This window comes from Nonomuraea sp. NPDC003201 (assembly GCF_053590415.1).
Map to the genome: position 1 here is coordinate 1 of NZ_JBSFTC010000010.1, position 54522 is coordinate 54522.

Here is a 54522-nt window from a genome sequence, read left to right on the forward strand (position 1 = left end):
GTGCGGACGCGGGGGACCTGCTCGGCGCCTACCGCACCGCGCTCGCCGTACCGACACCAGGTCGGCCCACGCGCCGGGCACCAGCAGCCCCGCGTCGGGGAAGCCGAGGGAGGCGTGGCCGGCGACGGTCGCGGCGGCGAGCAGGTCGGCGGCGCTCCAGTTGCCGCGCCTGCCGCTGCGCAGCCGCTCGTCGAGCTCGACCCCGCGCGCCTCCTCGAACAGGTCGATCACGGCGTGGCTGTCGGAGCCGAGCGTGATCTGCGCGCCCCGGTCGGCGGCCGCCCTGGCCGGGCCGATGCCGTCGGCGAGGTCGCGTTCGGTGGTGGGGCACATGCAGATGTGCGTGCCGGACTGGGCGATCAGCTCGATGTCCACGTCGGTCAGGTGGGTGGCGTGCACGGCGGTCGAACGCGGCCCCAGGGCGCCCCGCTCGTGCAGCACCTGGACCGGCGTGGCCGCGTACATCTCCACGCAGGCGGCGTTCTCGGCCGGCTGCTCGGACACGTGCATGTGCAGGGGGCCCGCGTGCCGGTGGGAGAACTCGGCCACGACCGGCATCTGCTCCGGCGGCACCGCGCGCACGGAGTGGATGGCCGCGCCGATCTCCACGTCGGGCTGCCCCTCGTAGGCCGCCGCCAGGTCGTCGGCCCTGACCGCCCAGCGCTCGGCGTCGCCGTCGGTGAAGCGCAACTGCGCGCCGGTGAGCGGGGCGCCGATGCCGCCGGTCAGGTAGCAGGTGTCGAGCAGCGCGATGCGCAGGCCCGCCTCGCGGGCCGCTCGGACCAGCGCGTGGCCCATCTCGTTGGCGTCGCCGTACGGGCGGCCGTCCGGCCCGTGGTGCAGGTAGTGGAACTCGCCCACGCAGGTCACCCCGGCCAGCGCCATCTCGGCGTAGACGGCCCTGGCCAGCTGGAGGTAGGAGTCGGGCTCCAGCGCCCCCGCCACCTCGTACATCCGCTCGCGCCAGGTCCAGAAGTCGCCCTTGCCCTCCTGGGCGGTGCCGCGCAACGCGCGGTGGAAGGCGTGGGAGTGGGCGTTGGCCAGGCCGGGAACGGTGATCCCCGGCAGGCGTTCGGCCGTGCCCGGCGGGCCCTGGCCGACGCTCGCGATCCGTTCGCCCTCGACCCCGATGAGCACGCTCTCCGCGACTCCGCCGGGGAGCCAGGCCTGTTCGCACCAGTAGGTCAGCGGCACAGGTCCTCCAGCACGTCCGCGAGTGCGACGACTCCCGCCTCGCAGTCTGCCCGCTCGGCGTGCTCGTCGGGGGAATGGGACACGCCGGTGGGGTTCCTGACGAACAACATCGCGCTCGGGACGCCCGCCGAGGCCAGGATCCCCGCGTCATGACCTGCCCCCGTGGGCAGGACGGGCGCGGGCGTGTCGCCTCCCGCGACCCCGGCCAGGCGTTCCCTGAGCGGCACGTCGAAGTCGACGACCGGCGTCCACGACTCCTCCCGCACCGTGGCCCCCGCCTCCTCGGTCAGCTCGGCGACGAGGGCGCGCACGGCGGCCTCGTCCGCCCCGCGGGCGTCGAGCCAGGCCGAGACCAGGCCGGGGATGGCATTCGCGTTGCCCGGCGAGACGCGTACCTTGCCGACCGTGGCCACCACGTCGCGGCGTGCCGCGGCCGCGCGGGCGGCCAGCACCATGCGGGCGAACGGCAGCATCGGGTCGTCCCGGTCGGCCAGCCGGGTGGTGCCCGCGTGGTCGGCCCGGCCGTGGAAGTCGAAGCGCCAGCGTCCGTGCGGCCAGATCGCCGCGGCCACGCCCACCGGCCGCCCCTCGTGGACGAGCGCCTGCCCCTGCTCGACGTGGAGCTCCACGAACGTGCCGACCGTGGCGAGCGTCTCGTCGTCCCGCCCCAGCTCGTACGGCGCCCGCCCGGCCTTCGTCATGGCGTCGGCCAGCGTGTCGCCGGAGTCGTCGGTGAGCGCGAGGGCCCGCTCGGGCGCCAGCACGCCCGTGAGCAGCCTCGACCCCATGCACGGCACCCCGAACCTGGCGCCCTCCTCGTCGGTGAAGCAGGCCACGCCGACCGGCTTGGCCGGTGTGGTCCCGCGCTCCCTCAGGAGGTCCAGGGCGGCGAAGGCCGACACGACCCCGAGCGGACCGTCGTACGCGCCGCCCTGCCGTACGGAGTCGAGGTGGCTCCCGGTCACCACGCCGGGCCGGCCGGAAGGGTCGCCCCACCATGCCCAGAGGTTGCCGTTGCGGTCTTCGCGCAGGTCGAGCCCCCGTCGCCCGGCCTCGCCCGCGAACCACTCGCGTAGCTCCATGTCAGCGGCCGACCAGGCGTCCCTGACGTAGCCCCCGGTCGCCGGATCCCGTCCTATGTGCGCGAGTGGTTCAAGCATGACCCCACTGTAGTGAATGGATCCATTCAGTTGACAGGCCCTCCCCTGGGACGGAGGGTCAGCTCGGTGAGGTGGGCGTCGGGGCCCGCGGTGACGGCGGCCAGCACGGCCCGCGCCACGCTCTGCGGCGTCAGGTACTTCTCGGGCTCGAACTCGCCGCCCTCGTAGCTACGCAGCTCGCGCTGCATGTCAGTGGCCGTCCGGCCCGGGTAGACGGTCGTCACCCTCAGCCGCGGCTCCTCCAGCCGCAGCGCGTCGGCGAACGCCTTCAGCGCGAACTTGCTGGCCGCGTAGGCGCCCCACTCGGGGTTGGCCCGCTGCCCCGAACCCGAGTTGACGCAGACCACGTGCCCCTCGGCCCGGCGCAGGGCGGGCAGCAGCAGCCGGGTCAGCTCGGCGACCGCGACGACGTTCACCTCCAGCGTCTCGCGCCACGCGGCGGCGGGCAGGTCGGCGATCCGGCCCATCCGGTTGATCCCGGCGGAGTGCACGAGCACGTCGAGCCGTTCGATCCCGGCGACGTCCGCCTCCGTGACCCCTGTCAGCTCCGCCGGCCAGACCCGCGCATCGGGCAGCCCGGCCGCCACGGCGGACAGCGACTCCTCGTCGCGGCCGTTGAGTATCACGTGGTGCGTGGGGCCCAGCGCCTCGGCCACGGCCGCGCCGATCCCGCGCGAAGCGCCTGTGACCAGCGCAGTCGGTCGTTCGTTCATGGAGATCAGCCTATTGGTGTTGACATCTATACAAATTTGAATACAAACTTTTAGCCCATGTCGTCGACACGGATCCTGATTCTCGGTTCTCTGCTGGAAGGCCCCATGAACGGCTACGGCGTCCGCAGACGGCTGGAGTCGATGGGCACCGAGCACTGGGCGAATGTGGCCTTCGGCTCGATCTACCACGGGCTGAACAAGATGGCCGAAGAGGGCCTGCTGGCGGTCGTCGAGGCCGGAAAGGGCGGCAAGGTGGTCTATGAGATCACCGAGGCGGGCCGGGCCGAGTTTCATCGCCTGCTGCTGCAGTCCTGGTATGAGATCAAGCCGATCATCGACCCGTTCCAGGTGGCGCTGACGTTCATGAACCGGCTGGAAAAGCAGGAGATTCTCGACGCGCTTCGTAGCAGAATGCTACGGCTCAGGATGTATGTCGACAGCTACGAGCACATGTTCGGCGCCAAGCAGCGCTACGGCGCGCCCAAGCACATTGACGAGAACCTCCGCTTGACCAGAGCCATGGTCCAGGCCCAGCTCGACTGGGTCGAGCAGGCGATCGGCCAAGTCGAGGCGGACGAGTTGCCCTGAAGGAGCTGAACCCCCCAATGATCATTCAGGCGCAGGGCCTGCGAAAGACGTTCACCACCAGGAGCAGGAAGGGCACGCAGACCGTCGAGGCCGTCCGCGGGGTGGACCTCGAGGTCGCGCAAGGCGAGATCTTCGGCGTGCTCGGCCCCAACGGGGCCGGCAAGACCACCACGATCAGGATGCTCTCCACGCTGATCGCCCCCGACGCGGGCACGGCCACCATCGCGGGCCACGACCTGCTCAAGGAGCCCGGCGCCGTCCGGCGCAAGCTCGGGTACGTGAGCCAGGCCGGCGGCGTGGAGGACACCACGAGCGCCAGGGCCCAGATCATGATGGCCGCCAAGATCCACGCCATGGCCGACCCGAAGCAGGCCACCGCGGAGGTGCTGGAGCGCTTCGACCTGACCGAGATGGCCGACCGCCCCGGCCGGACCCTGTCGGGCGGGCAGAAGCGGCGCGTGGCCATCGCGATCGGGCTGGTGCACAACCCGCCGCTGCTCTTCCTCGACGAGCCCACCACCGGCCTCGACCCGCAGAACCGCGCCAACCTCTGGGACCGCATCAGGCAGCTGCGCGAGGCCGGCACGAGCGTGCTGCTCAGCACCCACTACCTCGACGAGGCCGACGCGCTGTGCGACCGCCTCATGATCGTCGACCACGGCCAGGTCGTGGCCGAGGGCACCCCCGGGGAGCTCAAGCGGGAGGTCTCCGGCGACGTGATCACGCTCAGGGTGGACGACCCGGAGCGGGCCGCGGACACGCTCAAGCCGTACGCCCGCGAGACCCGCGTCGACGAGGACCTGCTGCGCGTCTACGTCGACGACGGCGAGCACACCCTGCCCGCGCTGCTGCGGGCCCTTGAGGAGCAGGGGCTGGGGCTGAGCTCGATCGCGCTCGACCGCTCCACGCTCGACGACGTCTTCCTGGCCAAGACCGGCCGTTCCCTCCGCGACACCGGAGCCGCCTCATGATCCGCCACACCGTCCTGTTCACCGGCTACGAGCTGAAGAAGTCGTTCAGCAACCCGATCTGGCCGCTGTTCGGCATCATGCAGCCGGTGCTGTACCTGCTCATGTTCGCGCCGCTGCTCAAGTCGCTGACGCCGGGCGGCTCGACGGTGGACGCGCTGCGGATGTTCACGCCGGCGTCGATGATGATGATCGCGGTCTTCGGGGCGCTGTTCTCCGGGTTCGGGCTGATCGCCGACCTGCGCAACGGCTCGCTCGAGCGGTACGCCGTCAGCCCCGCCTGGCGGCCGGCCATCGTGCTCGGGCGGGTGGCCAAGGACATGGTCGTGCTGGTCTGCCAGGCGATCCTCGTGCTCGTCGTGGCCATCGCGATGGGCGTGCGCATCGGGGCTGTCGAACTGCTGCTGGTGCTGCTGCTCATGGCCGCCACCGGGCTGTTCGCCTCGGGGCTGTCCCAGGGGCTGGCGCTGACCGTACGCGACGAGAACGGCATGTCGCAGACGCTCAACCTCTTCATGCTGCCGATCATGCTGCTGGCCGGGCTGTTCATCCCGATCTCGTTCGCGCCCGGCTGGATGCAGACGCTCGCCCCGATCAACCCGCTCTACCACGCGGTCGAGGCGGGGCGGGCGCTGTTCGCGGGGCGGTTGTCGGACTCGTCGATCCCGATCGCGTTCGCGGTGTTCATCGTGCTGGCGCTGCTCACCACGATCTGGTCGATGCGCTCGCTACGCAGGATCGCCGGGTAGGAACGTACCGGTCTCGTCGGTCATCCGTTCGTACTCCTCGAGCCTGGCCTGGGTGCGCAGCGGCGCCGCGTCGGCCATGGCCTCGACCAGGGCCATGGCCAGGGCGAGCGGCGCCGCGTGCGAGTCGAACACGAGCCGGTCGCCGACGGGGGCGTCCAGCACGACCTCCGCCGGAAAATCCGCCTTATCCGTTATGGCCGCCACTCGCAGCCCCATCTTCTCCGCGTACTCCAGCGCCTGCACGGCCTCCGCCGGATACCTCGGCAGGACCACGGCCACCACCCACTCCGCGCCCGCCCTGCGGGCCGCGTGCAGCCCGTCGACCAGCTCCGACCCGCCGTGCGTGAGCAGCCGCACGTCGGGGTGGATGCGGCGGGCGTAGTAGGCGAAGGTGGTGGCCAGCCCGCAGGAGACCCGCAGCCCCACGACGGGCAGCGGCTCGGTGGCGGCCAGCTGCTCGCCGAGCTCCTTGAGCGGGAAGGCCGCCAGCCGCTCCCTGACGGTCGCGAGGTTGCGGATCTCGCAGTCGATGGCCCCGCGCAGCAGGCTCTCCTGCGGCTCCACCACCGTCGCGCCGCCCAGCACGAGCGGGCGCAGCGCCTGCCGCAGCTCGGGATATCCGGCGAACCCCAGCACCATCGCGAACCGGGTCACGGACGGCTGACTCACCCCGGCCCGCTCGGCCAGCTCCACGCTGGACAGGAAGATCGCCTCATCGAGATGCTCGGTGAGGTAGTGCGCGATCCTCCGCTGCACGGGCGACAGCCTCCGGCCATCCAGCAGCACGCTCAGCCCACCGTGATATCCGTCCGCCACGCCACCTCCAACGCTTCCCACCCCGCATTCTCATCCCACCGCCCTCACGACCCCCACCAGATGGGTGGCGGAAGCGCGATGGGTCAGGATTCGCGCATCGGGATGCGGACGCCGCGGGCGGCGGCCACGTCGGCGGCCTCCTCGTAACCCGCGTCCACGTGCCGCATGACCCCCGTCCCCGGGTCGTTGGTCAGCACGCGGTTGAGCTTCTCCCCCGCCAGCGCGGTCCCGTCGGCCACCGTCACCTGGCCGGCGTGGATGGACCGCCCGATCCCGACCCCGCCCCCGTGGTGGATGGACACCCAGGCGGCCCCCGAGGCCGTGTTGAGCATGGCGTTCAGCAGGGGCCAGTCCGCGATCGCGTCCGACCCGTCCGCCATGGCCTCCGTCTCGCGATACGGCGAGGCCACGGAGCCGCTGTCGAGGTGGTCGCGCCCGATCACGATGGGCGCCCGCAGCTCGCCCGAGGCCACCATGTCGTTGAAGCGCTCCCCCGCGACGTTCCGCTCGCCGTACCCGAGCCAGCAGATCCGCGCGGGCAGCCCCTGGAAGTGGACCTTCTCCCCGGCCTTCCTGATCCACCGGGCGAGTCCCTCGTTCTCGGGGAAGAGCTCCAGGATGGCCCGGTCGGTCGCGGCGATGTCGGCGGGGTCCCCGCTCAGGGCGGCCCACCGGAACGGGCCCTTGCCCTCGCAGAACAGCGGCCTGATGTAGGCGGGCACGAACCCCGGGAAGTCGAAGGCCCGCCCGTAGCCGGCCAGCTGCGCCTCGCCCCGGATGGAGTTGCCGTAGTCGAACACCTCCGCCCCGGCGTCCTTGAACCCGACCATCGCCTCCACGTGCCGCGCCATCGAGGTCCGGGCCCGCTCGGTGAAGCCGGCCGGGTCCTTGTCCCGCTCCGAGGCCATGTCCTCGAAGGCGACGCCCAGCGGCAGGTACATCAGGGGGTCGTGCGCCGAGGTCTGGTCGGTGACGATGTCGATCTCGGCCCCGCGGGCGAGCAGGTCGGGCACGGCCTCCGCGGCGTTCGCGACGACCCCGATGGACAGGGGACGGCGCTCGTCGCGCGCCGCGTACGCCAGCCGGAGCGCCTCGTCCAGCGACGACGCCTCCACGTCGAGGTAGCGGTGCTCGATCCGCCGGGTGACCGAGCGCGGGTCGCAGTCGAGGCAGATCGCCACCCCGCCGTTCATGGTGACGGCCAGGGGCTGGGCGCCGCCCATCCCGCCGAGCCCGGCCGTCAGCGTGATCGTCCCGGCCAGCGACCCGCCGAAGCGCTTCGCCGCCACGGCCGCGAACGTCTCGTACGTCCCCTGCAGGATGCCCTGCGTGCCGATGTAGATCCACGACCCGGCGGTCATCTGCCCGTACATGGTGAGCCCGGCCGCCTCCAGCCGCCGGAACTCCTCCCAGTTGGCCCAGTCGGGCACGAGGTTGGAGTTGGCGATGAGCACCCGGGGCGCCCACTCGTGGGTGCGGAACACGCCCACCGGGCGCCCCGACTGGACCAGGAGGGTCTCGTCGCCCTCGAGCGTCGTCAGCGTCCTGACCATCGCGTCGAACGACGCCCAGTCACGCGCCGCCTTGCCCGAGCCGCCGTAGACGACCAGCTGCTCGGGATGCTCGGCGACCTCCGGGTCCAGGTTGTTCTGGAGCATGCGGAGCGCCGCCTCCTGCGGCCACCCCTTGGCGGTGATCGTCGTGCCTCGTGGCGCGCGCACGCTGCGGCTCATGGTGACCCTCCTGAATGAAAACATTCACATTTGTCACCCGCAGGGTACAACGGCTACAGCAGTATGAACCTAGCTGACGAGGAACTGGGTGGCCGCCAGCTCCCGGTAGAGCTCGTCCTCCCCGACCAGCGAGTCGTGCGTCCCGACCGCCCGTACGCCGCCCCCTTCCATGACCACGATCCGGTCCGCGTTCGTCACGGTGGACAGCCGGTGGGCGATCACCAGCACGGTCGTCTCCGTGGCCACCTCGGCGATGACCTCGCGCAGCCGCAGCTCGTTGACCGCGTCGAGCTGGGAGGTGGCCTCGTCGAGCAGCAGCAGCCGGGGCTTGCGCAGCAGCGCCCTGGCGATGGCGACGCGCTGGCGCTCGCCGCCCGACAGCAGCACGCCGCGGTGCCCGACCGGCGTCTCCAGCCCTTCGGGCAGCCTGTCCACCAGGTCGTCGAGCCTGGTGCGGGCGAGGGCCCGGCGCAGCTCGTCCTCGGTGGCGTCCTGGGCGGCGAAGAGCAGGTTCTCCCGGAGGGTGCCGGCCAGCACGGGGGCGTCCTGCTCGACGTACCCGAGGGCGGCCCGCAGCTCGCCCAGCGGCCAGTCGCGGATGTCGCGACCACCGATGGTGATGAGCCCCTTCTGGTGGTCGTAGAAGCGCTCGATCAGCGCGAACACCGTCGACTTGCCCGCGCCCGACGGCCCCACCAGCGCGGTCAGCCCGCCGGGCGGCACCTCGAAGGTGACCCCGTCGTGCACGGTCGGCCGGTCGTCGCCGTACTTGAAGACCACGTCCCGGAACGTCACCCCGACCGGCTCGGAGGTCCCCGCGACGGCGGCGCCGACCGGCTCCGCGGGCAGGTCCTCGATCTCCTTGATCCGCTTCATCGCGGCCAGCCCCTGCTGGAGCTGGACGCCGCCCTGGACGAGCTGCCCGATCGGCGGCACCAGGTAGAACAGGTACAGCAGGAACGCGATCAGCGACGACACCTCAAGCGTCCCCGACGCGACCCGGGCCCCGCCGACGGCCAGCACGGCGAGGAACGCGATCTGCACCGCCATCCACGTCGCCACTCCCGCGAGCGACGTCCACCCGGCGACCTGCAGCCCCCGGTCGCGGGCGCGCACCGCCGCGTCGCCCACCACCGCGATCTCCCGATCCTCCGCGCCGCTGGCCTTGACGGTCCGGTACGCCTGCAGTGCCCGGTCCAGCACGGCCCCCATCTCGCCCACGGCCTCCTGGGCATGGGTCTGCGCCCGCTGGATCCTCGGCATGATCAGCGCGACGAGCCCGCCGATCACCACCACCACGAGCAGCGTGACCAGCAGCAGCACGCCGTCCATGGTCGCCATCATGATGATCGCCCCGACCAGCATGAACGTGGCGCTGACGGACTCGACGATCCCGTTGGTCAGCACGGCCCGCAGCAAGGTCGTGTCGCCCGTCACCCGCGACAGCAGGTCGCCGGGCTTGAGCCGGTCCACGTCGGCGACCTTGAGGCGCAGCATCCGGTCCACGAGCTTGCGCCGGGCGCCGAGCACGATGCCCTCGCCCGTGCGCTCCATCAGATAGCTTCCGGCGGCCGACACGACCGCGCCGATCAGCACCGCCGCGGTCAGCCCCAGCAACGGCCCGGCCATCGAGCCGGTCTCGCCGAACGCGTCCACGACGTATTTGGCCAGCAACGGCATGGCGAGACCCGCCGCCGAGCCGATCAAGCCCAGTAATCCGCCCAGGATCAGGATCTTCCGGTGCGGGCGGACGTGGGAGAGCAACTCCTTGACCACCACATCTCCTTCCACGACATGTCTCGACTTGCTCTAACGAACGGGACCGCGCGATCCGCACCGCTTCGACAGGGTCAACCTAGATTGACGACTTAAGTATGTCAACTTTCGTTGACCCTCATTCTTGAGGAGGAGGCGACATCCGGAAGCGTCCGGCGGACGAATAGGGCGTCGAGGAACCCGGCCGGAACCTCGCAGTAAACGATCAGCCCTTCCGAAAGGACCGAAAATGGAGCTCCGGATCAACCGGCGCGCTCTAGTCGGACTTGGCCTCGCCGCAGCTGTCGCCGCGTCGTCGTTGGCCGTGCTCCGCACCGACTCCGGCATCGCTTCCTCGCACCGCGAGGCTCCCATGATCGCGGGCGACCCCCAGCACGACAACACCGACGTGTACGCGTTCGTGAGCCCTGACAAGGCCGACACGGTGACCCTGCTGGCCAACTGGATCCCGTTCGAGGAGCCTCACGGCGGCCCGAACTTCTACCCGTTCGCCACCAGGTCCCGCTACAACATAAAGATCGACAACGACGGTGACGCCAGGCCCGACATCACGTACGAGTGGACGTTCCGCAACGAGGACAAGCGCGGCAACACCACGTTCCTGTACAACAACGGCCCCGTGACCTCGCTCGACGACCCGAACCTGCTCTTCCGCCAGCGCTACACGCTCAGGAAGATCACTCCCAGCGGCACCCGGACGCTGGTCCACGACGGCATCGTCGCGCCGAGCAACGTCGGCCCGGCCTCGATGCCCGACTACGGCACCCTGCGCGCCCAGTCCATCAAGAGCCTGCCCGGCGGCGGCAAGTCGTTCGCCGGCCAGGCCGACGAGGCGTTCTTCCTGGACCTGCGCGTGTTCGACCTGCTCTACGGCGGCAACCTGTCCGAGGTCGGCCAGGACACCACCCGGGGCTACAACGTGAACAGCGTGGCCCTCCAGGTGCCCTCCTCCGAGCTGGCGCTCAAGGGCGACGTCAGGCGCAACCCGGTGATCGGCGTCTGCTCGACCACCGACAAGTTCAACGGCAGCAGGTACGTGCAGGTCTCGCGCCTGTGCAACCCGCTGGTGAACGAGGTCGTCTCGCCCGCCGGGCTCAAGGACGCCTTCAACGCCCTGCCCCCGGAGAAGGACGCCGACGTGGCGCCGCTGGTCAAGCGGGTCCTCGACCCCGAGGTGGCCAGGCTGCTGGAGGCCATCTACGGCATCAAGGCCCCCGCGACCCCGCGCAACGACCTGGCCGAGATCTTCCTGACCGGCATCGCCAAGCAGAACGGCCCGATCAAGGCCGACCTGAACTCGCAGGTGCTCAACAAGGACGCGGGCAAGCTGCGCCCCTCCGAGATGCTGCGGCTGAACATGGCGATCCCGCCCGCGAAGGACCCGAACCGCCTCGGCGTGCTGGCCGGCGACCTGCAGGGGTTCCCGAACGGCCGCCGTCTCATCGACGACGTCGTGGACATCGAGCTGCAGGCCGTGGCCGGCGCCGCGGTGACCGGCAAGCTCGTGCCCGGGCTGACGGACAAGGTGGACAGGAACGACAAGCCGATCCTCCAGTCGTTCCCGTACATCCCGCTGCCCGGCAACGTCGCGGTGAACCAGCGCTGACTCCCCGACCGGCCTGCTCCCTCTCCAAGCGGGCCGGTCAGCCCCCGGCGGCAGACCACCCTTCTCCCACCGTCTGCCGCCGATCTGAGGCCGGCCGGCCGTGCTCCCCGTCACGGCCGGCCGGCCAACTCCCCAGCACCCTGGAGCCTTGGACATGCGTGCCTTCGTGATATTCGCCGGGCTTGCCCTCATCGGGGCCATGACCTTCACGATCCTGTCGTTCTCGGCGGCGCCCGCGCCGGGGCCGGTGGCGGACAAGCCGTTCACCGAGACGCTGCAGGCTCGGCTCAAGCGCCTGCCGGGCGACTACCGCGGCTGGGCCCAGCTCGCCACCCAGTACGTCGACCAGGCCAGGATCACCGGCGACCCGTCGTACTACACGAAGGCGGAGGGCGCGATCACCACGGCCGCCAAGCTGCGGGCCGAGGACGACGCGGTGCTCACCGGCCAGGCGGCGCTGGCCGCCGGGCGGCACGACTTCGCCGAGGCGGTGCGGCTGGCCGAGCGCGCGATCGGCGTCAACCCGTACGGCGCGCCGGCCTACGGCGTGCTGGCCGACGCGCGGACCCAGCTCGGGGACCTGCGCGGGGCGCGGCGGGCCGTGGACGAGATGCTGGGCCTGCGCCCCGGGGTGGCGGCCTTCGCCCGCGCCTCGTACGCGGCCGAGCTGCGCGGCGACAGGGCCGGAGCCCGCAAGTACCTCGAAATGGCGCAGAACGACGCCTGGCAGCCGGCCGACCTCGCCTACGCCCGCTACTACCTGGGCGAGCTGGCCCTCCACTCCGGCGACCTGTCCACGGCGGCCGGCTGGTACGCCAAGGCCCTGCAGGCCTACCCCGGCTACACCCCGGCGCTCGCGGGCCAGGCCAGGACCGCCGCGCTGAGCGGCCGCCTGACCGAGGCGCTCGGCCTCTACCAGAGCGTCGTCGAACGCCTCCCGCTTCCCCAATACCTGATCGAGCAGGGCGAGACCCAGATCAAGGCGGGCCGGCCCGCCGACTGGACCCTGCTGAAGGCGCAGCGCAAGCTGTTCCAGGCCGCGGGCGTGCGTGACGACCTGACCTGGGCCGAGTTCGAGGCCGACCACGGGGACCCGGCGCTGGCGGTCGAGCACGCCAGGGCCGAGTACGCGCGCAACCCGAACCTCGTCGCCGCCGACGCCCTCGCGTGGGCCCTGTTCAAGGCGGGCAAGCCGGCCGAGGCGCTGCCGTACGCCGAGAAGGCCACGGCGACCGGCTGGCAGAACCCGCTGCTGAAGTACCACCGCGCCAAGATCGAGCAGGCGCTGGGCCGGTCCGTCAAGGTGGACGCCGGCTTCGACCCGACACTGTCCGCACTGGCGAGGTTCTCATGAGAGTCATCCGGCTCGGCCTGCTGTCCGTCGCGATGGGTCTGGTGCTGTCGCTGGGCCTGAGCGTCGTCCTGGTCGCCGCGGCCAAGGCCGCGCCCGTGGCCATGCACCCGCTGGGCAGCTTCACCGTCAACCACTACAACGGGCTGCGGATCTCGCCCTCCGACGTGCGCAACCTCGCCGTCGTGGACGCGGCCGAACTGCCCACGCTGCAGGCCAAGCCGCAGGTGGACGCCTCGTACGGGGCCCGCCGCTGCGGCGCGCTGGCCGCCGCCCAGCGGCTCACGGTGGCGGGCCGGACGGTGCCGTGGCTGGTGGCCGGCTCCGCCTTCGCCTACGCCCCCGGCCAAGGAGGCCTCCAGACCAGCCGGCTGACCTGCCGGCTCGTGGCCGAAGTCCGTGCCTCGGGGGCCGTGGAGTTCGCCGACGGGTTCGAGCAGGACAGGATCGGCTGGCGGGAGATCACGGCGGTGGGCGACGGGGTGCGCCTGGTCCGCTCGTCGGTGCCGGCGGTGAGCGTGAGCAAGGAGCTGCACGCGTACCCCGAGGACCTGCTGGCGAATCCGCTCGACCAGCGCACCGCGACGATGACCGTCGCGCCCGGCGCGGGCCTGCCCGGCCAGGGCGGCTCCGGCGCTCCCGGCGGCGGCGTGTCCGGCGGGATCGGCATCGGCGGGCCGATCGGGGACGCGCTGGCCGCCCTGGACCGGACGTTCGCCGGGCTGATCGGCTCCGACTCGCTGACGTTCCCGCTCGGGCTGCTGGCGGTCGGGCTGGCCGTGGTGCTGGGCGCCGGGCACGCGCTGATCCCCGGGCACGGCAAGACCATCATGGCCGCGTACCTGGCCGGACGGCGTGGGCGACCGCGCGACGCGCTCGTGGTGGGCGCGACGGTGACGGCCACGCACACGGTCGGGGTGCTGGTGGTGGGGCTGCTGCTGAGCGCGTTCACGGCGCTGGCGGGCGAGTCCGTGCTGGCGTGGCTGGGGGTGGCCAGCGGCGTGCTGATCGCCGTCATCGGCTTCCGCCTCCTCCTGAACGCCCGCCGCGGCACCTCCCCGCACGGCCGCGGCCACGGTCATGGACACGGCCACGGTCATGGACACGGTCACGGTCATGGACACGGTCACGGTCACGGTCACGGTCATGGGCACGGGCACGGGCACGGGCACGGCCACGGTCACGACGGCGAGGAGGCGACGAAACGGGCAGGGCTGGTGGGGCTCGGCATCGCGGGCGGGCTCGTCCCCAGCCCGTCGGCCCTCGTCGTGCTCCTCGGCGCCATCGCGCTCGGCCGCACCTGGTTCGGCGTGGCGCTGGTGACCGCGTACGGCATCGGCATGGCCGCCACCCTCACCGCCACCGGGCTCCTGCTGGTCAAGCTGGTGGACCGCCTGGAACAGCGCGCCTCGGCGGGCCGCCGCCTGGCCGCCAGGCTCTCGGGCCTGGCCCCGGTGGGCACGGCCGCGATGGTGGTGCTGCTCGGCGCGGGCCTGGCCCTCCGCTCGGTGGCCACCCTCTAGCGTCCGTACATCTACGCCTATATAGTCATGTCCATGACTACTCATGGACATGACTATTCATGGCTCTGAGGCATGCCATGCTGGCGGCCCTGCTCGGCGGCGAGTACAGCGGCTACCAGCTCACCAAGATCTTCGACGTCGGCGTCTCCAACTTCTGGTACGCCGCCCCGCAGCAGCTCTACGCGGAGCTGACCAAGCTGGAGGCCCACGGGCTGATCGCGGGCCGGGAGGTCGTCCAGACGGGCCGGCCCAACAAGCGGGTGTTCACGGTCACCGAGGCCGGGGCCGCCGAGCTGGCGGCCTTCGCCGCGACCCCGCCCAAGCCCCTGCTCATCCGCGACGACCTCGCCGTCAAGGTGCACGCCGTGGACCACGTCGACCCGGGGCCCGTGATCGAGCAGCTCCGGGAGCGGGCCGAGGAGGCCGCGGTCAGGCTCGCCTTCTTCGAGCAGACCCTCCTGCGCGTACGCGGTGACCTGGACGAGGAGACGTTCCTGCGCCGGGGCGAGCGCGTCGGCCCCTACCTGTCCTGCCTGGCCGGCTGCCGCCTGGAACGCGAGATGCGCGACTGGTGCCTGGAGACCGCCCGGACCCTGACCGGACGCGCGGCCCACACGGAGAGGACGACGCCATGACCTACGTGCGTTACGTCGCCATCGGCGACAGCCAGACCGAGGGCCTCGGGGACGGCGACGACGTCACCGGCCACCGCGGCTGGGCCGACCGCCTCGCCGAGCACCTGGCCGCCGCCGACCCGGACCTGCTCTACGCCAACCTCGCGGTCCGCGGCCGCCAGGCGGCCGAGATCCAGGCCGAGCAGCTGCCCGCCGCCCTGGCGCTGCGCCCCGACCTGGTCACGGTCATGGCGGGCATGAACGACATCATCCGCCCCGGCTTCGACGCCGCCGTGGTGGCGGGCATCGTGGAGGACATGATCGTCCGGCTGACCGCCGAGGGCGTGCACGTGGTCACCATGACCTTCCCCGACATCGCCAGGATCGCGCCGATGGCCCGACCGCTCCGGCCCAGGCTGATCGAGTTCAACGCCCGTGTCCGCGTCGCCGCCGCCCGCCCGGGGGTCACGCTGGTGGACACGTTCCCGCTCGACTTCACGGACGCCCGGATGTGGAGCGCCGACCGGCTGCACGCGAGCCCGGCCGGGCACACCCGCTTCGCCGCCGCCGTCGCCCACGCCCTGGACCTGCCCGGCAGCGACGACACGTGGATGGCGGCCCTGACACCGCTGCCCGCCCCGGGCGCCTGGCGCGCGGCGTCGACGGAGCTGCGCTGGCTGGCCACCTTCGCCGGCCCGTGGATCGGCCGCCGCCTCCGCGGCCGGTCCTCCGGCGACGGCCGCACCGCCAAACGCCCGCTGCTCACCCCGGTGATCGCCGGAGGTCAGGCGATGTCCGGCGCATCCGGGTCGTCGTAGCCGAGGTCCCCGCCATCCGGCTCAGGTGTGCCGGCGGCCGCGCCGCGTGGAAGGGAGATCGTGACGCCCTGAGAGGAACTCCTGGAAGGCGATCTTGGCCCTGATCGCCGGCCGCCGCCACCGTTCCTCCCGGTGGATGGCCTTGGCCATCTTGCGCGGCGAGCGCTGGGCGAAGAACCAGCGGGCCCACGGGGAGCCGGGGCGGGCCAGCCGTATCGCGCCCACCACCAGCATCGGCGGCACGAACAGGCCGGCCATCCCCGTCCAGATCTTGCCCTTGAGCAGGGTGACGACGGCGAGCGCCAGGTTGGCCACGATGAGCGCGCCGGGGTTGACCAGGGTGCCGTAGTCCCAGGTCAGGGGGCGCAGGCCGATGAGGAGCAGGCCGGTGACGGCGATCGCGATGAAGACCGCGTCCACCGAGGTGCGCCCCTCCTCCTCCCAGTACACGTCGTGCAGGTGCAGGATCAGCGCGAACTCGTCCAGCACGAGCGCCGACCCGATGCCGAAGACGGAGGCCGCGACGGCGTAGCCGACCTGCGAGGCGGAGGACACGATGAGCCCGCTGACCCCGCCGACCAGCATCAGCACGACGCCGAACACGATGTGGTGGATGTGCATCTCGCCCACGTTCAGGTTGCGGAACCAGCCGACCTTCGCCCTGATCAGGCGGACGTTGATGCGCGTGGCGATGAACGCCACGATGAGCGTGACGAAATAACAGAACAGCGGCAGCCGTCCTGTGGCGACGATGTTGTGCTCGAACCAGTTCTCCATGACTCTAGAAAGAGATGGTACGAGGGCCCCTGCACCTTCTAGACCGTCAAGCGAGGAAGGCCCGCAAAAGGGCTGCTGTGCCCTCCAGGTGCTCGGTGACCGCCCGGCGGGCCCCGTCCGGGTCCCCGGCCAGGATGGCGTCCACGATGGCCTGGTGCTGGCTCGCGGCATGATCGAGGTTGACCTGGAGCATGGGGATCGCGTTCAGCAGGTCGCTCACCCGCGAGCGGGCGTCCGCGCACGCCGTGGCGAGCAGGGTGGAGCCGGTCAGCTCGGCGATGGACAGGTGGAAGGCCGTGTCGAGGCGGCGGTAGTCCTCGATCGGGGCCTCGTTCAGCTCCGACAGCCGGCGGAGCAGCACCTCCCGCCTGTCGTCCGTGAGGCGGGAGGCGGCCAGCACCTGGGCCGCCCCGCACTCCACCGCCAGGCGGAACGTGAGCGCGTCCGACAGGTCGTCGCTGCCCATCTCGGCCACGACCTGCCGCAGCTCGCCCGCGTCCGGTTTGGGGGGAACGTACGTGACGAAGGCTCCCCCGTAGCGACCCCTCCGCACGTCGAGGTAGCCCGCGTCCGACAGCGCGCGGATCGCCTCGCGCAGGGTGACCCGGCTGATGCCCAGCCGCACGGCCAGCTCGCGCTCCGGCGGGAGCTTGTCGCCGGGCGGGACCACACCGAGCTTGATGGCCTGGAGCAGCCGTTCCACCGTCTCCTCGAAGGCGTTGCCGGCCCGCACCGGGCGCAACACCGTCATCAAACGCGCCGACTCGTCCAACGTGTCCTCAGGTCTTGACAACGGATCCCGCGTACACATCAATGGTCTAAGACTAGCCCAATCAACGGGAAAGCGCCTCTGACCAGATCGGAGCGGGGATAGCGTGAGCGAGCGATCGAGCACCGGGTTCCTTTCCGTCAGCGAGCTGCGCGACGAGGTGGCGCTCGGGCGCATCGACACCGTGCTCCTCGCGATCGCCGACATGCAGGGCAGGCTGCAGGGCAAGAGGCTGTCCGCCCGCTATTTCCTCGAAGAGGTGCTGCACCACGGCTCCGAGGGGTGCAACTACCTGCTCGCCGTCGACGTGGACATGAACACCGTCGGCGGCTACGCGATGTCGTCCTGGGAGCGGGGCTACGGCGACTTCGTGATGAAGCCGGACCTCGCGACGCTGCGCAGGGTGCCCTGGCACGAGGGGACCGCCATGCTCATGGCCGACCTCGCCTGGGAGGGCGGTGGCGACGTGACCGCCTCGCCCCGGCAGATCCTGCGCAGGCAGCTCGCCCGCCTCGCCGAGCGGGGGCTGGCCGCGTACGTGGGCACCGAGCTGGAGTTCATCGTCTACGAGGACAGCTACGAGGACGCCTGGAAGCGCGGCTACCGGGACATGTCACCGTCCAACCTCTACAACGTGGACTATTCGCTGCTCGGCACCGCCCGCATCGAGCCGCTGCTGCGGCGGATCCGCCAGAACATGGAAGGCGCCGGCCTGTACGTCGAGTCCGCCAAGGGCGAGTGCAACCTGGGCCAGCACGAGATCGCCTTCCGCTACGACGAGGCGCTCAGGACCTGCGACCACCACGTCATCTACAAGAACGGCGCGAAGGAGATCGCCGCCCAGGAGGGCAAGTCGATCACCTTCATGGCCAAGCCCAACCAGCGCGAGGGCAACTCCTGCCACATCCACATCTCGCTGCGCGGCGGCGACGGGGATCCGGTGATGGCGGGCGACGGGCCGTACGGGCTCTCCCCGCTCGGCGCCCGCTTCATCGCCGGGCAGCTCGCCTGCCTGCGCGAGCTCACCCTCCTGTACGCCCCCAACATCAACTCCTACAAGCGCTACGTCCCCGGCAGCTTCGCGCCCACGGCCGTCAAGTGGGGCGTGGACAACCGCACCTGCTCGCTCCGGCTCGTCGGCCACGGCCCGTCGCTGCGCGTGGAGAACCGGGTGCCGGGCGGCGACGTCAACCCGTACCTCGCGGTGGCCGCGCTGATCGCGGCCGGGCTGCACGGCATCGACAACGAGCTGCCGCTGGAGAGCGCGTTCGAGGGCAACGCCTACGACTCCGGCGCCGAGAGCGTGCCCCACACGCTGCGGGACGCGCTGGCGCTGTTCGAGGGGTCGAAACTGGCCCGCGAGACGTTCGGCGAGGACGTGGTCGAGCACTACGCGAACAACGCGCGCGTGGAGCTGGCCGCGTTCGACGCGGCGGTGACGGATTGGGAGCTGTTCCGTGGTTTCGAGCGGATGTGAAAGAAGCACATGAAGATCGTTAATCCGGCGACGGAAGACATCCTGGCCGACGTCGAACTGGCCGACGCCGCCGAGGTGGACCGGGCGGTGGAGCGTGCCAGGGCCGCGTACGCGACCTGGCGCGAGGTGTCGCCCGGGGACCGGGCGCGGCTGCTGCGCAGGTTCGCCGATCTGGTGGACGAGCACGGCGAGGAGCTGGCGCGGCTGGAGCTGGCCAACTCCGGGCACCCGATCGGGAACGCCCGGTGGGAGGCCGGCAACGTCCGCGACGTGCTGCACTTCTACGCCGGCGCCCCCGAGCGCGACCACGGCAAGCAGATCCCGGTGCCGGGCGGCGTGGACATCACGTTCCAGGAGCCGCTGGGCGTCGTCGGCGTCATCGTGCCGTGGAACTTCCCCATGGTGATCATGACCTGGGGTGTGGCCCCGGCGCTCGCGGCCGGCAACACGGTGATCGTCAAGCCGGCCGAATGGACCCCGCTGACCGCGCTGAGGCTGGCGGAGCTGGCCCTCGCCGCGGGCCTCCCCGAGGGGGTGCTCCAGGTGCTGCCTGGGGCAGGGGAGGTCGCGGGGGCCCGGCTCGTCGAGCATCCCGGCGTGGCGAAGATCGTGTTCACCGGCTCGACCGAGGTGGGCAAGGAGATCGCCGCCAAGGCGGCCCGGCAGGTCAAGCGCGTCACGCTGGAGCTGGGCGGCAAGTCCGCCAACATCGTCTTCGCCGACGCGGACCTCGACAGGGCCGCGAGGACGGCGCCGTACGCGGTCTTCGACAACTCGGGCCAGGACTGCTGCGCCCGCTCCCGCCTCCTCGTCCAGGCCGAGGTGTACGACGAGTTCATGGAGCGCCTGACGGCGGCCGTGCGGGGCGTCACGGTCGGCGACCCGCTCGACGAGGGCACCGAGATGGGCCCGCTGATCAGCGCCGAACACCTCGACCGGGTCCGCGGCTTCGTCCAGGGCACCCCCTACCTGCAGGGATCCTGCCCCGAGGGCAAGGGCTTCTGGTTCCCGCCGACCGTGCTGACGCCGGAGCTCACCGACCCGGCCTTCACCGAGGAGATCTTCGGTCCTGTCATGTCCGTGGTGCGCTTCGAGGACGAGGCGGAGGCCGTACGCATCGCGAACGACACCCCGTACGGACTGAGCGGCTCCATCTGGACCCGCGACGTCGGGCGGGCGCTACGCGTGGCCAGGGCCGTCGAGTCGGGCGCGCTCTCGGTCAACTCGCACTCGTCGGTCCGCTACTGGACCCCCTTCGGCGGCTTCAAGCAGTCCGGTCTCGGCAGGGAGCTCGGCCCTGACGCCCTGGCGGCGTTCACCGAGACCAAGAACGTCTTCATCTCCTGGGAGTGAAAGTGCAGCGTTTGCAGGATCGGGTGGCCGTCATCACCGGCGCGGGCAGCGGCATCGGGCTGGCCACGGCACGCAGGTTCGCCGAGGAGGGCGCCAAGGTCGTCTGCGTGGACATCGACGAGGAGGCCGGCGTCAAGGCCGCGAACGAGGTCGGCGGCCTCTTCGTCAAGGCCGACGTCACCGACGAGGACGACGTCGTCAGGATGTTCCGGACCGCCTTCGACACCTACGGCAGCGTGGACATCGCCTTCAACAACGCCGGCATCTCGCCGCCCGACGACGACTCGATCCTGGAGACCGGCATCGACGCCTGGCGCCGGGTCCAGGAGGTGAACCTGACCAGCGTCTACCTCTGCTGCAAGCACGCCATCCCGTACATGCGGCGGCAGGGCAAGGGCTCGATCATCAACACCGCGTCGTTCGTGGCCGTCATGGGGTCGGCGACCTCGCAGATCTCGTACACGGCGTCCAAGGGCGGCGTGCTGGCGATGTCACGCGAGCTGGGCGTGCAGTTCGCCCGGGAGGGCATCAGGGTGAACGCGCTGTGCCCCGGGCCGGTGAACACGCCGCTGCTGCAGGAGCTGTTCGCCAAGGACCCGGAGCGGGCGCAGCGGCGGCTGGTGCACATCCCCGTCGGGCGCTTCGCCGAGGCCTCGGAGATCGCGGCGGCGGTGGCGTTCCTGGCCAGCGACGACGCGTCGTTCATCACGGGTAGTGAGTTCCTGGTGGACGGGGGCATCTCCGGCGCCTACGTCACGCCGCTGTAGCTCTGGTTCGGTCTGGTTTCTCGGGGGTCATATCGTGCAGCATCCCGTCATCGGCATCACGTCGTACGTGGAGCCGGCGAAGTTCACGGTCTGGGACATGACCGTGGCGCTCCTGCCGTACATGTACGTGGAGCAGGTCGTACGCGCCGGCGGGCAGCCGATCGTGCTGCCGCCGGCCGGCGAGCCCGGGCAGGTCGTCGGCCGCCTGGACGGCCTGATCCTGGCCGGTGGCGGGGACGTCGATCCGGCCCGGTACGGGCAGGAGCCTGTGGATCAAACCGGCTATATCCGCAAATTTCGTGATGAGGCGGAGTTTGGGCTGATCGCGGCGGCCCTCGACGCCGGCCTGCCGTACCTCGGCATCTGCCGCGGCCTCCAGGTGCTCAACGTCGCCCTCGGCGGCAGCCTCCACCAGCACCTCCCCGACGTCGTGGGGCACACCGGCCACTCCCCCGCCCCCGGCCGGTTCGGCCCGCTGCCCGTCACGCCCGTCCCCGGCAGCCGCCTGGCCAAGGCGCTGGGCACGGAGCCCGTGACCGTCCCCCACTACCACCACCAGGCCATCGACCGGCTCCCGCCCGGCCTCACGGTCACCGCCACCGCCGGCGACGGCACGATCGAGGCGGTCGAGCTGGACTCGGCCCCCTTCGCCGTGGCCGTGCAGTGGCACCCCGAGGCGGCCGAGGACGGCGCCCTCTTCGAGGCGCTCGTGTCAGCCTGCTGAGCCTCCCGGGCTCATCCGACCGGGCTGAGCACGCCGTTCAGGGCCACGGCCCCGGCGCCGTGCTTGGCCTCCAGGTCGCGGCGCCGCTCGTCGGAGGCCACCCAGACCTGCGCGTTCACCTGGTTGCTCCGCACGCTGGACGACACCGAGACGAGACCGTCCCCCAGTTCGGACTGGACCTCCCGCTGGATCGCCTCCAGCTCGCTCTGGCTGCGCGCCGCGCCGCTGAGGCACAGCGCGCCGCCCCACACCTCACGGATCCACGCCTCGCGGCCGGACAGGTCGCCGGTGAACTTCAGGTTGAGCACCAGCCGCCGCGGGTCGTTCGACTCCGGTGACTCCGCGGGGAGCCCCTTCATGTAGCTCTGGTCGAGCCAGGCGCCCGCGAACTCCTCGGCCGTGCCGGCCCGCGCCATCGCCTGGTCCAGCGCCTGCTGCGTGGCCCTGGCGGGATCGACCGGCCGCCAGCCGCCCTCCGGTGCCGGGCACGGGCTGGTGAAGTCCTCCGCGTGAGCGGAGGCCGCCTTCCTGGGGGCGCCCGGCGGCTCGGTGAGCGTCAGCCTGGTGCCGTCCCAGGTGCCCACGACGCGGTACTCGCCCCACTTCACGCCGCCCTGCGACTCGTGATCCACCTTGTTCCAGTCCCAGCCGACGACATCCGGGCCGCCGCACTGCGGTGGGGCCGACTGCATGACCATCATGCACAGCTGCGGTCCGTGCCCGCCGCCTTCGAGCACCGTCAGGTTCGCCTCGTAACGGGGAGGGGATCCGGCCTCCGATGCGCCACAGCCCGCGAGGGTCAGGGTGGTCAGCAGGCCGACAGCCGCCGTTCGCCGATTCATATCCTTTCGACGTCACCACCCCCCGGAGTGGTTCATGAGCAATCAGAACGCGACAACAACCCCATCGCGGCACTAGGCTGACGAGCATCACCGGCGAAACCGTGCGGGAGAGCGCCCTGACAGCCGGTCAGGGTCCCTGAAGGAGCAAGCCCTCCCCGCAAACCTCTCAAGGCAAAGGACCGCACGGCCTTTGGTGACCTCTGGAAAGCAGGCCCGCGGGGTCTCGCCGAAGGTGAAAGTCCGGCAAAACTCGGGCGAAGCTCTCAGGCATCGATGACAGAGGGGGAGGATGCTGGCATCCAATCCTGTCCAGAGGTGCGACAAATGTCCCGACCAACACCGCTACGAGACGTTCACGAGAGCCTCGGCGCCACGCTCACCGACTTCGCCGGGTGGCTCATGCCGCTCCGGTACGGGAGCGAGTCCGCGGAGCACAACGCCGTTCGCCAGGCGGCCGGGCTGTTCGACCTCTCCCACATGGGCGAAATCTTCCTGACCGGGCCACAGGCCGGGCAGGCGCTCGACTACGCGCTGGTCGGCCACCTGTCGGCGCTGGCGACCGGGCGGGCCAGATACACGATGATCGTCAACGAGCGCGGCGGGGTGCTCGACGACCTCATCGTCTACCGGCTTGAAGACGACGAGTTCATGGTCGTGGCAAACGCCTCGAACTACGAAAAAGTGGCAAAAGAGCTGATTGAGCGGTCGAAGGCGTACGACGTGCTGGTCGAGGACCGGTCGGACCAGTACGCGCTGATCGCCGTACAGGGACCCCGGTCCCAGGAGATCCTCGCCACCCTCACCGACGCCGACCTCGACGGGCTCAAGTACTACGCGGGCCTGCCCGACCTGGTCGACGGGCGGCAGGCGCTGATCGCCCGCACCGGCTACACCGGCGAGGACGGGTTCGAGCTGTTCGTCGCCAACCAGGACGCGGTGCCGCTCTGGCACGCGCTCATGGCGGCGGGCGAGCCGCACGGCCTCAAGCCCGCCGGCCTGTCCAGCCGCGACACTCTCAGGCTAGAGGCCGGCATGCCGCTCTACGGCAACGAACTGGGCGTCGAGCTGACCCCGTTCGACGCGGGGCTGGGCAGAGTGGTGAAATTCGACAAGCCGGGCGACTTCGTCGGCCGGTCGGCGCTCGAGGCGGTCAAGGACGACCCGCCCCGGCGCCGGCTCGTCGGCCTGGTCGCGCGGGGACGCCGGGTGCCGCGCCACGGCTACCCGGTCACCAAAGACGGCGCCGTTGTCGGCGAGGTCACCAGCGGTGCGCCCTCCCAGAGCGTGGGCAGGCCCATCGCGATGGCCTACGTGGACACCGAGGCCGAGTCAGGCCTGGCCGTGGACATCCGGGGCAGCCATGAACCTATGGACCTGGTAGAGCTGCCCTTCTACAGGAGGAACAAGTGAGCAACATCCCTGACGACCTGGGCTACACCAAGGAGCACGAGTGGGTGGCCGGCCTCGACGACGGCCTCACCGTGACCGTCGGCGTCACGGCCTTCGCCGCCGAATCTCTTGGTGACGTCGTCTTTGTGCAGCTCCCCGACGTCGGCTCGAGCGTCGAGCCGGGCGAATCCGTCGGCGAGGTGGAGTCGACCAAGTCGGTGAACGAGATCTACACCCCCGTCGGGGGTGAGATCGTCGAGGTGAACCAGGCCGTGGTCGACGACCCGAGCCTGGTCAACAGTGACCCGTATGGCGACGGCTGGATGTTCCGGGTGCGCGTCGAGGGCGACGCCGAGGACGTGCTCTCCGCCGAGGAGTACAAGGCACTCACCTCAGGCGATTCCTGACCTTTTTGCCGGGGCCCTGCGCGGGGCCCCGGCCCCAGCATGAGAGGCGCCATCAATGGCGATCAGCGTCTTCGACCTCTTCAAGATCGGCATCGGCCCGTCGAGCTCCCACACGGGAGGCCCGATGGCGGCCGCGCACAAGTTCGCCCGCGGGCTGCACGACGACGGGCTGCTCTCCCGGGTCGCGCGGGTCGAGGCCATCCTGTACGGCTCGCTCGGCCTGACCGGCAAGGGCCACGGCAGCGACAAGGCGGTCCTGCTCGGCCTGTCCGGCGAGAAGCCCGAGCTCGTCGACGTCGACTCCATTGACGGCCGCCTGGCCGAGATGCGCGAGTCGGGCACGGTCAAGCTGTACGGGACGCACGAGATCCGCTTCGTCGTGGGCGAGCACCTCGTCTTCGAACGCAAGATCTCGCTGCCCGAGCACCCGAACGGCATGCGCTTCACCGCGTACGACGCCGACGGCGAGCAGCTGAAGGAGAAGGTCTACTTCTCGGTGGGCGGCGGTTTCGTCGTCGACGAGAAGGCCACCGGCGCCGACCGCATCAAGCCGGACGACACCGTCCTGCCCTACCCGTTCACCACGGGCGAGGAGCTGCTCAAGCACTGCTCCAACATGGGCCTGTCGATCTCCGCGCTGATGCTGGAGAACGAGAAGGCGTTCGGCCGCACCGAGGAGGAGATCCGTTCGGGCCTGCTGCGGCTCTGGGCGGTCATGTCGGAGTGCGTGCGCCGGGGCATCTCCAAGGAGGGCGTCCTGCCCGGCGGTCTCAAGGTCAAGCGCCGCGCCAACCAGCTCCACCGCCGCCTGCAGTCGGAGCCGGCGGAGAAGGACCCGCTGCAGGCCATGGACTGGGTCGCGCTGTTCGCGCTGGCGGTCAACGAGGAGAACGCCGCCGGGGGCCGCATCGTCACCGCCCCCACCAACGGCGCCGCCGGCATCATTCCGGCCGTCCTGACGTACTACACCCGCTTCGTCCCGCACGCGGACGAGGAGGGGGTGGTCCGCTTCCTGCTGACGGCGGGCGCGATCGGCGTGCTGTTCAAGGAGAACGCCTCGATCTCGGGCGCCGAGGTGGGCTGCCAGGGCGAGGTCGGCTCCGCCTGCTCGATGGCCTCGGCCGGCCTCACGGAGGCCCTCGGCGGCACGCCCGAGCAGGTCGAGAACGCGGCCGAGATCGGCATCGAGCACAACCTGGGCCTGACCTGCGACCCGATCGGCGGCCTGGTCCAGATCCCGTGCATCGAGCGGAACGCGGTGGCCTCCAACAAGGCCATCACGGCCGCCCGGATCGCCCTGCGCGGCGACGGCCGCCACTTCGTGCCGCTGGATCGTGCCATCAAGACGATGCGGGACACCGGGCGGGACATGCTGGACAAGTACAAGGAGACCTCACGCGGCGGCCTGGCCGTCAACGTGATCGAGTGCTGACCTCACCCTGATGGCCGCCGGGTCAGCGGCGGATGTGCAGGCGGACGACGGTGCTCGCCTCGTCGTCGCGGACCTCGCGGCGGATCCTGCCGACGATGTCGTGGTCCAGTTTGCTCACCACCGCGCCCACGTCCGCGGTGGACGGGCAGGTCAGGGTGACGCGCAGGCCGTTCTCGGTGACCCGCACCGCCGACCGGCCCAGGCCTTCCACGCCCTTCAGCCCGACGAAGAGCATCGCGGTGCCCGTGCCGTTGCGGGCGCCGCGGCGGCCCCAGCCGAGGCTGAGCAGGAGCCAGCGGAGCGAGACCAGCGACAGGAGCAGGAAGCTCAGGGCCAGGACCCACAGGGGCCAGGGCTCGTCGGCCAGCACCCGGCGGGCCTGGGCCGGGAGGACCTTGGCGGTGGCGGGCAGGTCGAAGAAGCGGCCGTGGCCGCGGAGCCAGGCGTACATGCCCAGGCCCAGCAGGGTGCCGCCCACGATGGCCAGGCCGACGCGGTTGCCCGCGTACTGCCGCATCGCGGCCCCCTTGCCGCGCGGGGGTGTCCGTTGCGCGTCCGTGCGTTCGGGCATCAGGCCGCCTCTCCGCGTGGCCGGGGCCTCTCGGTGTGTTCGGGCATCAGGCCCCCTTTCTGCGCAGCCGGACCACGACCTCGCCCGTGCCCAGCGTGCCCACGCCCGCCAGCCGGTCCCCCACCGCCGTGCCGACCTGCCTGAGCATCGTGCCGGAGCTCTCCGTCCCCGTCATGACCGTGACCTCGATGGTGCTCCTGCGCAGCCGTACCCGGGCCCGGTCCACCCCCGGCACCTGCTGGGCGGCCGCGCGGAGCGTGCGGCGCAGGCCCGAGCGGGTGATGCCGATGACGGTCCGCGGGTCGGACGTCTCCACCGGCACCAGCCTCGACTGGCCGGGCACGATCGCCAGCAGCAGCATCATCGTGCCCGCGCCCACCATGCCCGCGGCGGCGGTGGCCAGCTCGGGCCAGGTGGTCCTGCTTGCGAGCTCGACCAGTCTGTTCACGGGGACCCAGCCGAGCCGGTGGCCGAGCAGCCCTGACACGATCTCGGCCGCCGTCGCCCCCAGCCCGGCGGCCAGCGTGAGCGCGACGAGGGCTCCAGGGAGGGTTCGCGCCGGCCTGAGCGCCCTGCTCGCCCGGCGCAGCCCGGTGTGCCGCGCGGGGACGGCGGCGCCGGGGACTGTCTGCTGAAGCGTGGTCATCACAACGACACACGTACACGGATCCCCCGGGGCCGGAACCGCGCCCCCGCCGCCCGTTTGCCCGAACATTACGGGGCGGCCAACAAGGTGAACAACACTCATATTCATTTGCCCGATATGCCGTTACGCTGCCCATATGGACGACCGCCAGCGCTATGACCGCGCCACAGCGGTCCTCGAGCCGCCGTTCGCGATCCTCGATCTGGCGGCCATGCGGGCCAACGCGGCGGACCTCGTACGGCGGGCGGCGGGCAAACCGATCCGGGTGGCCAGCAAGTCGGTCCGCAGCCGCCCCGTGCTCGAACGCATCCTGGCCATGGACGGCTTCCGCGGCATCATGGCCTTCACGCTCCCCGAGGCGCTGTGGCTGGCCTCCCACGGGTTCACGGACATCCTGGTGGCCTATCCGACGGCCGACCGGCACGCGCTGGCCGAGCTGGCCGGGAACGAGAACGCGGCCAGGCACATCACCCTGGCCATCGACTCGACCGCCCACCTGGACTTCACCGAGGCGGCCGTGGCCGGGGTGAGCCCCCGGGCCGAGATCCGGACCTGCATCGACATCGACGCCGGATATATCGCCTTTGGCGGGAAATTTCGGGCCGGGGTGCTCCGCTCGCCGATCCGCGAGCCCGACGAGGCCGCCGACCTGGCCGCCGCCGTGGCCAAGCGCCCCGGGTTCCGGGTGGCCGGGCTGATGGCGTACGAGGCCCAGATCGCCGGGCTCGGCGACGCCCCGCCCGCGAACGCCGCCTACACCCGCGCCGTCCGCATCATGCAGGCCCGCTCGGCCAGGGACCTCATCCTCCGGCGCGGCCGCATCGTGAACGCCGTCCGCCAGATCACCGACCTGGAGTTCGTCAACGGCGGCGGCACCGGGTCCGTCGAGCGCACCGTGCGCGAGAAGGCCATCACGGAGGTGGCGGCCGGATCCGGCTTCTTCCACCCGAGGCTGTTCGACTTCTACCGCCGCTTCACCGGGCACCCGGCCGCGCTCTTCGCATTGCCGGTGGTGCGCCGACCGAGCGTGGACACCGTGACCGTGCTCGGCGGCGGTTATCTGGCCTCGGGCACGCCGGGCCAGAGCCGCCTGCCGCAGCCGTACCTGCCGGCCGGGCTGCGCTACGCCCGGGACGAGGGGGCGGGCGAGGTGCAGACCCCGCTGCTCGGCCAGGCGGCCCAGGACCTGCGGATCGGGGACCGGGTGTGGTTCAGGCACGCCAAGGCGGGCGAGATGTGCGAGCGCTTCGACGCGCTCCACCTCATCGACGGCGACACGCTGGTGGAGTCGGTGCCCACGTACCGGGGCGAGGGCCGGACCTTCCTCTGACGGCCCCCGGCGAGCCCTCTGCGGGTCAGCGGCGCCGGCGGCGGCGCCAGAGCATGACGGCCGCCCCCACGACCAGCACCGCGCCGATCCCGATCAGCACCGGCGCCAGGTCGGGCCGCTCGTCCTCCCACAGCTCATCGGGATGCTCGCCGGCTTCGACCGGCCGTGACGTCACCCCCAGCGCGTCGCCCACGGACGCCACGAAGTGCGTGGCCCTGCTCTTGACGTCGGACACCGTGCGCTCGGCGACCCGCTTGGGGCTCACCCGGTCGGCTATGGCGTCGACCGTCTGCGCCAACTCCGCGCGTGTCCGCGCGATCCGCCGCTCCAACTCGTCCGGATCGGTGTCAGCCATGGCTCTCCTCTCGGCCTCATGCGTGGCCGCGCCCGCTCCGCGTGCCGTGCGAGCTCAGTCGTTCGTGGTGCTGATCAGTCTGTCAGGTCGGCGCGCCGTACGGCACGGCGGCCAGGCCGGTAGGTTGGCGGGAAGGAACTCAGGAGGGCCCATTGACCGAACCCAAGCTCGCGCCCGGCGACGCCGCGCCCGAGTTCACGCTACCCACCGCCGACGGCGAGGCCGTCTCGCTTGACGCCTACCGCGGCAAGCGGGTGATCCTCTATTTCTACCCTGCCGCGATGACGCCCGGCTGCACCAAGCAGGCCTGTGACTTCCGCGACAACCTCGGCCAGTTGACGGCCGAAGGTTTCGTCGTTCTCGGCGTGTCTAAGGACAAACCGGAAAAACTTGCCAAATTCGCCGAACGTGACGCCCTGACCTTCCCCTTGTTGTCCGACCCCGACCTGACCGTGCATCAGGCCTACGGCGCGTACGGCCCGAAGAAGCTGTACGGCAAGGAGGTCGTGGGGGTCATCCGCTCGACGTTCGTCATCGACGCGGACGGAAAGGTGGAGCAGGCGCTCTACAACGTGAAGGCCACGGGCCACGTGGCCGGGCTCAAGAAGAAGCTCGGCCTGAGCTGACCACCCCGGCGGGCCCTCCCGCAGGGCCCGCGCCCGCCTTCACATACGCTCCTCTTCCTCATTGAGAGCGCTAAACTGTGTCAGGCCCGCATTGGCGGGGGCTGCGCGGGCGTGGCGAAATGGCATACGCGGCAGGTTTAGGTCCTGTTGGTGGTGACACCGTGGGGGTTCGAGTCCCCCCGCCCGCACACCTGTGCACCGGACCGGCCATTTCCCCGAAAACGGTGGCCGATATGCGAATGATTTGCGGGCCTGGCGAAAAGAATGGCTAGCCGCTGCTGGTCGGGACCGGCGCCGGTGGGGCGACGGACTGCGGGGCCTTCGGCACCACCCAGCCGCAGAAGACGCGGTCCTTCCCGTTCTCCTCGCAGGCGGAGCCGTCGAGGCGCTCGGGCATCTGGAAGCGCCTGGGCATCCGGTCCGGCTCCTGCCAGTACATCCCGTGCACCTCGTCCCGGTGCGCGAATCCGCTGACCATGGCCGCGGCGGTGCCGCCCAGCAGGGCGCCGATCACGAGGCCGATGAGTCCGGCGCCGAGGACCTGGGCCTGCTTCTGGCGGAAGAACTCCCGGTAGGAGTCGGGATGCCGAGGCGGTTCGAGAGGCGTGGTGAATCCGGGGCCCGGAGGGGCCTCGCCGTACTTCAGCCGGCTCCGCGCCCCGGACTCGTGAAGATCGTCGTCAGGGGTCGGGTCGCGCGGTGCTTCCTCTTCACCGCGCGACCCGGCGTCGCGATCATGATCCGCCATCACGATCTCCCTTTACTCGCCCACTAGAGGGGCGCTCCCAGAGACAAGAATGCCCAAGTCACCGTAAGCCCGGCGTAAGACCCCGGCCTGTTCCCCGCCACGTAAGACCTGGGTCGTAGACGCACTTCCACCTACAGGCGGAACAACGGTCAGACGGCGGTACATATCGTGATGGTGTGTTCGGCAAGGTGCGGGCGTGGTCGAGACGCCATGAGAAGCTGGCGGGCGTCCTCCGGGTCGCCCCGCTCGCCACGCTGTGCGCGATCCTGGCGATCCCGTACGCGACCGTCTCCCCGACCGCGGCCGTCGGCCCGTACCTCGGCGTGGCCGGATATCTGGCCCTGTCGGCGGTGCTGCTGCTGCCGCTGCTCTGGCGCGACCGCCCGGTCGCCTCGTTCGCCGTGATCGCGCTGATCAGCTTCGGGCAGTGGCTGGCGGGCGTCAATCCGCTGCCCGCCAACCTCGCCGTGCTGGTCGCGCTCTGGGCGGTGGCGTACCGGTGCTCGTTCCGCTGGAGCCTGGCCGCGGGCCTGGTGACGGAGCTGGGGGTGTTCCTGGCCCTGGCCAGGTGGGACACGCCCACCTTGGGGATGTTCCTCAGCGCCTCGATCTTCACGGTGACGGTCTGGCTGACCGGCCTGTACGCCAGCACGCGCCGGCGATACCTGGAAGGGCTCGAAGAGCGCGCGGAACGGGCGGAGCGCGAGCGCGACCAGCAGGCCAGGATGGCAGCCGCGGCCGAGCGCGCCAGGATCGCCAGGGAGCTGCACGACGTCGTGGCCCACAACGTCAGCGTGATGGTGGTGCAGGCCGACGGCGCGGGCTACGCGCTCGACAGCGATCCCGAGCAGGCCCGCGAGGCCGTCCGGGCCATCTCCAAGACCGGCCGCGCCGCCCTCGCCGAGATGCGCAGGCTGGTCGGCGTCCTGCGCGAGGGCGAGCAGGACGGCACCGACTACACGCCGCAGCCGGGGCTCGGCCAGCTGGAGGACCTGGTACGCGGCTCGGCCGTGCCCGCGCGGCTCCAGGTCGGCGGCGCGCCCGTCGAGCTGCCCGAGGGCCAGCAGCTCGCGGTCTACCGCATCGTCCAGGAGGCCCTCACGAACGCGCTCAAGCACGGCGGCCCGGGCGCCCAGGCGCTCGTGGAGATCGACTACAGCGGCCCCGAGCTCGTCGTACGCGTGACCGACGACGGCAGGGGCGCGGCGGCCCCCAGGAGCGCCGACGGTCACGGCCTGATCGGCATGCGCGAGCGGGTCGGGATGTACGGCGGCGCCGTGTCGGCGGAGCCCCTGCGGGGCGGCGGGTTCGAGGTGCTGGCCAGGTTGCCCATGGTCAAGGCGGCATAGAGGAGGTGGCCGGGTGATTCGCGTGATGCTGGTCGACGATCAGGAGTTGCTGCGCGCCGGGTTCAGGATGGTGCTCGCGGCCCAGCCGGACATCGAGGTGGTGGCCGAGGCCGGCGACGGCGCCGCGGCGCTGGAGCGGCTGGAGACCACCGAGGTGGACGTCGTGCTCATGGACGTGCGCATGCCGGTCATGGACGGCGTCGAGGCCACCAGCCGCATCCAGGGCCCGAAGGTGCTGATCCTGACCACGTTCGACCTCGACGAGTACGCGTTCGCCGCGGTCAAGGCGGGCGCGGCCGGGTTCCTGCTGAAGGACGTGCCGCCGGCCGACCTGGTCGACGCGATCAAGATCGTGCACGCGGGCGACTCGGTGGTGTCGCCGAGCACGTTACGGCGGATGCTGGACAGGTTCGCCGCGCAGCTCCCGACGGACGACCCGGTGGCGACGGCCGACCTGACGCCGCGCGAGCGGGAGGTGCTGCTCATGGTGGCCCGCGGCCTGTCCAACATGGAGATCGCCAGCCGCCTGCAGGTGGCGGAGGCGACGGTGAAGACGCACCTGGGGCGGGTGCTGGCCAAGCTGGGGCTGCGGGACCGGGCCCAGGTCGTGGTGTACGCGTACGAGGCCGGGCTGATCGTGCCGTCGCATCGACCGGAAAGTCATCGGCCGGAAAGTCATCGGCCGAAAGTCTGACCGGAGTCATCTGAGGGCCTACACGAAGTCCATCCGCAGGTCCCACGAATCCCGAAATTTCCACTCCTAGCGTGGGTCGCGTTGAAAAACCGCGACAAGGAGTGAAAGTGACGCTCACCGATACCCGGCGCCAGGCCCCGCCCGCGGTGGTGGCCAGAGATCTGACCAAGGTGTACGGAGAAGGCGACGCCCAGGTGCACGCCCTCCGCGCGGTGAACGTGTCCTTCGCCACCGGGGCCTTCACCGCGATCATGGGTCCGTCGGGCTCCGGCAAGTCCACGCTGATGCACTGCCTGGCCGGGCTCGACGCCGCCACCTCGGGCACCGTGCACATCGGCGACGTGGAGCTGACCGGGCTGACCGACCGGCAGCTCACGCTGCTGCGCCGCGAGCGGATCGGGTTCGTCTTCCAGGCCTTCAACCTGCTGCCCACGCTCACCGCCGAGCAGAACATCCGCCTGCCGCTGGACATCGCCGCCCGCCAGGCGGACCAGCAGCTGTTCGACCGGGTGATCGAGACCGTCGGGCTGAAGGACCGGCTCGGGCACCGGCCGAGCGAGCTGTCCGGCGGCCAGCAGCAGCGCGTGGCCGTGGCCAGGGCGCTGATCAGCAAGCCGCAGGTGATCTTCGCCGACGAGCCCACGGGGAACCTGGACTCCCGCAGCGGGGCCGAGGTCCTGTCCTTCCTGCGCACCTCCGTACGCGAGCTGGGCCAGACCATCGTCATGGTCACGCACGACCCGGTGGCCGCCTCGTACGCCGACCGCGTGGTGTTCCTGCGCGACGGCGAGCTGGTCACCGAGATCGGCGCGCCGACGCCGCAGTCCGTGCTGGACACGCTCGTCCAGCTGGAAAGGGCGTGACGAGGTGCTGAAGACGGCACTGGCCGGGCTGCGCGCGCACAAGCTCAGGTTGCTGCTCACCTCGCTGGCGATCACGCTGGGCGTGGGGTTCATCGCGGGCACGTTCGTGCTGAACGACACCGTGCAGGCCGGGTTCGCGCAGCGCGTCACGGCCGACGCGGGCAAGGTGGACGTGGCCGTGCTGCCCAAGGGCCCCGACGCGGTGCTTCCGGAGCGCGTCCTGGAACAGGTGCGCGCCCTGGACGGCGTCACCGAGGCGCAGGGCCTGATCCGCGCCGCCGCGCCCGTGCTCGGCAAGGACGGCAAGACCGTCGGGAACGCCCCCACCACGGCCCTGTCCATCGTCCGGGGGCCGCTCGACCGCACCGACATCGTCTCGGGCACCGGCCCCGGCACCGACGACCAGGCAGCCGTGCTCGACAAGAACACCGCCAAGGCCCAGGGCTTCAAGCTCGGCGACACGCTCACGGTGCTCGACGCCAAGCAGCGCAAGCACCAGTTCAGGCTGGTCGGGCTGCTCGACCCCGGCGTGGACCAGGAGCTCTCTTACACCGGCGCGGTCGGCTTCACGACCGCCACCGCGCAGCGGATGACGGGCGCGGAGGGCTACCGCGAGATCGACGTGGCGGGCCGGGCCTCCGGTCTGAAGCAGGCCGTCGCGGCGGCCGTGGGCGGCGCGTACGTGGTCAAGACCGGCGGCGAACTGGCCGACGACCTGGCCAGGGCGGCCGGGGTGGAGACCCGCATGTTCACGCTGGGCCTGCTGATGTTCGGCGTCGTGGCGATGATGGTGGCCGCGCTGGTCATCTACAACACCTTCAACATCCTCGTCGCGCAGCGCACCAGGGAGATGGCGCTGCTGCGGTGCATCGGGGCCACGCGCGGGCAGGTGTTCGGCTCGATCGTGCTGGAGTCCACGGTGGTGGGGCTGATCGCCTCCGCGCTCGGCCTGGTCATCGGGTACGGCCTGGCCTCGCTCACGCTGACGGTCCTGGCCTCGTTCGACGCCCCGCTGCCCACGGACGCGGCCGTCACCCTCAGCCCCGCCACGATCGGGATCGGCCTGGCCGTCGGCCTGGCGGTCACGATGTGCGCGGCCCTGCTGCCCGCCAGGTCGGCCACCCGGGTCGCGCCGATCGCGGCGCTGCGGAGCCAGGCCGAGGAGCAGACGTTCCGCGCGAGTCTCGTACGCGGTGTCTTCGCCGCGCTCTTCCTGGTGGCGGGGCTCGGCACGACGGCCTTCGGCGTCTTCGCGCTCACGCCCGGCCAGCAGGTCTCGCTCTTCGTCGTCATGGCCGGGGGCGCGCTGACGTTCCTGGCCGTGCTGATCCTGGGCCCGGTGATGGTCAAGCCGCTGAGCACGCTGGTCGGCTGGATCCCCGGCAGGCTCTTCGGGGTGCCGGGACGGCTCGCGGTGGACAACTCGGGCCGCAACCCCAAGCGGGCCGCGACCACCACGGTCGCGCTGACCATCGGCGTGACGCTCATGACGCTGATCTCGGTGGTCACCGCGTCCACCAGGCTGACGTTGACGGCCAAGCTGGACGACCAGTTCCCGATCGACTACATACTGGCCGGCCAGCAGCGCGAGGCGGTCATCCCCCGGTCCGTGGCCACGGAGCTGCGCGGCAGGCCGGAGCTGGCCTCCGTGGCGCAGGTGCGCGCCACCAAGGCCGAGTTCTCGGACCGGCGGCTCGAGGTCGGCACGTTCAGCGGGGCGATCGACCCGTCCGTGACCGCCGGCTCCATGAAGGGCTTCGGCCCCGGGCAGGCGGCGGTGGCCGACAATGTGGCCACGGAGCGGGGTGTGCGGCTCGGCGACTCGGTCTCGCTGAAGACCAAGCAGGCCGGGGTCGTCTCGCTGAAGGTGGTGGCGCTGCTCGACGGGGCCCAGTCGACGCTGCCGTCGGTCATGGTCGCGGAGGCGGCGTTCGACACCTACTTCGGCGCTCTGCCCGACTCCCGCGTCCTGATCAACATCAGGGACGGCGTGGCGCCCGAGCGGGCCCGCAAGGTGGTGGACGCCGCCGTCGCGGCCTACCCGACCGTGCAGGTGTCCAGCTCGACGGAGGTACGCGGCCAGTTCGACGAGACGCTGGACATGCTGCTCATGATCATCACTGGCCTGTTGGGATTGGCGATCCTGATCTCGCTCCTGGGCATCGCCAACACGCTCTCCCTGTCGGTCCACGAGCGCACCCGGGAGTCGGCGCTGCTGCGCGCCCTGGGCCTGACCCGGCCGCAGCTGCGCCGGATGCTGTCCGTCGAGGCGCTGGTGCTCGGGCTGATCGGAGCGCTGGTGGGGGTGGTGCTCGGCGGGGTCTTCGGCTGGGCCGCGATCAGGGTGATGCTGGACGGGGCCGTCCTGTCGGTGCCCACCGGGCAGATCGCGCTGTTCGTGCTGCTGTCCGGGGCGGCCGGCGTGCTGGCCGCCGTACTCCCGGCCCGCCGCGCGGCACGCGCCTCGATCGTCGGCTCACTCGCCGCCGGCTGACCCCGTCGGTCTGCCCGGCCGGCCCGGTCGAGCGCTTGGGCGCCGGGGCGCTGAGCCTCATGTGCGACGGCCGACTCTCGTGCGCGGCGCCCCGGCCCCGCTCGTGCGCGGAGCCCCGGCCTCTCGAACGCGGAGCCCCGGCCTCTCGAACGCGGAGCCCCGGCCTCTCGTGCGCGAGGTTGCGGCTTCCTCAGCGTGGTGTGCGGCCGGGCCAGAGGTCGGCGACCGACTCGGGGTCGAGGAGCGGGCGCGCGACCACCTCGCCGGTGGCGCGGTCGATCACGATGCACCCGCCCCCGATCGTCTCCGGCAGCGTGGCCGGGTCGTCGGGTTCGAGCTCGCGTACCCACGCCACATATCCGTCGCGGAACCCATGCACCCCCACCGGCACCGCCTCGTCGGACGCCAGCACGCCGTTGAAGTACTCCTCGGCCAGTGCCCGGGCCTGGTCGAGGTTCACCGCGGCCATCCCTGCCGGTCGAGGATCACGCAGAACACCCCAGTCACCGTCATATAGGCCGGTTCGACGGACATGTGCCCCCGCTGAGCGTCGATCCAGATCACCTCGCCGTCGTAGTTCACCGCGTTCCAGGCGTGGGAGCCGCCTCCGGGCCAGCGCACCACGATGGCGGCAGCGGCCCCGTGCCCGGCGTCGCGCAGCCGCCGCGCGATCATCGGATAGGCGTGCCGCCCCTGCCCCGCGCACTGGAAGCGCTGCCCGACCCACCGCTCGATCCTGGCCAGGCTCCCCTCCTCACCGGTCAGCAGGGGCCGGCCGATCCGGTCGTACTCCGGGAATCTGGGCGCGGCCGTGGCGGGCTCGCCGTGCCAGGTGGACAGCACGGCCAGCGCGCAGTCGGCGGCGTTGGAGGCCCGGAACGGGTCGTCGGCGGGGCCACCGCCGTTGATCAGCCGCACCCAGGTGCCGCGCGGGTCGGGGAAGCGGTCGCCGGGCCGCAGCGCCTCAGCGAGGTCCTGCTCCACCTGCGGGTCCGGCTGTGCGAGCCCACCCGGCATCCCGTACGGCCTGGAGTCGGCGAGCCTGGACGGCCGGCGCGTCCGGTCGAACCAGTCGCCCTCCTCGACGTCGAGCAGGTCACCCGGCATATCGGATATGTCAGGACGCTCGGACCGGTGATCACCGTCGGGCCGGCGATCGCGCCCGGACCGGCGATCGCGATCCCCGGTCCGGTGGTCACGGTCGGATCGAGGGTCGCGGTCCCCCGTCCGATGGTCGCGGCCGGGCCGATGGTCGCGGTCGAGCCGATGGTCGCGGTCGAGCCGAGGGTCGCGGTCGAGCCCCTGATCACGCCCGGACCGGTGACCGTGATCGGACCGAGGATCGCAGTCCCCCGTCCGGCGATCGTGATCGGACCAAGGGTCACGGTCCCCCGTCCGATGATCGCGGCCGGGCCGAGAGGCGCGGTCGAGCCCCTGGTCGTGCCCGGACCTGCGACCACGGTCGGACCGAGGATCGCGATCCCCGGTCCGGTGGTCGTGGTCGGACTGAGGATCGCGGTCGGATCGGGGATCGGGACCGGTCCGGGGGTCGGGGGGTGCTTCGGGCTCTAAGGTGGCCGGGCCTCCCGGAGAGCGCGCGGGAGCGGTGCCGGTCTCGGCGGCGCGCTCGTAGTCGAGCCACCGCACCCCCTCCGCCACCACAGGGTTGTACTGTCCGTCTGGAAGGACCCACCGGACGCCCGGCTTGCGCTCGCGGAACACGTCCTACCCCCTGTCCTGCTCGACGACCGATCGTAGAGGGGTCGCCGTGGCAGGGAGGGGAAGTCGGCAAGATTCTCCGCCAGAACCATGGGCCGTACCTGCGGAAACAGGGACAAGCGGGACTCAGGTCACCTTCACCGTGATGGTGTGCCAGCCCGTGGCGCCGTCGGGCGGGGGCGGGGCCTCCTGGTCGGTCTGGGTACGCCCGGCGGCGTCGGTCGCCCGCACCTGGATCGTGTGCTCCCCCGCCGTGGCGTCCCAGTCGATCGACCACTGCCGCCAGGTGTCGGGCCCCGGCACCTCGGCCAGCCTCGCCTGCCGCCACTGCCCCCGATCGACCCTGACCTCCACGGCGTCCACCCCGGTGTGCTGGGCCCAGGCCACACCGGCGATCGTGGCGCGCCCGGCCTTCAGGGAATCCCCGGACTTGGGCACGTCGATCCGCGACTGCGTCTTGATGGGGCCCTTGGCCGCCCAGCCGCGCGGCGTCCAGTACGCCTCGTCCTGGTCGAACCTGGTCACCTTGATGTCCACGACCCACTTGGTGGCCGACACGTACCCGTACAGACCGGGCACCACCTGGCGCACGGGGAAGCCGTGGGCCACGGGGAGGGCCTCGCCGTTCATCGCGATCGCGAACAGCGCGTCGCGGCCGTCCATGACCACGTCGACCGGCGTGCCGCAGGTGAAGCCGTCGGCCGAGGTGGACAGGAGCATGTCGGCGCCGGACCGGAGCCCGGCCCGGCGCAGCACCTCGGCCATGCGGACGCCGAGCCAGCGGGCATTGCCGACGTACTCGCCGCCGACCTCGTTGGAGACGCAGGTGAGCGTGACGTCTGCCTCGGTGAGCGGCATGCCGAGAAGCTCCTGGTACGTGAGCTCGACCGGCCGGTCGACCATGCCGTGGATGCGCAGCTTCCAGGAGTTGGGGTCCACCTGGGGGACGACCAGCGCCGTGTCGACCCTATAGAAGTCACGGTTATTCGTAATAAATGGAGACAAGCCCCTGATGTGGAGGTCCGCGCCTGCCGGGATGGGTCTGGCGGGGATCGCGGGCCTGGGCAGCGTCACCCTCACCCGCGCGGCGTCCACGGCCCGCCGCCCGCCGAGCGCCTGCCCGAGCATGGCGCCGCCGATCGCGACCACCGCCCCACCGGCGGCTCCGGTCAGCAGCCGCCGCCGGTCGAACGTCCACAGGTCCGCCCCGGCCAGCATGACCGCAGGCCGCTCCACGTCGTCACGGGCCTCACCGCCACTGTCGCCTCTGGCACCGGTGGACTCGGTGGCGCCGGTGGGCTGGGGGCCATCGGTGGACTCGGTGGACTCGGTGGGCTCGGTCGCATTGGCGGAGTCGGCGACACCGGCGTTTTCGGCGACACCGGCGGAATCGACCGCAGCGGCGCTGGGGGGCCGCGGGGCGTTGGCGGGTGGGGATGGCGGAAGGGTGAGGGGCTCGCCTGTTGCCCGCCGTACCAGCCATCCCAGCGTCCAGGCGCCGGCCGCCACCCCCACCAGGGTCGGCAGCACGTCCAGGATCCCGGCCTCCGGCCGGGTCAGCACCGCCACCAGGCCGATCGCCGCGAAGACGGCCAGCCCGGCGTAGCCGTAGGCGAGCCTGCGGACGGCCAGCGTCCCGATGAGAGGCGCGATCACGCCGAGCACCACGATCAGCACGCCCGCGATGAGGACCGTCTTGTCGTTCTCGCCGAACGTCCTGATCGCGAAGTCCTTGACCGGAGCGGGCGTCAGGTCGATCGTCGCGTCGCCCACCGCCACCACGGGCGACGACTTGGCCCCGGCGAACGCGGCCACGAGCTGCGCGATCCCGAGAGCCACGCCCCCGGCCACCAGCCCCATCAGGGCCCGCGCCCAGGCGGGCACCACCGAATTACTCTGCACAGTCCGACGTTACGCCGCCCGGCCCCGAGCGGTTCTTACACGGTGGTTACGAGCTGAGCAGATCGCGCACGACGGGTGCCAGCGCGCGGAAGGCCCGGCCCCGGTGGCTGATCGCGTCCTTCTCCTCCGGCGACAGCTCGGCCGTCGTGCGCTCCTCGCCGTCGGGCACGAAGATCGGGTCGTACCCGAACCCGTTGGACCCCCGGCGGGCGGAGATCAGATGGCCCTGGAGCGCGCCCTCCACCACCCGGGACTCCCCCGAGGGCAGCGCCAGCGCGGCGGCGCAGGCGAAGTGCGCGGTCAGCTTGTCGGCGGGCACGTCGGAGACCTGCGCGAGCAGCAGGTCCAGGTTGGCCTGGTCGTCGCCGTGCCGCCCCGACCAGCGGGCGGAGAAGACGCCCGGCATGCCGCCCAGCACGTCGACGCAGAGCCCCGAGTCGTCGGCCACCGCGGGCAGCCCCGACCCCTGAGCCACGGCATGCGCCTTGAGCAGCGCGTTTTCCTCGAACGTGACGCCGGTCTCGGCGACGTCACCGATCGAGGGGAACTCCTCGAGCCCGACGATGTCGAACCCGGACAGGATCCGGCGCAGCTCCGCGATCTTGCCCGCGTTGCGGGTGGCCAGCACGATCCTCACGAGCCCAGGGCTTCCTGCTGGATCAGCGTGAGCTCCTCGCAGCCGGCCGTCGCCAGGTCGAGGAGCTGGTTGAGCGCCGCGCGGTCGAAGGGGGCGCCCTCGGCGGTGCCCTGCACCTCGACGAAGCTGCCCTCGCCGGTCATCACGACGTTCATGTCGGTCTCGGCGGCCACGTCCTCGGTGTAGCAGAGGTCGAGCAGCGGCACCGAGCCGACCACCCCGACGGACACGGCCGCGACCGAGCCGATCAGCGGCTCGCCCGGGCACATCCGGCGCTCGCGCATCCAGGCGATCGCGTCGGCGAGCGCGACATAGGCACCGGTGATCGCGGCGGTCCTGGTGCCGCCGTCGGCGTCCAGCACGTCACAGTCGAGCAGAATGGAGTTTTCCCCCAACGCCTTGTAATCGACGCAAGCGCGGAGGGAACGCCCGATCAGCCGGGAAATCTCGTGGGTCCGGCCGCCGATTTTGCCGCGGACCGATTCGCGATCGTTACGAGTATTGGTCGCCCGGGGCAGCATGGCATATTCGGCCGTAACCCACCCCTGGCCGCTGCCCCTTCGCCACCGGGGCACGCTGTCCTGGACCGAGGCCGCGCACAGCACCCGCGTGTTGCCGAATTCGACCAGCACCGATCCCTCGGCGTGAGCGAGCCACTGCCTGGTGATGGTTATGGGACGTAGCTGGTCAGGGTTGCGGCCATCCTGTCGGGACATGCAGATCACCCTATCTCCGCGCCACGACACTCTTGACCAAATGTGTCCGCCACATGGATCCTTACGCAATGACAACGGGGGTGTTGCGTAACCCTGACTTCCTGCGGTTCCTCAGTTCGCACGTTGCCAGTGAACTAGGCGCGAATATCTCCCGTGTTGCGCTTCCGCTGGCGGCCGTGCTCGCGCTGAACGCCGGTCCGGTGGAGATCGGGGTCCTGTCAGCGCTGCAGACGACGGCCTTCCTGCTGATCGGCCTGCCCGCGGGGGTGTGGGTCGACCGGATGCGCCGGCGGCGCGTGATGCTGGCCTCCGACCTGGCCAGGTTCCTGCTGCTGGCCACCATCCCGCTGGCCGCGGAGCTGGGGCTGCTGACGATCGGCCTGATGTTCGCCATCGCGCTGCTGGCCGGTGTGGCCCAGGTCTTCAACGACGTGGCCGACCAGACGTACCTGCCGGAGCTGGTCGGCACCGGGCAGCTCACCGACGGCAACTCCAAGCTGGAGATCGTGCGGTCGGGCTCGTTCCTGTCCGGGCCGGCCGTGGGGGGCGCGCTGGTGCAGTTGCTGGGGGCGCCGCGCACGCTGTTCGCCACCGCGCTCGGCGCGCTCGCCTCGGTGGTCTTCCTGGGCACGATCAAGGCCCCCGACAAGCCGCCCGCCGTCACCGAGCGCACCCCGCTGCTGCGCGGCATCCGCGAGGGCCTGTCGTTCCTGTGGCGCGACCGGCTGCTGCGCATGTTAGCCACCTCGACGGTGGCCGGAAACCTGTGCACCAGCGCCGTGCTCGGCCTGTCGGTGCTGTTCCTGGCCCAGGTGGTCAAGCTGCCCCCCAGCACCATCGGCCTGCTGCTCATGTCGGGCGGCATCGGCGGCCTGATCGGCGGCTTCACCGGCTCCTGGCTGTCCAGGCGGTACGGCACCGCCAGGATGACCTGGCTGGCGGTCATCCTGGGCTCGCCCTTCGGCCTGCTGCTGCCGATGACGCAGGCCGACTGGCGGGTGGTGTGCTTCGCGATCACTTCGATCGCGCTCACTTGGAGCGCGACATTGTTGAACGTGGGCCAGGTCACCTACCGGCAGACCGTGACCCCCGAGCATCTGCTCGGCCGGGTCAACGCGTCGGTGAGGTTCATGACCTGGGGCATCATGCCGCTGGGCGCACTGTTCGGCGGGCTCTTGGCCCAGCAGATCGGGGTGCGCGAGGCCCTGTGGGTGATCATGGGGGCCCGGCTGCTGACCTTCGTGCCGCTGTTGTTCTCCCCGTTGCCCCGCATGCGCGACTTCACCCAGGCTCAGGCCAGGTCGTAGACCGCGCCGCTGCGGGCCAGCTCGATCGGGCCGTCGAAACCGCCTCCCATCGCCTCCTCGAGCACGGTGGCCTGGTCGTTCCACGGGACGAGGTGGGTGAGCACGAGCCGTCCGACGCCGGCCTCGGCCGCGTGCCGGGCGGCCTGGCGGCCGGTCAGGTGCAGGTCGGCGGGCAGGTCCGGGCCCTCCACGAACGACGCCTCGCACAGCAGCAGGTCGGCGCCCGTGGCCAGCTTCACCAGCTCGCTCGACTCGCCGGTGTCGCCGGAGTAGGCCACGCACCGGCCGCCGCCGGTCACGCGGAAGCCGTAAGCCTCGACCGGGTGGTTGACCAGCCCGGCGGTCAGCGTGAACGGCCCGATCTCGAACGAGCCCGGCGCCAGCGGCACGAAGTCGAACGCGGTCTCCAGGCCCGGCTCGTCCGGCATCCCGTACGCGGCCGACAGCCGGGCGGGCGCGCCGGCCGGCGCGTAGACGGGCAGGGTGGGGTACGGAGCGCCGGGCCCGTACGTGCGGACCACGTGATAGGAGCACAGGTCGAGACAGTGGTCGGCATGCAGGTGCGACAGGCAGATCGCGTCCACGTCGTACACGCTGATGTGGCGCTGGAGCGCGCCGAGCGACCCGTTGCCGAGGTCGAGCAGCAGCTTGAACCCGTCCGCCTCGATGAGGTAGCAGGACGCGGGGCTGTCGGGCCCGGGGAAGCTGCCCGAACACCCGACGATGGTCACCTTCATGTGGGCTCCTTCCCGATGCGACGCTCCGCGTCGCTACTCGGCCGCCGGAAGCCGGTGTCGTCGCTCGTCGGTCCCGACACCGGCGCGGCCGAGTGGCCGTTAGAGGTAGTACCCCCCACTGGTGCGACTTCGACCACATCGATCTCCGGCCCCAGGAAACGTCGCCCGAGCCGGGCGAAGAGCAGGGAGTCGCCGGTGGCGCGGAAGCGGTGCCGGGGGGTGGCCTCGCCTCCTGCCGCCAGATCGCGGTCGTGCAGGATCCGGTAGACGTCCTTGGCCGTCTCCTCGGCGCTGGAGACCAGCGTGACACCGTCGCCGACGACATAGGAGATGGCGCCGGTGAGCAGCGGGTAGTGGGTGCAGCCGAGGATGAGGGTGTCACACCCGGCGGCCCGGATGGGCTCCAGGTACTCGCCCAGGACCTCGATGAGCTCGTCGCTCATCGTCTCCCCGCGCTCGACGTACTCCACCAGGCGTGGGGCGGCCACGCCGGTGAGCTGCACGTCGGGCGCCGCGGTGAAGGCGTCGTGGTAGGCCATGGACTCGATCGTGGCCCTGGTGGCGATCACGCCGACCCGGCCCGTGCGGGTGGCGCGCACCGCTCGCCTGGTGGCGGGCTGGATCACCTCGACGACCGGCACGTCGTAACGCTCGCGGGCGTCGCGCAGCACGGCGGCGCTGGCGCTGTTGCAGGCGATCACGAGCATCTTCACGCCGTGGTCGACGAGGTGGTCCATCACCTCCAGGGCGTAGGCGCGGACCTCGGCGATGCGTTTCGGCCCGTACGGCTGACGGGCCGTGTCGGCCACGTACGTAATGGACTCATAGGGCAACTGGTCGATGATCGCGCGCGCGACCGTCAGGCCGCCGACCCCGCTGTCGAAGATCCCAATACTCGCGTCCGGCACGCTCTAGAGGGTAGGCGACCTGCACGATCAACTCTGCGTAAGAATGCTCACAGGTACGACACGGAGACGTGCGGGGGGTGTTGTCTTGGTCACATCCGGGCCGGTCAGCCGCGTCCGACCCGCGCGAGTTGGCGCGACTGGGCCACGAGGCGGCCCGTGGAGTCGCGTACCTCGACCTCCTCGTCGAACCAGCCGTCCGAGACCAGCCGGCCGCTGCCGAGCAGCGTGAGCCAGCCGGGGGCGGGCAGCGCCCGCAGGTGCCAGGTGAGGTCCACGGTCGGCGCCCAGCCGCGCGCGCCCGCCGAGAACACCACCGGCGGCAGCGCGTCCACGGCCAGCGCCAGCACGTACGGGTCCGGGTCCTGCGGCTCGGCCATCCTGAAGTACGCCCGCGACTCCGGCCTGCCGGAGGGCTCGCCCGTCAGCCAGCCGATCGTGGGCGGGTCGAAGAGCAGCTCCATCCGGGCGTTCAGGTTCATGCCCGACTCGGGCTTGGGGTCGGGGAGCTTGGCGCAGTCCTCGATGCCGGGCATGTCATACGCCGATTTTTCGGCATAAATCGGCTCGACCTCGTGCAACGTGGCCGTCGTGATCAGCCCCTCGATGTGCGCCACGTCGTCCTGCACGAGCGTGGCCCTGGCGAACGCGGCCGTCCTGCCCGCCTTGAGCGGCTCGATCCTGACCTGCGCGGGCCCGGCGACCGGCGCCTTCAGGAACTGCGCCGTCGTGCTCACCGGATGCTCGAACGGCGAGGCGTCCACCGCCGCGCGCAGGATCACGGCCATGAGGTAGCCGCCGTTGAGGGGGCCGCCGATGGCGTATCCGGGGTCGAGGCACACGTCGTACGTGCCCTCGTCGATCCTGATCGCCTGAGTCGCCTCGTCGAACTTGGTCATCCGCGCCCGCCTCAACTCCGGAATTATGTTCTAGCGCCCGCATAGTCTATGGCATCCCCCTATCAGCGTGCCTACCTGCGAAAACATGATTCGGTTGAGAAAGTTCGATCATGGCAAGTGTCACCGAACTCCTCGGTCAGTCCGTTTGGGACTCCGACGGGATATGGGTCGGCCACGTGGTCGACATCCGCGTGATCAAGCACAGGGGCGAGCTCCAGAAGAGCCACACCGTCTACGGGCTGATCGTCTCGAGCCGCCGCGCGCCGCTGCTGCTCGGCCTCACCCGGGAGAACCAGGGCCGCGCGTCCTGGCTCTCCCGCTCGCTGTCCCGTCTGGTCTATGTGGGCTGCACATTCGTGCCGTGGTCGTGCGTGCTCGACTATGGAAGCGGCGAGGTCCACATCAATGCGCTCAGAAAGGAACTCAGCAGGGTCTGAATCTCACTTCAGCACATTGCAAGCGCCCGTCTAGCAACATCAGCTAACTTCTCTGTGGTCAAAAGTCCACATTGTGAGTTGAGTGATGTCTGCGAATAATCCCCCCTACGGCCAAGATCCTGACCGGACCACGGCGTACAACTGGAATCAGGGGCAGCAGCCGGAGAACCCCCCGACGATGCCTCAGTCATCGGGACAGCCGTACCCGCCGCAGCAGCCCTACCAGCAGGGGGGTTACGGCCAGCAGGCGTCCTACGGACAGCAGCAGCAGCCGTACAACCCTCAGCAGGGGTACGGGCAGCAGCAGCCGACCTACGACGCCGGCTACGGCCAGCAGGGCTCGTACGGACAGCAGCAGAACTGGCAGCAGGGCCAGCAGCAGGGCCAGCAGGCCCAGGGCGGCTGGCAACAGCAGCAGCCACAGCAGGGTTGGCAGCAGGAGCAGCAGGGCTGGCAACAGCAGGGCCAGGGCTGGCAGCAGGAACAGCAGCAGCAAGGTTGGCAGAACGACCAGTACGCCCAGAGCGGCTGGCAGCAGCAGGGGCCCGAGGGGTTCGGCCCGGCGCAACCGGCCAAGAAGGGCCGCAAGACCTGGATCATCGCCGCGGCCGCCGCGCTCGCGGTGATCCTGCTCGGCGGCGGCGCCGTGTGGGCCATGGGCGCCATCGGCGGCGGCGGTACGCAGCCGAACGAGGTCCTGCCCGCCAACTCGATCGCCTACGCCCGGCTCGACCTGGACCCGGCCGCGAACCAGAAGCTGGCGCTGTTCCAGATCGCCAGGAAGTTCACGGTCACCAAGGACTCCTTCACCGGCGAGGACCCGCGCAAGGCGCTCTTCGACACGATCAACTCCGACTCCGACTCCAAGGTCGACTTCGCCAAGGACGTCGACCCCTGGCTCGGCAGCAGGGTCGGCTTCGCCGCCGTGCCGTCGGGCAAGGAGGATCCCGACTTCGCGGTGGCCGTCCAGATCAAGGACGAGGCGCAGGCCAAGGCCGGCATCGCCAAGCTGATGAAGGGCGAGAAGTACGGCCTCGCCTTCCGTGACGACTACGCGCTGCTGAGCTCGACCCAGGCGCTGGCCGACAAGTTCGCGAAGTCCGAGGGCAGCCTGGCCGACAACGCCGAGTTCAGCGACGACATGGGCGCGGTCGGCGAGCAGGGCGTGCTGTCGTTCTGGGCCGACATGGGCGGGCTCATGGAGGTGGCCAAGAAGGAGGTCCCGGCCGAGCAGGCCGCCCTCGTGGACCAGGTCAAGGACGCCAGGTTCGCCGGCGCGCTGCGCTTCGACAGCGCGTACGTCGAGCTCGCCGGCCTCGTGCGCGGCGCCAAGGGCATGACCCCCGAGGGTGACCTGCCCAAGGCCAACCTGGGCACGCTGCCCGCCACCACGGCGGGCGCCGTGTCGATCTCCGGCCTCGACCAGATGGTCACCAAGCAGTGGGACCAGATCCAGAAGCAGGCCGCGGCGAGCGGCGGCGCCGAGGTCAAGCAGATGCTGGAGCAGGCGCAGAGCCAGCTCGGGCTTCAGCTGCCCGGCGACCTGGCCACGATCTTCGGCAAGAACTTCACGCTCGCCGTGGACAGCCAGGGCCTGGGCGGCGACCAGATCAAGGGCGGCGTGCGCATCGTCACCGACCCGGCCAAGGCGCAGGCCATCGTCGACAAGGTCCAGCAGGCGCTGGGGCAGGGCGCGCCGCAGATCGCCAAGGTCGCCGGCGACGGCGTCTTCACCGTGGCGACGTCGGACGAGTACGCCAAGCAGCTGGCCGGTGAGGGCACGCTGGGCGACTCGGAGACGTTCCAGACGGCGATCCCCAACGCGGACGACGCCAACTACGCGGTCTTCGTGGACCTGGACAAGGTGGAGAACCTCTACCTCAAGTCCATGCAGGGCGATGACAAGGCCAACCTCCAGGTGCTGCGGGCCGTCGGGATGAGCGGCACGCAGACCGACACCGAGGCGACGTTCTCGCTGCGGGTCCTGTTCAACTGAGCCGAAAACCGAACAGGCGGCCGGTCCCTCGTGGACCGGCCGCCTGTTTCGTGCTGTATCAGGCCCAGAGCTGGCCTTCGAGGCGCTCTTCCGCCTCCTCCAGGGTGCCCTCGTAGGCGCCCGTGGACAGGTATTTCCAGCCGCCGTCGGCCACCACGAACGCGACGTCGGCGCGCTCGCCCGCCTTGACCGCCTTCCTGGCCACGCCCAGCGCCGCGTGCAGCGCCGCGCCGGTCGAGACGCCGGCGAAGATGCCCTCGGAGGCCAGCAGCTCGCGCGTGCGCCGCAGCGCGTCGGCCGAGCCCACGGAGAAGCGGGTGGTCAGCACGGACTCGTCGTAGAGCTCGGGGATGAAGCCCTCGTCCACGTTGCGCAGCCCGTAGACCAGCTCGCCGTAACGCGGCTCGGCGGCGACGATCTGCACGCCGGGCACCCGCTCGCGCAGGAACCGCCCGACGCCCATCAGCGTGCCCGTCGTGCCGAGCCCGGCCACGAAGTGGGTGATGGTGGGCAGGTCCTCGAGGATCTCCGGGCCGGTGGTCTCGTAGTGCGAGCGCCAGTTGGCCGGGTTTCCGTACTGGTAGAGCATCACCCAGGAGGGATTCTGGGCGGCCAGCTCCTTGGCCACGCGCACGGCCTCGTTGGAGCCGCCCGCCGCGGGCGAGGAGATGATCTCCGCACCCCACATGCGCAGGAGCTGACGGCGCTCCTCCGAGGTGTTCTCGGGCATCACGCAGATCAGCTTGTAGCCCTTGAGCTTGGCCGACATGGCGAGCGAGATGCCCGTGTTGCCGCTGGTGGGCTCGAGGATCGTGCAGCCGGGCGTGAGCCGGCCGTCCTTCTCGGCCTCCTGGATCATCCACAGGGCGGGCCTGTCCTTGATCGACCCGGTCGGGTTGCGGTCTTCGAGCTTGGCCCAGATCCGCACGTCGGCGGAGGGCGACAACCTCGGCAGCCCCACGAGGGGCGTGCGGCCGACCGAGTCGATCAGCGAGTCGAACCGCATGTCACCCGCCGGCGACGGCAGGCAGCACGGTCACCGTGTCGCCGTCGGACAGCGGCGTGCCCAGGCCGCCCAGGAAGCGCACGTCCTCGTCGTTCAGGTAGACGTTGACGAAGCGGCGCAGGCTGCCCGCGTCGACCAGGCGCTCCTTGATGCCGGGGTGGCGCGACTCCAGATTGCTGATCAGCTCTTCGAGGGTGGCGCCCTCGGCGTCGACGGCCTTGGCGCCGCCGGTGTAATTACGCAGGATGGTCGGAATGCGAACCTCGATGGCCATCGCGCTCAGTCTCCTCAGATCAGGTCGTCGTCCCATCGGCAGCAACACCGATTGCGGTATGCGGATTCCGCGGGACCTTTCGGCAAGAAATCTGCTCGTCGGGCTGCCGCCCTGCTGTCACGCTCAGTGGCAGTGAAGCGGCAGATTTCTCGCGGGACAGTCGTAGAGAACGACAGCCGGAGTATGCGCGAAGAGGAAGCTCTGCACCGGCCTGACCATCATGGGAGAAACCTTACCTCTTCCTCGGTAATCACTCCGTCGAGGATCCGGTACGAGCGGAACTCCACCTTGTCCTCCTCCCGCGTGGAGACCAGGACGTAGTGGGCGTCCGGCTCGGAGGCATAGGAGACGTCGGTGCGCGACGGGTACGCCTCGGTGGCCGTGTGGGAGTGGTAGATCACGACGGGCTCCTCGTCGCGGTCGTCCATCTCACGCCAGACGCGCAGCTGCTCCATGGAGTCGAAGCGGTAGAAGGTGGGCGAGCGTTCGGCGTTCTCCATCGGGACGAACCGCTCGGGGACACCGTTCCTGCCCGCGATCACCCCACATGCCTCGTCGGGGTGGTCGGCACGGGCATGGGCGACGATCTTGTCCACCAGTTCCTGCGAGATCGACAGCATGCCCGGAAATTACCAGAGCGCCCGGACCAGGCTGTCCTGGAGGTAGGTCAGCCAGTCGTAGGTGAGGTAGGCCGGGTAGCGGGGGTCGTCCTCGGACATCACGGCGATCTCGTCGTGGACCTCCTCGGTCACGTCGAGCTTGATGCCGAGCGTCAGGCGCACGTCGTTGAGCGAGCGCAGCCAGGCCTGGGCCTGCTCCGGCGTGAGCTCCGCGCGGCCCGACCTGGCGGTGTCGAAGACGGTCTGCGCGTCGGCCCGCTTGCCGTCGCGCAGGGTGGCCTCGGTGTAGCGGCGGAACTCCGCCGAATCCTTCTCGTCCTCGTACGCCGACGGGAACAGCCTGGCCAGCACCGGGTCGGTCGGCGCCTCTCCCCCGCCGATGCCCAGCGCCCGCTCCAGCGGGTCGTCGCTGGTCCGCCCCGGCTCCACGATGCCCAGCATCATCGACACGAGCGAGCGCAGGAGCGAGACCTCCGCGGCCTCGAACTCCGCGACGACGACGCCGCCCTTGCCCGACGAAAACCCCGATGTCACGCGTGCCGCCTCACTGACCTCATGTGCCTCACTTGACCGAGTCCGGCTGGACCGTCGCCCACAGGCCGTAGGAGTGGAGAATCTGCACATCGCGTTCCATCTCTTCCCGCGTGCCACTGGACACGACGGCCTTGCCCTTGTGGTGTACGTCCAGCATGAGTTTTTCGGCCTTCTCTCTCGTGTAGCCGAAGACCGATTGGAAGACATAGGTCACGTAGGACATGAGGTTGACCGGGTCGTTCCAGACGATGGTCACCCATGGCAGATCGGGCCGGACGTCCGATGACGGACGCTCAACGGCGATTGGAGCGGTGCTACCCACATCCCCGAGTCTGCCCTATCTGGGCCGTAGTCTTCGAGTCGTGACAATGACCATGAGCACTGCGTTGCTCACAGATCACTATGAGCTGACGATGCTGCAGGCGGCGCTCCGGAGCGGAGCGGCGCACAGGCGCGCCGTTTTCGAGGTGTTCGCCAGACATCTGCCGGGTGGCAGGCGCTACGGGGTTGTCGCCGGGACAGGACGTGTCCTGGACGAGCTAGAACGCTTCCGTTTCAGTGAGGAAGAACTCACCTATTTGCGGAAGAGGCAGGTCGTCGACGACGACACTCTGGCGTTTCTCGCCGATTACCGGTTTTCCGGGAACGTCTACGGCTACCGCGAGGGCGACCTCTACTTCCCCGCCTCCCCGATCATGATCGTGGAGGGGACCTTCGCGGAGGCCGTGCTGCTCGAGACCCTCACCCTGTCGATCCTGAACCACGACTGCGCCATCGCCTCAGCGGCCTCCCGCATGACCAACGCCGCGGGCAAGCGGCCGATCATCGAGATGGGCTCGCGCCGCACCCACGAGAGCGCCGCCGTGGCCGCCGCCCGGGCCGCGTACATCGCCGGTTTCGCCTCCACCTCCAACCTCATGGCCGGGTACGCCTACGGCGTGCCCACGGCCGGCACGGCGGCGCACGCGTTCACGTTGCTGCACGACTCGGAGAAGGACGCGTTCGAGGCCCAGATCGCCTCGCTCGGCCGCAAGACGACGCTGCTGGTGGACACGTACGACGTGGCCGAGGCGGTGCGCACGGCCGTGGAGCTGGCGGGGCCGGAGCTGGGCGCGGTCCGCATCGACTCCGGCGACCTGGCCGCCGCCGCGCAGGAGGTGCGCGAGCAGCTCGACGCGCTCGGGGCCTTCGAGACCCGCATCCTGGTCACCTCCGACCTGGACGAGTACGCCATCGCCGCGCTCGCCGCCGCCCCCGTCGACGGTTACGGCGTCGGCACGTCCCTGGTGACCGGGTCCGGCGTGCCCACGGCGGCCCTGGTGTACAAGCTGGTGGCGAGGGAGACGGCCACGGGCAAGCTGGAGGCCGTGGCCAAGCGCTCGGTGGGCAAGCCGTCGCGCGGGGGCCGCAAGCAGGCGTACCGGCTCCTGGACGACGTGGGCAACGTGGAGACCGAGCTGATCACCACCGGCGGCCTGGCCCCGGAAGGCGGCATCCCCTTGCTGCACGAGCTGGTGCGCGACGGCCAGGTCGTGGGCAGGGAGCCCCTGCCCGCCGCCCGCGAGCGCCACGCCGCCGCCGTCGCCACCCTCCCCCAGGAGGCCCTGCACCTCGGCAGGGGGTACGCGGCCATCCCCACGGAGTTCGCCTGACCCTCCCCGCGGCAGCGGGGCGACGGGTCGGACGGCGGGCCCTGTTATTAGAGTGCTGAATATGGGGACCGCATTGATCATCGTCGATGTGCAGAACGACTTCTGCGAGGGCGGCAGCCTGCCCGTGGCCGGCGGCTCGGAGGTGGCGGCGGCGATCACGCGCCACATGGCCGAACACGGCTATGACCACGTGGTGGCGACCCGCGACTACCACATCTCGCCCGGCGACCACTTCGCCCAATCGCCCGACTACGTCTCCAGGTGGCCGGCGCACTGCGTGGCCGGGACCCCGGGAGCCGACTTCCACCCGTCCTTCGACGTGTCGGAGGTGGAGGAGGTGTTCAGCAAGGGCGCCTACGCCGCCGCGTACAGCGGTTTCGAGGGCCTTTCGAGCGACGGGGTCCCGCTGGCCGAGTGGCTCGGCCAGCGCGGGGTGCACGAGGTGGACGTGGTCGGGATCGCCACGGACCACTGCGTGCGCGCGACGGCGCTCGACGCGGTCAAGCACGGGCTGGCGGTGCGGGTGCTGCTGGACCTGACGGCCGGCGTGGCCCCGACGACCACGGAGGTGGCGCTGGCGGAGCTGAAGGACGCGGGCGCCACCCTCCGGGGGGCGCCCGTCCTGGGGTGACCGGGATCACCCTTGATCACGAGGCGTATGCGGTAGGCAACGCTGCGTTCATGTGATATTCAAGAGGACGAACCCCCTCCGGAGCCGTAGTAATACGGAGAGTCACAAGCTCCTTCTCGCGGGAGGCAGATACATGCTGGCCATCTCCCTGGGTGCGGCCTGGCTCGTCCTCGGCCCGCTCTGCCTGTGGCTGCTCGTCCGGGGAAGCGCCGGCGAGCGGGTGGCCGCGGTCGTCACGCTCGCGCTGCTGGAGGGCGGGACGATCGCGATGGGCGCCGAAGAGCGGCCCGCCCCCGCTCCTCCGGCGATCGTGGCCAACCTCGTGGCCTCCTGCCAGGAGCGCGCCCCGATCCCCCATTCGGCGAAGGTGACCCACGAGATCGTGCTGAGCTGGGCGGCGGCGCCGCAGGAGTGCGGGGCCGCCGAGGTCGTGGTCCGGGCCGAGGGCCGCAAGCTGCGCCTATGGCTGTACGAGGGGCCCAACGTCGGCAGCCACCCGGCCGCGCTCCCGAGCCACCACCAGCGGGTGTTCACGCTGCCGGTGCGCGTCGAGAGCGGCCGGGCCGCGCTGAAGCTGCCCCTGCGGGAGAAGCCGGATTACGTCCTGACCGATGGCCGCACCGGGCGGCGCATCCCCCAGACGTAGTCAGGGCTTGGCCACGGCGAGCCGCAGCGCGTCGTCGAGCCGGGCGAAGACCTCGAACGCGTGCCGCAGCCCGGTGATCGACAGCACCCTGGCCATGACCCCCTGAACCCCTCCGAGCAGCAGCCGGGTCCCTCTGGACTCGCACCGCTGCATGACGCCGACGAGCTCGTTCATCCCCATGGAGTCGCAGAACGAGAGCTCGCCCAGGTCCAGGATCAGGAAGGGCTTGGGAGGAAGGGCCCAGACGGGTTCGAGGTGCTCGCGCAGCACCTGCAGGACGTTGACGTCGAGCTCGCCCTCGAGCTTGAGGATGACGGCGTTTCGCGAGAGGCCGGAAGTCACGGTCAGCATCGGCTTTCTGGTGACCTCAGACGACATGGGCAAAGTCCTTCTGCGTATCCCGAGACAAGCCAAGAGTGGTTGTTGCCTCTTCCGTCGAGTTTCTAACAGATGGGCACCGCTCTGTGGCCAAACGCACAGAGTCACCCATCGTCACAGGCGACCGGCACGCGCAGCGCCGGGGGGCGGAGCGCCGCGCGCGACGGCTCCCTCAGGCTGTCCCGAAGGTGATCACGTAGGCGGCGAGCAGCACGGACAGGACGATCACCAGGACGCCCGTACCGCTGATCACCAGGACGACGTTCGCCCGCTTCACCATCCAGCGGATGGCCGCCGCTGCCAGTGTGATCAAGGTCGTCAGGAGGAAGAGGGTCAAGGCTCTGGTATCGGTTGATGTTGGTATTGCCACCGAGAGGTGGAGGACTAGTGTGGTCATGAAGGTTTTCCCTGGTGCGGAGACGCGCTCTGACAGAAACCTCGCTCGCGGGCACCTCCGCCGATGATTGGGCTCGTCGCGGGGGTGTTCCGCTGTCTTTCTGCATGGGGATGCCGCTCCTGCCGGGTGTGGCTCATCGGACCCTCGCCACGAACCACCTCCACCCATATTCAGCTAACTTCAGTGAATCTTCTCCAATTAGAGGTTTACCCCGACTGAACCGCCCTATTCGTACACGGCGGTGACAGCTGAATGGTTAGACTGATGGCTCTTGTGCTCACCCGTTTGTGCACGTTGGCTGTTCTGTTAGGCCTTAGCTGCGGATTCTTCATCGATTCCGCCGCCAGGTTGATGTTCACTAGAGATTACTGAAGTTCACACCAATGGGGCTGGCATGAGCGGCGTCAATTCCGCGCTGGCGCGCCGACTGCGCGAGCTGCGCGAAAGCCACTGGCCTGACCGGCGCGTCACCCAGGCACAGCTGCGCGAGGCGTTCCAGGTCAGCGTCGCGCTGATCTCGTCGTGGGAGTCGGCCCATGCGAGCAAGATCCCGCCCTTACACCGGCTGGAGAAGTACGCCGCGTTCTTCGCGACCAAGCGATCGATCTCCAACGGGACGGCACGCGTGCTCCCCGTGTCCGACCTGACGGCGGGCGAGCTCGAGGACCACCGCCACCTGCTCGCCGAGCTCGACCGGCTGCGCCAGGCCGCGCTGAAGTCCCAGGCGTCGGGCGAGAACGCCGAGCCGGCGGCGCGGGACGCGCTCCAGACCGGCCCCTGGCACTTCCGCGACGGGGAGCCGATCACGGTCATCTGCTCGCAGGTCCCGGAGGAGGACCGGACCAAGATCCCGTACGCGGACCCGTCGAGCCCCGACTACATCGAGCTGTACAAGTACTCCGACCTCGACTCCCTCTTCGAGCTGTGGGGCCATCTCCGGGCCGCGAATCCGCGCAGCCCGGTGAAGCTGGTCTCCACCGAGGATCTGCGTTCCGACGACCTGACGACGCACGTGGTGCTCCTGGGCGGCGTCGACTACAACGCGGTCACCGGGGCGGTGCTGGCGCAAGCAGAACTCCCGGTGCGGCAGGTGCCCGACTGGGAGGGGGAAAAGGGTCCGTATTTCGAGGTCATCGAGGGGGGCGACACGCGCCGGCACTACACCGTCACCGCCGGGTCCGGCGATAATCTGCAACTCCTTGAGGACGTCGGGTTCTTCTACCGCGGCGTCAATCCCGACAATGTCGAGCGCACGTTGACCATTTGCAATGGGATGTACGGCAGAGGCGTCTACGGTACGGTGCGGGCCCTGACCGACGAGCGATTCCGCGACCGCAACGCCGTCTATCTGCGGGCACGTTTCGGCACCGCCGCGGCCTACAGCATTCTCACGCGCGTCAGGATCAGGGACCGCGTGGTCGTCACTCCTGATTGGACCCTGAACACGTTCCGGCTGCATGAGTGGTCGGAGCCCTCTCGTGGGGACTGAGGTCGGATCGGAGCATCACCACGGCTCCCACCGGGATCTGATCGAGGTCTACCCGCGAGTCGCGAAGTCCGGCCGCGTCGACGCCATCGTCGTGCCGACCATCAGGCATCCGGTCTGGCTGAGCCACGCGATCCGGCTGGCGATCGCCCTGGACTGCCCCCTCGTGACCCTGCACAGCAAGTGGAGCAAGCCGGACCTCCTCCTGATGCCGGCCGGCCTGCAGTTCATCTCCGTGGACATCGACAACGTGGCCCGCCTCAACCTGCCGGACTTCGCGACCACGGCCCTGCTGAAGGGCACGCCGTTCGCCCGCGCGACCGACCTCAGCGCCAAGCGGAACACGGGGCTGCTGCTGGCCCGCCTGATGGGCTGGCGGCGCATCGTCTTCCTGGACGACGACATCGAGGTCGGCGGGCAC

The 54522-nt window shown here is 70.6% G+C and carries 58 protein-coding genes, 1 tRNA gene and 1 riboswitch (1 of these 60 only partly in view); of the genes, 31 read left to right on the top strand and 28 right to left on the bottom strand.

Going from position 1 to position 54522, the window contains the following annotated elements:
* The 3 genes from ACWDX9_RS06830 to ACWDX9_RS06840 form a co-directional block, all read right to left on the bottom strand.
* Positions 1-1194, bottom strand: a 1194-nt coding sequence (locus ACWDX9_RS06830) for a formimidoylglutamate deiminase (protein ID WP_449949867.1), incomplete at its 3' end; no start/stop codon positions are given.
* Positions 1185-2354, bottom strand: a complete 1170-nt coding sequence (locus tag ACWDX9_RS06835; RefSeq protein WP_449949870.1) for an allantoate amidohydrolase — start codon at positions 2352-2354, stop codon at positions 1185-1187. The genes ACWDX9_RS06830 and ACWDX9_RS06835, both read right to left, overlap by 10 nt.
* A 26-nt stretch (positions 2355-2380) precedes the next feature.
* The gene (locus ACWDX9_RS06840) at positions 2381-3067 is read right to left on the bottom strand and encodes an SDR family oxidoreductase (RefSeq protein ID WP_449949873.1); all 687 of its coding nucleotides are present in this window, start codon (positions 3065-3067) and stop codon (positions 2381-2383) included.
* 57 nt (positions 3068-3124) lie between these two features.
* Between ACWDX9_RS06840 and ACWDX9_RS06845 the strand changes: the two genes are divergently transcribed.
* The 3 genes from ACWDX9_RS06845 to ACWDX9_RS06855 are packed head-to-tail and all read left to right on the top strand — an operon-like array spanning position 3125 to position 5372.
* On the top strand, positions 3125-3655 hold the full coding sequence (locus ACWDX9_RS06845) for a PadR family transcriptional regulator (protein ID WP_449949876.1): 531 nt from the start codon (positions 3125-3127) through the stop codon (positions 3653-3655).
* Positions 3656-3672: 17 nt separating this feature from the next.
* Positions 3673-4626, top strand: a complete 954-nt coding sequence (locus tag ACWDX9_RS06850) for an ATP-binding cassette domain-containing protein (RefSeq protein ID WP_449949879.1) — start codon at positions 3673-3675, stop codon at positions 4624-4626.
* On the top strand, positions 4623-5372 hold the full coding sequence (locus ACWDX9_RS06855) for an ABC transporter permease (RefSeq protein ID WP_449949882.1): 750 nt from the start codon (positions 4623-4625) through the stop codon (positions 5370-5372). Before ACWDX9_RS06850 ends, ACWDX9_RS06855 begins: the two co-directional genes overlap by 4 nt.
* Here ACWDX9_RS06855 and ACWDX9_RS06860 read toward each other — a convergent pair.
* From ACWDX9_RS06860 to ACWDX9_RS06870, 3 genes are all read right to left on the bottom strand, one after another.
* Positions 5352-6188: a MurR/RpiR family transcriptional regulator gene (locus ACWDX9_RS06860; RefSeq protein WP_449949884.1), complete on the bottom strand. Its 837-nt coding sequence runs from the start codon at positions 6186-6188 to the stop codon at positions 5352-5354. The genes ACWDX9_RS06855 and ACWDX9_RS06860 overlap by 21 nt on opposite strands.
* An 83-nt stretch (positions 6189-6271) precedes the next feature.
* A complete protein-coding gene (gene hutU, locus ACWDX9_RS06865) occupies positions 6272-7921 on the bottom strand; it encodes a urocanate hydratase (protein WP_364250931.1) in 1650 nt (549 codons plus the stop codon).
* 69 nt (positions 7922-7990) lie between these two features.
* Complete coding sequence (locus tag ACWDX9_RS06870; protein ID WP_449949887.1) at positions 7991-9697, bottom strand: ABC transporter ATP-binding protein; 1707 nt, start codon at positions 9695-9697, stop codon at positions 7991-7993.
* Between the two features lie 229 nt (positions 9698-9926).
* On the opposite strand from ACWDX9_RS06870, the gene ACWDX9_RS06875 reads away from it, so the two are divergent.
* The 5 genes from ACWDX9_RS06875 (at position 9927) to ACWDX9_RS06895 (ending at position 15609) form a co-directional block, all read left to right on the top strand.
* A complete protein-coding gene (locus ACWDX9_RS06875; RefSeq protein WP_449949890.1) occupies positions 9927-11303 on the top strand; it encodes a DUF4331 domain-containing protein in 1377 nt (458 codons plus the stop codon).
* A 154-nt stretch (positions 11304-11457) separates the two neighbouring features.
* A complete protein-coding gene (locus ACWDX9_RS06880; protein ID WP_449949893.1) occupies positions 11458-12657 on the top strand; it encodes a tetratricopeptide repeat protein in 1200 nt (399 codons plus the stop codon).
* Complete coding sequence (locus ACWDX9_RS06885) at positions 12654-14177, top strand: nickel/cobalt transporter (protein ID WP_449949895.1); 1524 nt, start codon at positions 12654-12656, stop codon at positions 14175-14177. Before ACWDX9_RS06880 ends, ACWDX9_RS06885 begins: the two co-directional genes overlap by 4 nt.
* A gap of 59 nt (positions 14178-14236) precedes the next feature.
* Positions 14237-14812 carry a PadR family transcriptional regulator gene (locus ACWDX9_RS06890; RefSeq protein ID WP_449949898.1) on the top strand — a complete coding sequence of 192 codons (576 nt, stop codon included), beginning with the start codon at positions 14237-14239 and terminating at the stop codon, positions 14810-14812.
* A complete protein-coding gene (locus tag ACWDX9_RS06895; RefSeq protein ID WP_449949901.1) occupies positions 14809-15609 on the top strand; it encodes an SGNH/GDSL hydrolase family protein in 801 nt (266 codons plus the stop codon). Before ACWDX9_RS06890 ends, ACWDX9_RS06895 begins: the two co-directional genes overlap by 4 nt.
* Before the next feature lie 21 nt (positions 15610-15630).
* Here ACWDX9_RS06895 and ACWDX9_RS06900 read toward each other — a convergent pair whose 3' ends face one another.
* On the bottom strand, positions 15631-16386 hold the full coding sequence (locus ACWDX9_RS06900; protein ID WP_449949903.1) for a hypothetical protein: 756 nt from the start codon (positions 16384-16386) through the stop codon (positions 15631-15633).
* 46 nt (positions 16387-16432) lie between these two features.
* Positions 16433-17137 (bottom strand): FadR/GntR family transcriptional regulator, encoded by a 705-nt coding sequence (locus ACWDX9_RS06905; protein ID WP_449949905.1) that lies wholly within the window; start codon positions 17135-17137, stop codon positions 16433-16435.
* A gap of 124 nt (positions 17138-17261) precedes the next feature.
* Between ACWDX9_RS06905 and ACWDX9_RS06910 the strand changes: the two genes are divergently transcribed.
* From ACWDX9_RS06910 to ACWDX9_RS06925, 4 genes are read left to right on the top strand one after another with little or no spacing between them, the layout of a single operon-like run.
* Complete coding sequence (locus ACWDX9_RS06910; protein ID WP_449949908.1) at positions 17262-18632, top strand: glutamine synthetase family protein; 1371 nt, start codon at positions 17262-17264, stop codon at positions 18630-18632.
* A 9-nt stretch (positions 18633-18641) separates the two neighbouring features.
* Positions 18642-19985 (top strand): aldehyde dehydrogenase family protein, encoded by a 1344-nt coding sequence (locus ACWDX9_RS06915; protein ID WP_449949911.1) that lies wholly within the window; start codon positions 18642-18644, stop codon positions 19983-19985.
* A 2-nt stretch (positions 19986-19987) separates the two neighbouring features.
* Complete coding sequence (locus tag ACWDX9_RS06920; RefSeq protein ID WP_449949913.1) at positions 19988-20752, top strand: 3-oxoacyl-ACP reductase; 765 nt, start codon at positions 19988-19990, stop codon at positions 20750-20752.
* Positions 20753-20786: 34 nt separating this feature from the next.
* A complete protein-coding gene (locus ACWDX9_RS06925; RefSeq protein ID WP_449949916.1) occupies positions 20787-21476 on the top strand; it encodes a gamma-glutamyl-gamma-aminobutyrate hydrolase family protein in 690 nt (229 codons plus the stop codon).
* Between the two features lie 11 nt (positions 21477-21487).
* On the opposite strand, the gene ACWDX9_RS06930 is transcribed toward ACWDX9_RS06925, so the two are convergent.
* Positions 21488-22318, bottom strand: coding sequence for a hypothetical protein (locus ACWDX9_RS06930; RefSeq protein WP_449949918.1), 831 nt, complete (start codon positions 22316-22318; stop codon positions 21488-21490).
* A gap of 94 nt (positions 22319-22412) precedes the next feature.
* A riboswitch (glycine riboswitch) is annotated at positions 22413-22510 on the top strand.
* 132 nt (positions 22511-22642) lie between these two features.
* Here ACWDX9_RS06930 and gcvT point away from each other — a divergent pair.
* Genes gcvT through ACWDX9_RS06945 form a run of 3 tightly spaced genes read left to right on the top strand, consistent with a single transcriptional unit; the run spans position 22643 to position 25546 of the window.
* The gene (gcvT, locus tag ACWDX9_RS06935) at positions 22643-23728 is read left to right on the top strand and encodes a glycine cleavage system aminomethyltransferase GcvT (RefSeq protein ID WP_449949920.1); all 1086 of its coding nucleotides are present in this window, start codon (positions 22643-22645) and stop codon (positions 23726-23728) included.
* Positions 23725-24114, top strand: a complete 390-nt coding sequence (gene gcvH, locus ACWDX9_RS06940; protein WP_449949922.1) for a glycine cleavage system protein GcvH — start codon at positions 23725-23727, stop codon at positions 24112-24114. Before gcvT ends, gcvH begins: the two co-directional genes overlap by 4 nt.
* Before the next feature lie 55 nt (positions 24115-24169).
* Complete coding sequence (locus tag ACWDX9_RS06945; RefSeq protein ID WP_449949925.1) at positions 24170-25546, top strand: L-serine ammonia-lyase; 1377 nt, start codon at positions 24170-24172, stop codon at positions 25544-25546.
* A gap of 22 nt (positions 25547-25568) precedes the next feature.
* Here ACWDX9_RS06945 and ACWDX9_RS06950 read toward each other — a convergent pair whose 3' ends face one another.
* Positions 25569-26117, bottom strand: a complete 549-nt coding sequence (locus tag ACWDX9_RS06950) for a hypothetical protein (protein WP_449949927.1) — start codon at positions 26115-26117, stop codon at positions 25569-25571.
* 46 nt (positions 26118-26163) lie between these two features.
* Entirely contained in the window at positions 26164-26763 is a 600-nt protein-coding gene (locus ACWDX9_RS06955; RefSeq protein WP_449949930.1) for a DUF6286 domain-containing protein, read from the bottom strand.
* A gap of 136 nt (positions 26764-26899) precedes the next feature.
* On the opposite strand from ACWDX9_RS06955, the gene ACWDX9_RS06960 reads away from it, so the two are divergent.
* The gene (locus ACWDX9_RS06960; RefSeq protein WP_449949932.1) at positions 26900-28093 is read left to right on the top strand and encodes an amino acid deaminase/aldolase; all 1194 of its coding nucleotides are present in this window, start codon (positions 26900-26902) and stop codon (positions 28091-28093) included.
* Between the two features lie 25 nt (positions 28094-28118).
* Here the strand turns inward: ACWDX9_RS06960 and ACWDX9_RS06965 are convergent, their stop codons facing one another.
* Positions 28119-28448 carry a DUF3618 domain-containing protein gene (locus ACWDX9_RS06965; RefSeq protein WP_449949935.1) on the bottom strand — a complete coding sequence of 110 codons (330 nt, stop codon included), beginning with the start codon at positions 28446-28448 and terminating at the stop codon, positions 28119-28121.
* Positions 28449-28600: 152 nt separating this feature from the next.
* Between ACWDX9_RS06965 and bcp the strand changes: the two genes are divergently transcribed.
* Complete coding sequence (bcp, locus tag ACWDX9_RS06970; RefSeq protein ID WP_449949937.1) at positions 28601-29074, top strand: thioredoxin-dependent thiol peroxidase; 474 nt, start codon at positions 28601-28603, stop codon at positions 29072-29074.
* Between the two features lie 105 nt (positions 29075-29179).
* Positions 29180-29262, top strand: a tRNA-Leu gene (locus ACWDX9_RS06975).
* 80 nt (positions 29263-29342) lie between these two features.
* Here ACWDX9_RS06975 and ACWDX9_RS06980 read toward each other — a convergent pair.
* Positions 29343-29822, bottom strand: coding sequence for a hypothetical protein (locus ACWDX9_RS06980; protein WP_449949940.1), 480 nt, complete (start codon positions 29820-29822; stop codon positions 29343-29345).
* A gap of 176 nt (positions 29823-29998) precedes the next feature.
* Here ACWDX9_RS06980 and ACWDX9_RS06985 point away from each other — a divergent pair, with 176 nt between their 5' ends.
* From ACWDX9_RS06985 to ACWDX9_RS07000, 4 genes are all read left to right on the top strand, one after another.
* Entirely contained in the window at positions 29999-31171 is a 1173-nt protein-coding gene (locus tag ACWDX9_RS06985; protein WP_449949943.1) for a sensor histidine kinase, read from the top strand.
* Positions 31172-31184: 13 nt separating this feature from the next.
* The gene (locus tag ACWDX9_RS06990) at positions 31185-31865 is read left to right on the top strand and encodes a response regulator transcription factor (RefSeq protein ID WP_449949946.1); all 681 of its coding nucleotides are present in this window, start codon (positions 31185-31187) and stop codon (positions 31863-31865) included.
* Between the two features lie 107 nt (positions 31866-31972).
* Positions 31973-32728 (top strand): ABC transporter ATP-binding protein, encoded by a 756-nt coding sequence (locus tag ACWDX9_RS06995; protein WP_350730133.1) that lies wholly within the window; start codon positions 31973-31975, stop codon positions 32726-32728.
* Positions 32729-32732: 4 nt separating this feature from the next.
* A complete protein-coding gene (locus ACWDX9_RS07000) occupies positions 32733-35222 on the top strand; it encodes an ABC transporter permease (protein WP_449949949.1) in 2490 nt (829 codons plus the stop codon).
* A 190-nt stretch (positions 35223-35412) separates the two neighbouring features.
* Here ACWDX9_RS07000 and ACWDX9_RS07005 read toward each other — a convergent pair whose 3' ends face one another.
* Together ACWDX9_RS07005 and ACWDX9_RS07010 are read right to left on the bottom strand one after the other, a co-directional pair.
* Positions 35413-35682: a hypothetical protein gene (locus ACWDX9_RS07005; protein ID WP_350730129.1), complete on the bottom strand. Its 270-nt coding sequence runs from the start codon at positions 35680-35682 to the stop codon at positions 35413-35415.
* Positions 35679-36329, bottom strand: a complete 651-nt coding sequence (locus tag ACWDX9_RS07010) for a toxin glutamine deamidase domain-containing protein (RefSeq protein WP_449949951.1) — start codon at positions 36327-36329, stop codon at positions 35679-35681. The genes ACWDX9_RS07005 and ACWDX9_RS07010 overlap by 4 nt, the downstream gene beginning before the upstream one ends.
* Positions 36330-36356: 27 nt before the next feature.
* Here ACWDX9_RS07010 and ACWDX9_RS07015 point away from each other — a divergent pair, with 27 nt between their 5' ends.
* On the top strand, positions 36357-36794 hold the full coding sequence (locus ACWDX9_RS07015; protein ID WP_449949953.1) for a hypothetical protein: 438 nt from the start codon (positions 36357-36359) through the stop codon (positions 36792-36794).
* 273 nt (positions 36795-37067) lie between these two features.
* Here ACWDX9_RS07015 and ACWDX9_RS07020 read toward each other — a convergent pair whose 3' ends face one another.
* From ACWDX9_RS07020 to rph, 3 genes are read right to left on the bottom strand one after another with little or no spacing between them, the layout of a single operon-like run.
* Positions 37068-38843 carry a molybdopterin-dependent oxidoreductase gene (locus tag ACWDX9_RS07020; protein WP_449949956.1) on the bottom strand — a complete coding sequence of 592 codons (1776 nt, stop codon included), beginning with the start codon at positions 38841-38843 and terminating at the stop codon, positions 37068-37070.
* A 46-nt stretch (positions 38844-38889) separates the two neighbouring features.
* Positions 38890-39480 carry an RdgB/HAM1 family non-canonical purine NTP pyrophosphatase gene (rdgB, locus tag ACWDX9_RS07025; RefSeq protein WP_350730123.1) on the bottom strand — a complete coding sequence of 197 codons (591 nt, stop codon included), beginning with the start codon at positions 39478-39480 and terminating at the stop codon, positions 38890-38892.
* Positions 39477-40196 carry a ribonuclease PH gene (gene rph, locus ACWDX9_RS07030; RefSeq protein WP_350730356.1) on the bottom strand — a complete coding sequence of 240 codons (720 nt, stop codon included), beginning with the start codon at positions 40194-40196 and terminating at the stop codon, positions 39477-39479. The genes rdgB and rph overlap by 4 nt, the downstream gene beginning before the upstream one ends.
* A 68-nt stretch (positions 40197-40264) precedes the next feature.
* On the opposite strand from rph, the gene ACWDX9_RS07035 reads away from it, so the two are divergent.
* Entirely contained in the window at positions 40265-41503 is a 1239-nt protein-coding gene (locus tag ACWDX9_RS07035) for an MFS transporter (RefSeq protein ID WP_449949959.1), read from the top strand.
* Here the strand turns inward: ACWDX9_RS07035 and ACWDX9_RS07040 are convergent.
* The 3 genes from ACWDX9_RS07040 to ACWDX9_RS07050 all read right to left on the bottom strand — a co-directional run bounded on the left by ACWDX9_RS07040 (position 41488) and on the right by ACWDX9_RS07050 (position 44044).
* The gene (locus ACWDX9_RS07040; RefSeq protein ID WP_449949962.1) at positions 41488-42240 is read right to left on the bottom strand and encodes an MBL fold metallo-hydrolase; all 753 of its coding nucleotides are present in this window, start codon (positions 42238-42240) and stop codon (positions 41488-41490) included. The two genes, ACWDX9_RS07035 and ACWDX9_RS07040, sit on opposite strands and share 16 nt — an antisense overlap.
* The gene (gene murI, locus ACWDX9_RS07045; RefSeq protein WP_449949965.1) at positions 42237-43148 is read right to left on the bottom strand and encodes a glutamate racemase; all 912 of its coding nucleotides are present in this window, start codon (positions 43146-43148) and stop codon (positions 42237-42239) included. The genes ACWDX9_RS07040 and murI overlap by 4 nt, the downstream gene beginning before the upstream one ends.
* Positions 43149-43252: 104 nt before the next feature.
* Entirely contained in the window at positions 43253-44044 is a 792-nt protein-coding gene (locus ACWDX9_RS07050) for a thioesterase family protein (protein WP_449949968.1), read from the bottom strand.
* A 110-nt stretch (positions 44045-44154) separates the two neighbouring features.
* Here ACWDX9_RS07050 and ACWDX9_RS07055 point away from each other — a divergent pair, with 110 nt between their 5' ends.
* Positions 44155-44481 carry a hypothetical protein gene (locus tag ACWDX9_RS07055; protein WP_364251027.1) on the top strand — a complete coding sequence of 109 codons (327 nt, stop codon included), beginning with the start codon at positions 44155-44157 and terminating at the stop codon, positions 44479-44481.
* 178 nt (positions 44482-44659) lie between these two features.
* Positions 44660-46477, top strand: coding sequence for a DUF3352 domain-containing protein (locus tag ACWDX9_RS07060; protein ID WP_449949972.1), 1818 nt, complete (start codon positions 44660-44662; stop codon positions 46475-46477).
* Positions 46478-46535: 58 nt separating this feature from the next.
* Here ACWDX9_RS07060 and ACWDX9_RS07065 read toward each other — a convergent pair whose 3' ends face one another.
* The 5 genes from ACWDX9_RS07065 to clpS all read right to left on the bottom strand — a co-directional run bounded on the left by ACWDX9_RS07065 (position 46536) and on the right by clpS (position 49233).
* Positions 46536-47483, bottom strand: a complete 948-nt coding sequence (locus ACWDX9_RS07065; RefSeq protein WP_364251033.1) for a PLP-dependent cysteine synthase family protein — start codon at positions 47481-47483, stop codon at positions 46536-46538.
* A 1-nt stretch (position 47484) separates the two neighbouring features.
* Positions 47485-47757, bottom strand: coding sequence for a MoaD/ThiS family protein (locus tag ACWDX9_RS07070; protein ID WP_185071430.1), 273 nt, complete (start codon positions 47755-47757; stop codon positions 47485-47487).
* Between the two features lie 218 nt (positions 47758-47975).
* Entirely contained in the window at positions 47976-48377 is a 402-nt protein-coding gene (locus tag ACWDX9_RS07075; protein WP_449949975.1) for a Mov34/MPN/PAD-1 family protein, read from the bottom strand.
* Positions 48378-48386: 9 nt separating this feature from the next.
* Complete coding sequence (locus ACWDX9_RS07080; RefSeq protein ID WP_449949978.1) at positions 48387-48911, bottom strand: DUF2017 domain-containing protein; 525 nt, start codon at positions 48909-48911, stop codon at positions 48387-48389.
* Positions 48912-48939: 28 nt separating this feature from the next.
* Positions 48940-49233 (bottom strand): ATP-dependent Clp protease adapter ClpS, encoded by a 294-nt coding sequence (gene clpS, locus ACWDX9_RS07085; RefSeq protein WP_185071427.1) that lies wholly within the window; start codon positions 49231-49233, stop codon positions 48940-48942.
* Between the two features lie 46 nt (positions 49234-49279).
* Between clpS and ACWDX9_RS07090 the strand changes: the two genes are divergently transcribed.
* From ACWDX9_RS07090 to ACWDX9_RS07100, 3 genes are all read left to right on the top strand, one after another.
* Positions 49280-50563, top strand: a complete 1284-nt coding sequence (locus ACWDX9_RS07090; RefSeq protein ID WP_435054277.1) for a nicotinate phosphoribosyltransferase — start codon at positions 49280-49282, stop codon at positions 50561-50563.
* Positions 50564-50624: 61 nt separating this feature from the next.
* Entirely contained in the window at positions 50625-51194 is a 570-nt protein-coding gene (locus ACWDX9_RS07095) for a nicotinamidase (protein WP_449949981.1), read from the top strand.
* Between the two features lie 133 nt (positions 51195-51327).
* Positions 51328-51840 carry a hypothetical protein gene (locus tag ACWDX9_RS07100; protein WP_449949983.1) on the top strand — a complete coding sequence of 171 codons (513 nt, stop codon included), beginning with the start codon at positions 51328-51330 and terminating at the stop codon, positions 51838-51840.
* On the opposite strand, the gene ACWDX9_RS07105 is transcribed toward ACWDX9_RS07100, so the two are convergent.
* Positions 51841-52218, bottom strand: a complete 378-nt coding sequence (locus ACWDX9_RS07105; RefSeq protein ID WP_350730101.1) for an STAS domain-containing protein — start codon at positions 52216-52218, stop codon at positions 51841-51843.
* Between the two features lie 172 nt (positions 52219-52390).
* Positions 52391-52531: a hypothetical protein gene (locus ACWDX9_RS07110; RefSeq protein WP_449949986.1), complete on the bottom strand. Its 141-nt coding sequence runs from the start codon at positions 52529-52531 to the stop codon at positions 52391-52393.
* 478 nt (positions 52532-53009) lie between these two features.
* Between ACWDX9_RS07110 and ACWDX9_RS07115 the strand changes: the two genes are divergently transcribed.
* Positions 53010-54104 (top strand): helix-turn-helix domain-containing protein, encoded by a 1095-nt coding sequence (locus ACWDX9_RS07115; protein WP_449949989.1) that lies wholly within the window; start codon positions 53010-53012, stop codon positions 54102-54104.
* Positions 54094-54522: the beginning of a hypothetical protein gene (locus tag ACWDX9_RS07120; RefSeq protein ID WP_449949992.1), read on the top strand. Its footprint extends 714 nt past the window's final position; 429 of the gene's 1143 nt are visible here — the first part of the coding sequence; it begins with the start codon at positions 54094-54096; the stop codon falls past the right edge of the window. The genes ACWDX9_RS07115 and ACWDX9_RS07120 overlap by 11 nt, the downstream gene beginning before the upstream one ends.

What these genes read in the sequence shown, in the direction of transcription:
- ACWDX9_RS06930 (WP_449949918.1), bottom strand. Translation starts at nt 22,318, where the DNA reads ATGAATCGGCGAACGGCGGCTGTCGGCCTGCTGACCACCCTGACCCTC.
- ACWDX9_RS07010 (WP_449949951.1), bottom strand. Translation starts at nt 36,329, where the DNA reads ATGCCGGGTGACCTGCTCGACGTCGAGGAGGGCGACTGGTTCGACCGG.
- gcvT (WP_449949920.1), top strand. Translation starts at nt 22,643, where the DNA reads ATGTCCCGACCAACACCGCTACGAGACGTTCACGAGAGCCTCGGCGCC.
- ACWDX9_RS07115 (WP_449949989.1), top strand. Translation starts at nt 53,010, where the DNA reads ATGAGCGGCGTCAATTCCGCGCTGGCGCGCCGACTGCGCGAGCTGCGC.
- ACWDX9_RS06980 (WP_449949940.1), bottom strand. Translation starts at nt 29,822, where the DNA reads ATGGCGGATCATGATCGCGACGCCGGGTCGCGCGGTGAAGAGGAAGCA.
- ACWDX9_RS07035 (WP_449949959.1), top strand. Translation starts at nt 40,265, where the DNA reads ATGACAACGGGGGTGTTGCGTAACCCTGACTTCCTGCGGTTCCTCAGT.
- ACWDX9_RS06900 (WP_449949903.1), bottom strand. Translation starts at nt 16,386, where the DNA reads ATGGAGAACTGGTTCGAGCACAACATCGTCGCCACAGGACGGCTGCCG.
- ACWDX9_RS06885 (WP_449949895.1), top strand. Translation starts at nt 12,654, where the DNA reads ATGAGAGTCATCCGGCTCGGCCTGCTGTCCGTCGCGATGGGTCTGGTG.
- ACWDX9_RS06955 (WP_449949930.1), bottom strand. Translation starts at nt 26,763, where the DNA reads ATGACCACGCTTCAGCAGACAGTCCCCGGCGCCGCCGTCCCCGCGCGG.
- ACWDX9_RS07075 (WP_449949975.1), bottom strand. Translation starts at nt 48,377, where the DNA reads ATGCTGTCGATCTCGCAGGAACTGGTGGACAAGATCGTCGCCCATGCC.
- ACWDX9_RS06890 (WP_449949898.1), top strand. Translation starts at nt 14,237, where the DNA reads ATGGCTCTGAGGCATGCCATGCTGGCGGCCCTGCTCGGCGGCGAGTAC.
- ACWDX9_RS06950 (WP_449949927.1), bottom strand. Translation starts at nt 26,117, where the DNA reads ATGCCCGAACGCACGGACGCGCAACGGACACCCCCGCGCGGCAAGGGG.
- ACWDX9_RS07040 (WP_449949962.1), bottom strand. Translation starts at nt 42,240, where the DNA reads ATGAAGGTGACCATCGTCGGGTGTTCGGGCAGCTTCCCCGGGCCCGAC.
- ACWDX9_RS06960 (WP_449949932.1), top strand. Translation starts at nt 26,900, where the DNA reads ATGGACGACCGCCAGCGCTATGACCGCGCCACAGCGGTCCTCGAGCCG.
- ACWDX9_RS06945 (WP_449949925.1), top strand. Translation starts at nt 24,170, where the DNA reads ATGGCGATCAGCGTCTTCGACCTCTTCAAGATCGGCATCGGCCCGTCG.
- ACWDX9_RS06855 (WP_449949882.1), top strand. Translation starts at nt 4,623, where the DNA reads ATGATCCGCCACACCGTCCTGTTCACCGGCTACGAGCTGAAGAAGTCG.
- ACWDX9_RS07055 (WP_364251027.1), top strand. Translation starts at nt 44,155, where the DNA reads ATGGCAAGTGTCACCGAACTCCTCGGTCAGTCCGTTTGGGACTCCGAC.
- hutU (WP_364250931.1), bottom strand. Translation starts at nt 7,921, where the DNA reads ATGAGCCGCAGCGTGCGCGCGCCACGAGGCACGACGATCACCGCCAAG.
- ACWDX9_RS06905 (WP_449949905.1), bottom strand. Translation starts at nt 17,137, where the DNA reads ATGACGGTGTTGCGCCCGGTGCGGGCCGGCAACGCCTTCGAGGAGACG.
- ACWDX9_RS07105 (WP_350730101.1), bottom strand. Translation starts at nt 52,218, where the DNA reads ATGTCGTCTGAGGTCACCAGAAAGCCGATGCTGACCGTGACTTCCGGC.
- ACWDX9_RS06965 (WP_449949935.1), bottom strand. Translation starts at nt 28,448, where the DNA reads ATGGCTGACACCGATCCGGACGAGTTGGAGCGGCGGATCGCGCGGACA.
- ACWDX9_RS07065 (WP_364251033.1), bottom strand. Translation starts at nt 47,483, where the DNA reads ATGCGGTTCGACTCGCTGATCGACTCGGTCGGCCGCACGCCCCTCGTG.
- ACWDX9_RS06850 (WP_449949879.1), top strand. Translation starts at nt 3,673, where the DNA reads ATGATCATTCAGGCGCAGGGCCTGCGAAAGACGTTCACCACCAGGAGC.
- ACWDX9_RS06915 (WP_449949911.1), top strand. Translation starts at nt 18,642, where the DNA reads ATGAAGATCGTTAATCCGGCGACGGAAGACATCCTGGCCGACGTCGAA.
- ACWDX9_RS06895 (WP_449949901.1), top strand. Translation starts at nt 14,809, where the DNA reads ATGACCTACGTGCGTTACGTCGCCATCGGCGACAGCCAGACCGAGGGC.
- ACWDX9_RS07095 (WP_449949981.1), top strand. Translation starts at nt 50,625, where the DNA reads ATGGGGACCGCATTGATCATCGTCGATGTGCAGAACGACTTCTGCGAG.
- ACWDX9_RS07060 (WP_449949972.1), top strand. Translation starts at nt 44,660, where the DNA reads ATGCCTCAGTCATCGGGACAGCCGTACCCGCCGCAGCAGCCCTACCAG.
- ACWDX9_RS07100 (WP_449949983.1), top strand. Translation starts at nt 51,328, where the DNA reads ATGCTGGCCATCTCCCTGGGTGCGGCCTGGCTCGTCCTCGGCCCGCTC.
- ACWDX9_RS06845 (WP_449949876.1), top strand. Translation starts at nt 3,125, where the DNA reads ATGTCGTCGACACGGATCCTGATTCTCGGTTCTCTGCTGGAAGGCCCC.
- ACWDX9_RS06880 (WP_449949893.1), top strand. Translation starts at nt 11,458, where the DNA reads ATGCGTGCCTTCGTGATATTCGCCGGGCTTGCCCTCATCGGGGCCATG.
- ACWDX9_RS06835 (WP_449949870.1), bottom strand. Translation starts at nt 2,354, where the DNA reads ATGCTTGAACCACTCGCGCACATAGGACGGGATCCGGCGACCGGGGGC.
- ACWDX9_RS06840 (WP_449949873.1), bottom strand. Translation starts at nt 3,067, where the DNA reads ATGAACGAACGACCGACTGCGCTGGTCACAGGCGCTTCGCGCGGGATC.
- rph (WP_350730356.1), bottom strand. Translation starts at nt 40,196, where the DNA reads ATGTCCCGACAGGATGGCCGCAACCCTGACCAGCTACGTCCCATAACC.
- ACWDX9_RS07070 (WP_185071430.1), bottom strand. Translation starts at nt 47,757, where the DNA reads ATGGCCATCGAGGTTCGCATTCCGACCATCCTGCGTAATTACACCGGC.
- ACWDX9_RS06875 (WP_449949890.1), top strand. Translation starts at nt 9,927, where the DNA reads ATGGAGCTCCGGATCAACCGGCGCGCTCTAGTCGGACTTGGCCTCGCC.
- ACWDX9_RS07090 (WP_435054277.1), top strand. Translation starts at nt 49,280, where the DNA reads ATGACCATGAGCACTGCGTTGCTCACAGATCACTATGAGCTGACGATG.
- ACWDX9_RS07050 (WP_449949968.1), bottom strand. Translation starts at nt 44,044, where the DNA reads ATGACCAAGTTCGACGAGGCGACTCAGGCGATCAGGATCGACGAGGGC.